Here is a 57126-nt window from a genome sequence, read left to right on the forward strand (position 1 = left end):
AGCTTCCTCGGCCCCTGCGGCTTCCGGCTCCCTCGGATCTCGAAATCCATCGCACCCCTTGAACTGGGGTGTTGCGACGATCCCTAGAACCCAAGCGCATCCGGCCGGGCCCTTCTCGTTTCCCCGCCACCGCACGCTCCCGGCCGCCCCCGGCCGCGGGGAGGGGCGGGCAGGGAGACGGGCCCCGCGCGCCCGAGGGCCGCACGGCAAAGGGCCGGGCCCCGGGGAAACCCCGGGGCCCGGCCCTTTGCCTGCCGACGGCTACGCGCTCAGCGAGCGCGTACCGATCAGTTGTCGTCCTCGTCGATGAGGAACCCGCGCATCGGCGACGGGGCCTGCTGCATCGGCTGCGGCGCCTGCGGCCGCACCGGTGCCATCGGCTGCGTCATCGCGGGCGACATCTGCTGCTGACCGCCGCCGTACGACGGGCCACCGCCCATCGACTGCTGGCCGCCACCCATCTGCTGGCCGCCGTGGCCACCGTGGGTGCCGCCCATGGTGTGCCCCATCGCACCCGCACCGGCCGGAGCCAGCGAGGGCGACGGCGGCAGTGAAGCGGCGGCGGGCGTCCGCGGCGGAGCCAGCGAGTCGTCGGCCTGGGTCTCCAGCTGACGCAGCTGGCTCTCCAGGTAGGACTTCAGACGGGTCCGGTACTCGCGCTCGAAGCCGCGCAGGTCCTCGACCTTGCGCTCCAGCGTCGCGCGGGCGGACTCCAGCGAGCCCATCGCCACGCGGTGCTTCTCCTGCGCGTCCCGCTCCAGGGCGTCCGCCTTGGCACGGGCGTCACGCTCGAGGCCCTCGGCACGGCTGCGCGCCTCGCCGACGATCTTGTTGGCCTCGGAACGGGCCTCCGCGATCGCCTGGTCGGCGGTCTGCTGGGCGAGGGAGAGGACTCGGGCGGCGCTGTCGCCGCCGGGGCCCTGACCGGGCTGCTGCATCTGCTGCGGCTGCATCTGCTGCTGCTGCATCTGCTGCATCTGCTGACCGCCCATGGGACCGCCCATCGGGCCGCCCATGGGACCGCCCTGCATCGGGCCGGGGCCGTGCGGGCCCTGCGGACCGGGGCCGTGGCCGCCCTGCGGACCGTGGCCACTGGGACCGGCAGGCAGCTGCGGTGCTCCACCGGGCAGCTGGGGGGGACCCATCTGCGGGGGCTGCTGCTGCTGTACCGGCGGACCAGATATGGCAGCGGGCACAGGCGCACCGGGCCGGTCCTGCTGCTCCGGCGGCTTGCGCATTCCCTGCTGCTGCTGGTTCTGCTGGTTCTGTGCGGCCGCACGCGTGGCGGCGGCCAGCTTGGCGCGCAGGTCCTCGTTCTCACGAAGCAGACGTGTCAGCTCCGATTCGACCTCGTCGAGGAAGGCATCGACCTCGTCCTCGTCATAGCCTTCTCGGAGGCGGACGGTCGTGAACTGCTTGTTCCGCACGTCCTCGGGGGTCAGCGGCATCTCTTCTTCACCTCTACGTAGTCGTCGGCAGTCGGCAAGACCGTATCGTTCACACGCTGCTCGCAAGCTTGCCCACGATGCTGAGCAGAATGTAGACGATGATCATCAGAACGAAGAAGGACAGGTCAAGTGCCACGCCCCCGAGACGCAACGGCGGTATGAACCGCCGCAGAAGCTTCAGCGGTGGATCGGTGACAGTGTAAGTGCCCTCGAGAACGACCACCATCGGCTTGCCTGGCTGCCATGACCGTGCGAACTGGAAGACGTAGTCCATGACCAGCCGGAAGATCAGCACGATGAGGAAACACATCAGCGCGATATAGACCACATCCAGTGCGACGCCCATGTCCCGCGGTTCCCTCTCCCCTGGCTCTCGTAGCCCCGGCCACCCGGCCGGTGTTTGTTCCCTGTGTTCTCAGCTCTGGTTGAAGAACCCGCCCTCTGCGATGCGGGCCTTGTCCTCCGCCGTGACATCGACGTTAGCAGGCGACAACAGGAACACCTTCTGCGTCACTCGTTCAATGCTCCCATGGAGACCGAAGACGAGTCCCGCGGCAAAGTCGACAAGTCGCTTCGCGTCCGTGTCGTCCATCTCCGTGAGATTCATGATCACCGGAGTGCCCTCACGGAAGTGTTCCCCGATGGTACGGGCCTCGTTATAGGTCCTGGGGTGCAGCGTGGTGATCCGGTAGGGCTCACGCTCGGACACGACCTTGGGCATGATCACCGGTGCGTTCTTCTCCATGTTCGGGCGTTCAGGTGTGATGGATGCCACGGGTGCGATTCGGGCGGGTCGTCCGCTTTCCGCCGGGAGCTGAACCGGCTCCCGAGGTGCGGGCGGCTGCACCGCTCGTACCGGTTCGTCCCGTTCCCGCTCCACCTGATGCGCGGGCTGGTGCCGCCGCCGGTCCCGCTCGGGCTCCGGCTCGGGTTCGAATTCGTCGTCGGGGTCGAACCCCGGACCGTCGTACCCATCGTCCTCCACGAGGCCGAGGTAGACCGCCATCTTGCGCATCGCGCCGGCCATGCTCCGAGTCCTCCGCTCTGTGGTGGATCGGCATTCGTGTCACCAAGTGCCCGAGATCCACTCCGGCCTGCCCGCCAAGGGCGGGAATGACCATATTTTCTGCTGTGGTCCGACTTGCTTCGCGACGTTACCCGAGCCGGGGTCGGACTCCGAGCACCGCCGTACCGACGCGTACATGTGTCGCTCCGGCCGCGACGGCGTCCTCGAGGTCCGCACTCATACCGGCGGACACCATGTTCGCAGCCGGATGGTTCGCGCGCAGCCTTGATGAGAATTCCATCAGCCGGTCGAACGCGGCCCGTTGCCGGCCCGCATAGGCCCCGGCGAGCGGGGCCACGGTCATCAGGCCGTCGAGCCTGAGACCCTGCGCGGCCCCGACCGCGGCCGCCAACTCCTCGACCCCGTCCGGCGCGACCCCGCCCCGGTCACCGCGTGCGCCGCTCTCGGCGTCCAGGGCGACCTGGATCAGGCAGCCGAGCTCGCGCCCGTCCGTCCCGGCGGCCGCCGAGAGCGCGTTGACGAGCTTCACCCGGTCCACGGACTGCACGACGTCCGCGTAACCGGCCACGGAACGGACCTTGTTGGTCTGGAGCTGCCCGACGAAATGCCAGGTGAGATCCAGATCCGCACACGCGGCCGCCTTCGGTGCCGCGTCCTGGTCGCGGTTCTCGGCGACGTGACGCACGCCGAGCCCGTGGAGGATGCGCACATCGCTCGCGGGGTACGTCTTGGTGACCACGATGAGGGTCACCTCTTCCCTGTCCCGGCCGGCCGAGGCACAGGCGGAGGCAATGCGTTCCTCCACCCGCGCCAGGTTCGCCGCGAGTTGGGCCCTGCGATCGGTGATGTCCATCAGTCCAACCAGACATATCCGGCGAGCCGACCCGTGGTGCGGTCGCGGCGGTACGAGAAGTGGTCGGCGGACTCCAGGGTGCAGAACGGCGAGACCTTCCGGTCACCGACACCGAGCTCGTCGAGCTGGGCATGGACTCCGGCCGTCACGTCGACCGCGGGTGTTCCCCAGCTGGTCGTGGACCACGCCGCCGGGACGGCCCCGGCGACATCGGCACGCATCTGCTCCGGCACCTCGTAGCACCGTCCGCAGACGGCGGGCCCGGTGTGCGCCACGATGCGGGACGGTTCCGCCCCGAGCGCGGTCATGGCCTCGATCACGGCCGGGACGACCCCGGCCACCAGGCCGGGCCGTCCCGCGTGGGCGGCCGCGACCACACCCGCCGTGGCATCGGCGAGCAGGACGGGCGTGCAGTCGGCGGTGAGCACCGCGAGCGCGAGTCCGCGCCGCGCCGTCACCACCGCGTCCACGGCGGGGATCTCCGAGGCGTCGCCCCAGGGGCCGTCGACGACGGCCACGTCCCGCCCGTGCACCTGGTTCATCCAGACGACACCGGCCGGGTCGAGCCCCAGGGCACGGGCCGCGCGTTCACGATTCGTGCGGACGGCGGCGGGGTCGTCGCCGACCGCACCGCCGAGGTTGAGCTCCGCGTACGGAGCGGCGCTCACTCCGCCCCACCTGTCGGTGAAGGCGAAATGGGCGCCGCCCGTCGAGGACTCCGCGGTCTTCACCGCGTCGTGCGGACCTATCACTTCAAGAAGTCCGGTACGTCCAGCTCTTCGGCCTGGCTGTCCTGGTAGGGACGGGCCGTGGGCACGTGCGGCGGGGAGACCGGCGGGAGCGAACTCTCGTTCGCCACCGGTACCGGCTCGGCCGGCGCCTTGGGCTCCTCGCGCGGGGGCACGGAACCCAGGCCGCTCGCCGGACGGGCCGGTTCGGCGGTCCGGGCCGGCGGGGCCGGCTCCTCGCGCTTGCCCGCGCCCGCCCCGAGGACGGTCTCCCGGCGGGCCGGCGGCTGGCCGCCGTCGAAGCCCGCGGCGATGACGGTGACCCGCACCTCGTCGCCCAGCGCGTCGTCGATGACCGCGCCGAAGATGATGTTCGCCTCCGGGTGGGCCGCCTCGCTCACCAGCTGGGCGGCCTCGTTGATCTCGAAGAGACCGAGGTCGCTGCCGCCGGAGATGGAGAGCAGGACACCGCGGGCGCCGTCGATGGACGCCTCCAGGAGCGGCGAGGAGATCGCCATCTCCGCCGCGGCGACCGCGCGGTCGTCGCCGCGGGCCGAGCCGATGCCCATGAGTGCCGATCCGGCCTCGGACATGACCGACTTGACGTCGGCGAAGTCGAGGTTGATCAGACCCGGGGTCGTGATGAGGTCGGTGATGCCCTGGACACCCGAGAGCAGCACCTGGTCGGCCGACTTGAAGGCGTCGAGCACGCTGACCTGGCGGTCCGAGATGGACAGCAGCCGGTCGTTGGGAATGACGATGAGGGTGTCGACCTCTTCGCGGAGTTCGGCGATGCCGTCCTCCGCCTGGTTCGCGCGCCGCCGGCCCTCGAAGGTGAACGGGCGGGTGACCACGCCGATCGTCAGGGCGCCCAGCGAGCGGGCGATGTTGGCGACGACGGGCGCGCCGCCGGTGCCGGTGCCGCCGCCTTCTCCGGCGGTGACGAAGACCATGTCGGCCCCCTTGAGGACCTCCTCGATCTCCTCACGGTGGTCCTCTGCCGCCTTACGACCGACGGCCGGGTTCGCCCCGGCGCCGAGGCCGCGGGTGAGTTCACGGCCGACGTCGAGCTTGACGTCGGCGTCGCTCATCAACAGTGCTTGCGCATCGGTGTTGATCGCGATGAACTCGACGCCCTTGAGACCGACCTCGATCATTCGGTTGATGGCATTGACACCACCGCCGCCGACACCGATGACCTTGATGACTGCGAGGTAGTTCTGCGGTGCTGCCACGTCGAAGGCCTCTCGCCTCGAGTTACGTGTCGTCGCTTCGCGGTAGTCCCGCCGCGACGACGGATGCCGATTGGGTCGGTCCGAACGCCGACCCAAACCCTAACGCTGAAGTTTAGGGTTACCAGTGTGTCTGCTTCTTGGACTCTTCCGAACAGGACACTAAGTCGACAAGTGGCGCACGTTCAACGAACACGCCGAACCTCCCGTTTTTCTTTTCACCCTATGTGATCACCCGTAGCGCTGACCAACCAGGGGGCTGGCCAGGCCAAACGTGCGTCAACTCTTGGACGCGGCAGGCGCGGTGGGAGCGCTCACGTCGAAGTGTCCCGCTTTGGGGGACGCTTTCATGAGAGCGGTGAGCACCCGCGCCTTGGCGGGCCCCTCCTCACTGCTGCCCCACATCACGGTGCGTTCACGGGTCAGCTTCAGGACGGTCGAGTCGTACGAGGTGATCCGCACGGATTCGGTCTCCCCTGCCACTTTTTCCGGGAGGTCCCCCGCGACGCGGACCGCCTCCCGCACCAGCCGGTCCGCGCCGAACCGGCGCAGGCCCGCCGAGCGTTCGGGCTCCAGCTCCAGCAGCGGCACGTGTCCGGGCGCTTCGTCCACCGTCGCGAACCGCACGCCTCCCGCGTCCACTTCGATGAACTTGCCGCCCTTTTCGACCAGCAGGACCGGCTTCCGTTCGGTCACTTTAAGGGCAATTCCGTGCGGCCATGACCGTACGACATCCACGGAGTCGATACGAGGCAGCTTCTGGCGCAACCGGTCCGCGATGGCACCCGTGTCGACGGAGACCAGGGGATCCCCGACCGGGGCCCCCGCGGCGGCCTCCACCTCGGCCCGGGTGAGGACCTCGGTCCCTGTGGTCGTCACCCGCTCCAGGCGCAGCCAGGACGACCCGTAGAGGACCCAGAGGATGCCGGCCGCGGTCAGCAGCACGCCGGCCGCGGCCAGGATCAGTCGCGTACGGCCTGTCAGCCGAGGCCCCTCCGGGCTGATGTGGGGCGGGCGGGCCGGGGTGTCGGCCCGCTCGGCCTCGCCGCGCTGGGCGGTCGTCGGTCCGGCCACGCTCGCTCCTTCGCCGGACCCGGGGCGCACGCCCCGGGCCCGCACCGCCTCACGCCTGACGGCGTGAGGCAATCGCCTCGTACACCATGCCGACGAGGAGGTCGTCGGCGTCCCGTCGCCCGAATTCCGCGGCCGCACGGGACATCTCGTACAGCCGGTGCGGATCCGAGAGCACCGGCAGGACGTTGCCCTGCACCCACTCGGGGCTCAGCGCCGCGTCGTCGACCAGCAGGCCGCCGCCCGCGTTGACCACCGGCTGGGCGTTGAGCCGCTGTTCGCCGTTGCCGATCGGCAACGGGACGTAGGCGGCGGGCAGCCCGACGGCGGTGAGCTCGGCGACGGTCATCGCGCCCGCACGGCAGAGCATCATGTCGGCAGCGGCGTACGCGAGATCCATCCGGTCCACGTACGGTACCGGGATGTAGGGCGGCATACCGGGCATGTTGTCGACGCGCGGCAGTTCGTTCTTCGGGCCGACCACGTGCAGGATCTGGATGCCCGAGCGCTGGAGCAGCGGCGCGATGCGCTGGACGACCTCGTTGAGGTGGCGCGCGCCCTGGGAGCCTCCGGAGACCAGCAGGGTCGGCAGGTTGGGGTCGAGGCCGAAGGCCGCCCGCGCTTCGGGGCGGACCCGGGCCCGGTCCAGGGTGGCGATCGTGCGCCGCAGCGGGATGCCGATGTAACGGGCACCCCGCAGCTTGCTGTCAGGGGTGGAGACGGCGACCCCCTGGGCGTAGCGGGAACCGATCTTGTTGGCCAGACCCGGCCTGGCGTTGGCCTCGTGCACGACGATCGGCACGCCCGCGCGCTTGGCCGCGAGGTAGCCGGGCAGGGCCACGTAGCCGCCGAAGCCGACGACGCAGTCCGCCTTGGTGCGCTCCAGGATCTGCTCGGCCGCCTTGATGGTGCCGCGCAGCCGCCCCGGGACGGTGATCAGTTCGGGCGTCGGCTTGCGCGGCAGCGGCACTGCGGGGATCAGTGCCAGGTCGTACCCCCGCTCGGGTACGAGCCTGGTCTCGAGTCCGCGTTCCGTGCCGAGGGCAGTGATTCCCACGGTCGGGTCCTGCCTCCGCAGGGCGTCTGCGAGGGCAAGCGCGGGCTCGATGTGCCCGGCGGTCCCCCCGCCGGCGAGTACGACATGCACCGAAATTCACCGCTCTCCGGACGGACGCTTCGTGACGCGCCGTCTCATCGTCTTCCATCTGACCCCGGGCCTCCGCATGGCCAGGGCCGCTCTCGCCGAGGGATCCTCCCGCGCGAAGGCGATCATGAGCCCTACCGCGAACATGGTCGGCAGCAGGGCCGAGCCCCCGTAGGAGAACAGGGGGAGCGGGACACCGGCGATCGGCAACAGACCGAGCACCGCACCGATGTTGATCACGGCCTGCGCCGTGATCCAGGTGGTCACGCCTCCCGCTGCGTACCTCACGAAGGGGTCCTCCGTGCGTCCGGCCACGCGGATACCCGCATAGCCTAGAGCCGCGAAGAGGGCCAGCACCGACAGCGTCCCCGCCAGGCCCAGTTCCTCCCCGGTGATGGCGAAGATGAAGTCGGTGTGAGGTTCGGGAAGTTGCCCCCATTTTTCCACACTCGCGCCGAGCCCGGAACCGAACCATCCGCCGGACGCGAGCGCGTAGATCCCGTGCACCGCCTGCCAGCAGGAGTCCCCGGGGCCGGGCTCGGAGGCGCCGATGCAGCCGAGCCGGGACATCCGGTTCGGGCTGGTCTTGATCAGCACGAAGCCGATGAGCACGGCGAAGGCCAGCACGCCGGCGAAGAGCCTGGTGGGGGCGCCCGCCAGCCAGAGCAGGCCGAAGAGGATCGCGGTGAGGATGATCGCCGTGCCCATGTCCCCGCCGAGCATGATCAGCCCGAGGAGCATGAAGGCGACGGGGACGAGCGGCACCAGCATGTGCTTCCACTGCGCCAGCAGCCGCTTGTCCTGTTTCCGGGCGAGCAGGTCGGCCCCCCACAGGATGAGGGCGAGCTTGCCGAACTCACTGGGCTGGAGCTGGAAGGGCCCGCCGAGGTAGATCCAGTTCTGGTTGCCGTTGACCGACATCCCTATCCCCGGCACCTGGACCAGGACCATCAGGAAGACCGTGCCCATGAGCAGCGGGTAGGCCAGCGCGCGGTGGAGTTTGACGGGCACCCTGGAGGCCAGCAGCAGCAGCCCCGACCCGATCACGGCGGCGATGAACTGCTTGCGGAAGAAGTACGTGCTGGGCCTGGACAGCTCCAGCGCCTTGATGCTCGACGCGGAGTAGACCATCACGAGGCCGAGGACGGTGATGAGCATCCCGGCACCGAGGATGAGGTAGTAGGCCGTCAGAGGGCGGTCCCAGGCCCTCCGTGCCCGCTCGAACGTCCGGCGCACGCCGAGGTCGCCGCGCGGCCGCGGCGGTGTGCTGCCGCCACGCGCCCCGCCACGGGGCGCCGGGGCCCTCCGGGGGCCGGCGGCGGGCCGGCTCCGCAGAGCGAGCCCTGGGGGCAGTCCCGGGCCCGTCGGCAGCGGTCCGGCGGACACCGGTGGAGTGTGCCCCCGGCCGGTCGCCGCGTTCCTGCATGAGCGGTCCGCACCGCGCGCGGCTGGGCTCTCGTCGGCCGGCATAGTCGCTGTCCCCTCCACTGCTCGTGCCCGGGGCCGCGGCCGGAGCGCCCGTGCCCACCGCCGGTGCCGCGTACCCCGGGTTCTCCGGGAGGGTACGGCGCGGCGGCCGGGCCCGTCAGGCGCTCTCGTCGGCGAGTTGGCGGACCGCGTCCGCGAACGCCTCGCCCCGCTTGTTGTAGTTGGCGAACATGTCCATCGAGGCGCAGGCCGGGGCCAGCAGCACGGTGTCACCCGGCACCGCCAGCCGTGCCGCTTCACGGACCGCCGCGGACATCGCCCCAGTGTCGGTCCGGTCGAGGTCGACCACCGGTACCTCGGGGGCGTGTCGCGCCAGGGCTTCACGGATCAGCGCACGGTCGGCGCCCATCAGCACGACGCCCCTCAGCCGCTTCGCCGCCCCGGTGACCAGTTCGTCGAAGGTGGCTCCCTTGGCCAGACCGCCGGCGATCCAGACGATCGGTTCGTAGGCGGCGAGGGACGCCTCGGCGGCGTGGGTGTTGGTGGCCTTGGAGTCGTCGATGTACGTGACGCCGGCCACGTCGGCGACGTGTTCGATGCGGTGGGCGTCCGGACGGAAGGCCCGCAGCCCGTCCCGTACGGCGGCGGGTTCCACGCCGAAGGCGCGGGCGAGCGCGGCGGCCGCCAGGGCGTTGGCGATGTTGTGCGGGGCCGGCGGGTTCACGTCGCCGACCTCGGCGAGCTCCTGGGCCTGCTTCTGCCGGTTCGCGACGAAGGCGCGGTCGACGAGGATGCCGTCGACCACACCGAGCTGGGAGGGCCCCGGTGTGCCGAGGGTGAAGCCGATCGCCCGGCAGCCCTCCTCGACGTCCGCCTCGCGCACGAGGTCCTCCGTCGCCCCGTCCTGCGCGTTGTAGACGCAGGCGACGGTGTTGCCCTCGTAGACCCGGCCCTTGTCGGCGGCGTAGCCCTCCATGGAGCCGTGCCAGTCCAGGTGGTCCGGGGCGAGGTTGAGCACGGCCGCCGAGTGGGCGCGCAGGGAGGGCGCCCAGTGCAGCTGGTAGCTGGAGAGCTCGACGGCGAGTACGTCGTACTCCTCGTCGCCGAGCACCGCGTCCAGCAGGGAGACGCCGATGTTGCCGACCGCCGCGGTGCGCAGGCCGGCCGCCTCCAGGATCGAGGCGAGCATCCGCACGGTCGTCGTCTTGCCGTTGGTGCCGGTGACCGCCAGCCACGGCGCGGCACCGGGGCCGCGCAGCCGCCAGGCGAGTTCGACGTCGCCCCAGACCGGGACACCCGCCTCGGCGGCCGCCAGGAAGAGCGGCTTGCCCGGCTTCCAGCCGGGGGCCGTGACCACGAGCTCGGTGGACTCGGGCAGGGTGTCGCCGTCCCCGAGGCGCACGGTGATTCCGAGCGCCTCCAGTTCGGCGGCCTGGGCGCGGGAGCGCTCGTCGTCGCCGTCGTTCACGACGGTGACGAGGGCGCCCCGCTCGTGCAGGGCGCGGGCGGCGGGGAGACCGCTGACCCCGAGCCCGGCGACCGTGACGCGCTTGCCCTGCCAGTCCACATCGCTCACTTCTTTGCTGCCCATCCCGCGTAGAAGAGGCCGAGTCCGACGATCACGCACATGCCCTGGATGATCCAGAAGCGGACCACCACAAGGACTTCGGACCACCCCTTGAGTTCGAAGTGGTGCTGGAGCGGCGCCATCCGGAAGACCCGCTTGCCGGTCATCTTGAACGAGCCGACCTGGATGACCACGGACATCGTGATCATCACGAAGAGGCCGCCGAGGAGGGCCAGCAGGAACTCCGTGCGGGAGCAGATGGCCAGACCGGCCAGCGCGCCGCCGAGGGCGAGGGAGCCCGTGTCACCCATGAAGATCTTCGCGGGCGAGGTGTTCCACCACAGGAAGCCGAAGCAGGCGCCCATCAGGGCCGAGGCGACGACCGCGAGGTCGAGTGGGTCTCTGACCTCGAAACAGGCCTGGGGGTTGGTCAGGGTGGTCGCGTTGGCGCAGGACTCCTGGAACTGCCACAGGCCGATGAAGGTGTACGCGCCGAAGACCATCACGGAGGCACCGGTGGCGAGACCGTCCAGACCGTCCGTCAGGTTCACGCCGTTCGACATGGCGAGAATCATGAACAGGGCCCAGACGCAGAAGAGGACCGGGCCGATCGACCAGCCGAAGTCCTCCACGAACGAGAGCCGGGTCGACGCGGGGGTGTTGCCCCGGGCGTCCGCGAACTGGAGCGAGAGCACCGCGAAGGCGATGCCGACGATCAGCTGGCCGGCCATCTTGGCCTTGGCCCGCAGACCCAGCGAGCGCTGCTTCACGATCTTGATGTAGTCGTCGAGGAAGCCGACGAGGCCCATCCCGGCCATCAGGAACAGCACGAGCACACCGGAGAAGCGCATCGGCTCGCCGGTGATCACCTTCGCCAGGACGTACGCGATGATCGTCGCCAGGATGAAGGCGATACCACCCATGGTGGGTGTGCCCTTTTTGCTGCCGTGGGTACGCGGGCCGTCGTCCCGGATGAACTGCCCGTAGCCCTTGCGGGCCAGAAGTTTGATCAGCAGCGGTGTGCCGACCAGCGTCAGGAAGAGCCCTATGGCCCCTGCGAAGAGGATCTGTCTCATCGGACGGCGACCTCGCCCTCGGTCGTCTCGAGCAGAGCCATGGCGACCTTCTCCAGGCCGACCGACCGGGACGCCTTCACCAGCACGACGTCTCCCGGGCGCAGTTCACTGCGCAACAGGTCGACGGCCGCCTGTGCGTCGGACACGTGCACCGACTCCTCACCCCACGAACCCTCGTTATATGCGCCCAGTTGCAGCCAGGAGGCTTCTGTCCCCCCGACAGCGACGAGCTTGCTGACGTTGAGCCGGACGGCGAGCCGTCCGACCGCGTCGTGCTCGGCGAGCGACGCGTCACCGAGCTCGGCCATCTGACCGAGCACCGCCCACGTACGCCCCCCTCCCGCCCGTCGGGCCTTGCCCATGGCGGCCAGCGCACGGAGTGCGGCTTTCATGGATTCGGGGTTCGCGTTGTAGGCGTCATTGACGACCGTCACACCGTCCGGACGCTCGGTGACCTCCATGCGCCAGCGGGAGAGGGTGCCCGCTCCGGAGAGCGCATCGGCGATCTCAGTCACGGACATGCCCAACTCATGGGCGACGGCGGCCGCGGCGAGCGCGTTCGACACGTGGTGCTCACCGTACAGGCGCAAGGTCACGTCGCTGCACCCGGTGGGTGTGTGGAGCGCGAAAGCGGGGCGGCCGTCGTCCGTGAGCCGCACGTTCTCTCCCCGTACGTCCGCTTCCGGGGCCTCTCCGAAGAGGATCACCCGGGCTTTTGTGCGGGAGGCCATGGCCCGTACCAGGGGGTCGTCGGCGTTGAGGACGGCGACTCCGTCCTCCGGGAGGACCTCGACGAGCTCGCCCTTGGCCTGCGCGATCGCCTCGCGGCTGCCGAACTCCCCGATGTGGGCGCTGCCCACGTTGAGCACCAGGCCGATCCGTGGTGGCGTCAGAGCGGCGAGGTACTGGATGTGGCCGATGCCCCGCGCGCCCATCTCGAGCACGAGGTGGCGCGTCTCGGCGGTCGCGCGCAGCGCGGTGAGCGGCAGGCCGATCTCGTTGTTGAGGGACCCCGGGGTCCACACGGTGGGCGCCTTGCGCTCCAGCAGCTGGGCGATGAGGTCCTTCGTGGACGTCTTGCCCGCCGAACCCGTGAGGCCGACGACGGTGGTGCCGAGGCGCTCCACGACGGCACGCGCGAGCGCGCCGAGTGCCGCCACGACGTCGTCGACGACGATCGCCGGGACTCCGACGGGGCGGGCGGCCAGCACGGCTGCCGCGCCCGCTTCGACGGCCCGTTGCGCGTAGTCGTGGCCGTCGACGCGCTCGCCGGCGAACGCGGCGAAGAGGGAGCCCTGCCGCACCTCCCGGGAGTCGATGACGACGGGGCCGGTGACGGTGACGGACGGGTCCGGGACGTCGTGCGGCTGCCCGCCGACGATTCCGGCGATCTCGGCGAGGGAAAGGGCGATCACTTGGTCATCCCTGACTGTTGTTCTCGTGGGTGTGTGCGCGGGCTTCGGGGGCGGGCGTGCGCCCCAGGGAACGCTCGATGGCCTCGCGCAGGATCTTGCGGTCGTCGAAGGGGCGGACCACTCCGTGGATGTCCTGGCCCTGCTCGTGGCCCTTCCCGGCCACCAGCACGGTGTCACCGGGCTCGGCGCGGGCGACCGCCGCCGCGATGGCCGCGGCCCGGTCGGCGTCGACGAGCACGTCCCCGCGCTCGTGGACGGGCACCTCGGCGGCTCCGGAGAGCATCGCGGCGAGGATGGCGAGCGGGTCCTCGGAGCGGGGGTTGTCGGAGGTCAGCACGGCGGTGTCGGCGAGCCGTGCCGCCGCCGCGCCCATCGGGCCCCGCTTGGTCGTGTCGCGGTCGCCGCCGCAGCCGAGCACGATGTGCACCCGGCCCTCGGTGACCTTCCGCAGGGAGCGCAGGACGGACTCGACGGCGTCGGTCTTGTGCGCGTAGTCCACGACCGCGAGGTAGGGCTGGCCGGCGTCGACGCGTTCCAGCCTTCCGGGTACGCCGGGGACGGCGGCGACGCCGTCGGCGGCGATCTGCGGGTCCACACCGGCGGCGGCCAGGGTCACGATCGCGGCGAGGGTGTTGGCCACGTTGAACGGCCCGGGGAGCGGCGCCCTGGCCGTGATGCGCTCACCCTTGGGGCCGATCACGGTCAAGGTGCTGTCCTGGGGCCCGACTTCGACGTCTTCGGCCCGCCAGTCGGCGTCCGGGTGGCCCTCGGCGGAGAAGGTGACGACCGGGATGGACGCCTCGTCGACGAGCCTGCGGCCGTACTCGTCGTCGAAGTTGACCACGCCGAGCCTGCTGCGCTGCGGGGTGAACAGCTGCGCCTTGGCCTGGAAGTAGTCCTCCATGCCGGAGTGGAACTCCATGTGCTCCGGGCTGAGGTTGTTGAACACGGCGACGTCGAAGACGCAGCCGTCGACCCGGCCGAGGACCAGGGCGTGGCTGGAGACCTCCATGGCGACCGCCTCGACGCCCCGTTCGCGCATGACGGCGAAGAGGGCCTGGAGGTCGGTGGCCTCGGGGGTGGTGCGCTCGGACTTGATGCGTTCGTCGCCGATCCGCATCTCCACGGTGCCGATCAGTCCGGTGCTGCGTCCGGCGCCGCGCAGCCCGCCCTCGACGAGATAGGCCGTGGTGGTCTTGCCGGACGTGCCGGTGATGCCGATCTGGAGCAGTCCGGCGCCCGGCCGCCCGTAGATCTCCGCGGCGAGGTCGCCCATCCGGCCGCGCGGGTTCTCGGTCACGAGGACCGGGAGGCCGGTGGCGGCGGCGCGCTCGGCGCCCGACGGGTCGGTGAGGATCGCGGCCGCTCCGAGGCCCGCGGCCTGGGCCGCGAAGTCGGCGCCGTGGAGGCGGGCACCGGGCAGGGCCGCGTACACGTCCCCCGGACGGACCGCCCGGGAGTCGTGGGTGATGCCGGTGACCTCTCCGGCGTCCTGCGGTCCGGCACCGAGCCGGGCTGCCAGCTCTCCGAGGGACGTCGGCCGCAGCCGGTCCGGTCGGGGCGCTCCCGGGTAGTTCACAGGCGCGTCCTTCTGAGTGGTTTGGAACTGATCAGCGTGGGGCACGGCGGTGAGCGTACCGGGCGGACCCGGCCTCTCGCGAAGTGAGGGGCCGGGGTTGCGGAACTTCTCGTTCCGGTTCCCGGGATCGGGGGTGATGGTCGTCACTGGGGCTCCCCGAGTCACTCGCCGGGTTCGAAGGAGACCGGAAGCCGTGCGGGATCGCTGCCGGACGGCGCGGTCTGGAGGGTCTTGAGGGCGAACTCCATGACCTTCTTGTAGATCGGTCCGCAGATCTGGCCGCCGAAGTAGCTGCCCCGGGTGGGGTTCTGGATGGCGCAGTAGACGGCGATCTGCGGGTCGTCGGCGGGGGCGAAGCCGGCGAAGGAGGCGGTGTAGCCCTTGTAGACGCCGCGTACGGGATCCACACGGTTGGCCGTGCCCGTCTTGCCCGCGACCCGGTAGCCCTGGATGTGCGCCTTGACGCCGGTGCCCTCCCGGTCGTCCACCACGGACTCCAGCATCTTCGCCAGGGTCCTGGCGGTCTTCTCGCTGACCACCCGGGTGCGCTTCGGCGCCTCGGACGCCGTGTAGCGGCCTTCGCCGTCCTTGCTCCCGCGCACCAGGGTCGGCTCGATCCGGACCCCGCCGTTGGCGATGGTCTGGTAGACGGACGCGGCCTGCATGGCGTTGAGCGAGAGCCCCTGGCCGAAGGGGATCGTGAACTGCTGGGAGGTCGACCAGTCCTGCGGCTTGGCGAGGATGCCCGGGGACTCGCCCGGGTAGTCGAGGCCCGTGACGCTGCCGATGCCGAATTTGCGCAGGTAGGAGTGCAGGACCTTGTTGGCCTCGCCCTGGGTCTTCCCGAGCTGGCCGGTGGCCAGGATGGTGCCGATGTTGCTCGACTTCGCGAGTACGCCGTTGAGCGTGAGATACCAGGTGGGGTGGTCGATGTCGTCCCTGAAGAGCCGGTCGCCGCGGTGCAGCCGGTTGGGCACGGTCACGTGCGTACCGGGTGTGGCGACCCCTTCCTCCAGCACCGCGGCCATGGACATGACCTTGCTCGTGGAGCCGGGCTCGTAGACGTCCTGGAGCGCCGCGTTGCCGAGGGCGGTGGAGTCGCTGCGCGTGAGGTCGTTCGGGTCGTAACCGGGGGCGTTCGCCATGGCCAGGACCTCGCCGGTCTTCGTGTTCTGCACGATCACGTAGCCGCGGTCCGCCTTCGACTTCTCGACCTGGTCCGCCATGGCCCGCTGGGCGGCCCACTGGATGTCGCGGTCGATCGTCAGCTCGACGTCGGTGCCGGCGACCGCCGGGATCTCCTTGGATCCCGCGGTCGGCACGCGGCGCCCGTTGGCCTGGGCGTACCGGATCTTGCCGTCCTCGCCCTGGAGCCGCTTGTTCAGCTGTGCCTCCAGGCCGCCGCCGCCCTTGCCCTCGGCGTTGACGAAGCCCAGTATCCCGGCGGCCAGATCCCCGTTCGGGTAGACCCGCTTGGTCGTCGGCTCCTGGAGGACCCCGGCCAGTACGTTCGCACCGGGACCGCCCTTCGCCCTGTCCTCGGCGGCCTTCTCCGCGAAGACCGTCTTGAGGTCCTTGATCTGCTTCCAGACCTGGGGGGTCTGCCGCCGTGCCAGGACGGTGTAGCGGCTCCTGGGGGCGGAGAGCTTCTTCGCGAGCTCGGCGGCGTCCTCGTCGAGGATGGGCGCGAGGAGGGCCGCCGCCTGCTGCGGCGCGTCCGGGGCCTTGCTCTCCTCGGGGGTGAAGAGCTTCGGGTCGGCGGTGATGTCGTGGGCGTCCACGCTGGTGGCCAGGGCGATGCCGCTGCGGTCGGTGATCTCGCCGCGCTCGGCGGCGATCGTGTACTCGAGGTAGCGGTTCTTCTGGGCCATGGCCGAGTAGGCGCCGGCGTCCACGGCCTGGACCTGGAGCAGCCGCACGACGAAGGCCAGCATGACGAGGGTGAGGCACAGGCTGATCAGGCGCAGCCGGGGACGCGGGCTGCCGAGGCGGATGGACTGCTGGGAGCCGCCCCGCCGCTTCGTGACGGCCGGACGCCGGGTGCGCCGCGCCTCGGGGCGTACGGCCGGGCGCGGACGGCCGGATCCGGACGCGTTACGGGAGCGCGCGGGGCCGGGCACACGTCGGCGCGGCGGTTCCTTGGACGGCACTGCGTCACCTGCCGGGGCTGATCGGGGGCGAAGTCGTCGGTGTCTGCGTCGCCGGGGCCGCCGAGTCCGGGGCCGGCGGCGGGGGCGAGGAGCCGGCCGGGGTAGGGAGGGCCGTCGGGCCGGGCTCGCTCTTCGTCGGTGCCGGGACCGGGACGGTGACGGGCGAGGGATCGGCCGTGGCCCGTTCGCGCACTCCGCGCACGCTGCCGTCGGGGTTCAGGAAGGCGGGGCTGCCGCCCGGGACCATGCCGAGCTCCCTGGCCCTGCGTTCCAGGGCGTCGGGCTCGGAGTAGCTGTCGACGCCGCGCTGCAGGGCCTGCTGCTCGTCGGTGAGCTCGGTGGTCTCCCGCTTCAGCTTGCTCAGCCTGAACGATCCCTCGTTGAGCGCCGAGTTGAGCAGCAGCAGCGAGATCAGGCCACCGGCGAGCAGGAGCACGACCAGGAGGACGAAAGGGGTCCGGGCGGCGGTGCTCGGCCCCGACGGCATGAGCCGGGCGAGCCGGCCCGCTCGCCCCTTCGCCTGCTCGGCCGTCCTGGTCACCGCTGCGCCACCGGTCCTCCCGGCGTGCGGCGGGTCGTACGGGAACCGCTCATCGCTCCTCCTCCCGGATCCGCTGGGCGCCTCGTAGCCGGGCGGGGGCGGCGCGCCTGTTCTCGGCCACCTCCTCCTCGGTGGGCAGTTCGGCTCCGCGGGTCAGCAGCTTCAGACGGGGCTGGTAACGCTCGGGGACCACGGGCAGTCCGGGCGGCGCCGTGTTCGCGGCACCGGCCGCGAACACCTGCTTGACCAGCCGGTCCTCCAGGGAGTGGTAGGACAGGACGGCGATCCGGCCGCCGACGGCGAGACTGCCGACCGCCGCCGGAACGGCCCGCTCCAGCACGGTGAGTTCGCCGTTGACCTCGATCCGCAGCGCCTGGAAGGTGCGCTTGGCCGGGTTGCCGCCGGTGCGCTTGGCGGCCTGCGGCAGGGAGTCCCTGATCAGCTCCACGAGGCGGGCGCTGTTGCTGAAGGGCTCCTTCTCGCGTTCGCGCACGACGGCCGAGACGATTCTCTTGGCCTGCTTCTCCTCGCCGTACGCACGCAGGATCCTGACCAGTTCGCCCGGCGGGTAGGTGTTGAGCACCTCGGCCGCGCCGATTCCGGTCGTCTGGTCCATGCGCATGTCGAGCGGAGCGTCCTGCGCGTAGGCGAACCCGCGGTCGGCCTCGTCCAGCTGCATCGAGGAGACGCCCAGGTCGAAGAGGACGCCCTGGACCTTCGGGATCCCCAGCCGGTCGAGCACGTCGGGGAGTTCGTCGTAGACGGCGTGCACCAGGGTGGCGCGGTCGCCGTAGGGGGCGAGGCGTTCGCCGGAGAGCCGCAGCGCCTCCTTGTCGCGGTCCAGGGCGATCAGCCGGACGTCCGGAAAGGCGGCGAGCAGCGCCTCGCTGTGCCCGCCGAGCCCGAGGGTGCAGTCCACGACGACCGGGGGCGCTCCCCCCGGGCCCGTCGCCTCCAGAGCCGGGGCCAACAGGTCCAGGCATCGCTGGAGCATCACCGGGACGTGGCGGGTCTGGCTCAAAGCGCCCTCTCAGGCTCTGTCCCGTGACGGCCGCACGTGCGGTCTGGTCCCCGCCCGCTCGGAAGGGGAGGTCTGCCGGCGCCGGGGAAGGAGGCGTCGGCCGACCGCGAGCGGGCAAGGGCCGGGCCGCATGTACGCCGCACATCACGGGAACGCGAAAACATGTAGAAATATGCAGAATGTGCAGGCGTGTCGGTAACTTCGCGTCACTTTAGTCCACCCTGCCATCCGATCCATTCCGGATCAACGAACCGGTGCAGCGCGTGGCGGCACCGCGACGTCACCCGGCCGGGTCCGTGCGTATGAGTCTTGTGGGTTACCTCACAACACGACTCGTTGACGCTCTTTGTCCCGCCCCGCAGCACGCCACGAACGAATGTGGCCGCTAACGTCATCACCATGTCGACTTCTGCGCAGTCTCCCGCCGAGACCGATTCCTCCGTCGCACGGTCCGGAGGGACCGTCACCGACCGGCTCGTCGAACTGAACGGCCGTTACGCCGAGGCGTTCACCGACCCGGGCATGGACGCGCGGCCGGTGCTGCACGTGGCCGTGGTCGCGTGCATGGACGCCCGCCTCGATCTCCACGCCGCCCTCGGCCTCGAACTCGGCGACTGCCACACCATCCGCAACGCGGGCGGTGTGGTGACCGACGACGTCATCCGGTCGCTGACCATCAGCCAGCGGGCGCTCGGCACCCGCAGCGTCGTCCTCATCCACCACACGAACTGCGGCCTCGAGTCGCTGACCGAGGGTTTCCGGCAGGAGCTGGAGCTCGAGGTCGGCCAGCGCCCGGTCTGGGCGGTGGAGGCCTACTCCGACGCCGACCAGGACGTGCGGCAGTCGATGCAGCGCGTGCGCACCTCGCCGTTCCTCCTGCACACGGACGACATCCGCGGCTTCGTCTTCGACGTGAAGACGGGCAGGCTGCGCGAGATCCTCCCCGCGTCCTGAGCTCCTCCCGCCCCGACATACGGACCACATCCGGCATACCGCCCTCAGTTGTCCACAGGCGAGTGACACGAAGCGGTAACGGCAACAAGAATGCGGGTGTGACATCTCTCCGGGTCCTCCGGAGGGTGTCCGTATCTCGGGGCGGGCCGGGCAGTCCTGTGCCGCCGTCCGTGCACAAGGGCCGAGGAGGGCCGGGTGACGACCTATGACGATCGAGCGAGCCTCACAGATCTGACGACCACCGTGGAGCGGGTGCGCAGGTCGGTCGAAGGTGTGATCGAGGGCAAGCCTGAGGTCGTGCGGCTTTCTCTGACCGTGCTGCTGGCCGAGGGGCACCTCCTGATCGAGGACGTGCCCGGGGTCGGCAAGACGATGCTGGCCAAGGCGCTGGCACGTTCCATCGACTGCTCGGTGCGCCGTATCCAGTTCACTCCCGACCTGCTGCCCTCGGACATCACCGGGGTGTCGATCTTCGATCAGCAGCGGCGGGACTTCGAGTTCAAACCGGGGGCGATCTTCGCCCAGATCGTGATCGGCGACGAGATCAACCGCGCCTCGCCGAAGACGCAGTCGGCGCTCCTGGAGTCGATGGAGGAGCGCCAGGTCACCATCGACGGCCACACCTACGAACTGCCCGACCCCTTCATGGTCGTGGCCACCCAGAACCCGGTGGAGATGGAGGGCACCTACCCGCTGCCCGAGGCCCAGCGCGACCGGTTCATGGCACGGGTGTCGATCGGCTACCCCAGCGCGGAGGCCGAGCTCCAGATGCTCGACGTCCACGGCGGGGCCTCACCGCTGGACGACCTGCAGCCGGTGGCGCACGCGCACGACATCGTGAAGCTGATCGAAGCGGTGCGCACGGTCCACGTCGCCGAGTCCGTCCGGCGGTACGCCGTGCAGCTGGTGGCGGCGACCCGGCAGCACGCGGACCTCAGACTCGGGGCGTCCCCGCGGGCCACGCTGCACCTGCTGCGGGCGGCCAAGGCCTCGGCCGCCCTGGCCGGGCGGGACTACGCCCTCCCGGACGACGTCCAGGCGCTCGCCGTCGCGGTGCTCGCCCACCGTCTCCTGCCCACGGCGCAGGCCCAGCTCAACCGCCGTACCGCCGAGCAGGTCGTGCTGGACATCCTGCAGCGCACTCCGGTGCCGACGTCGGGCGGCGTGGCCGCGCCGGCACAGCCGCAGCACCGGCCCGGCAGCCCGGTGTTCGGCGGGCAGCCCGGCGCGCGGCGGCTGTGATGGCGGCCGGGATCCCCGGTCCGGTGGAGAACGGCGACGACAAGGGCGGCCTGCGAGCGGCTCTGGGCGGACTCACGACCCGGGGCCGGTCCTTCCTGGCGGCCGGTGTCGCGGCGGCCGCCTGCGCCTACGTGCTGGGCCAGGGTGACCTCCTGCGGGTCGGCCTGCTGCTGGCCGTGCTGCCCCTGATCTGCGTCACCGTGCTCCACCGCACCCGCTACCAGGTGTCGGGCAGTCGGCGGCTGTCGCCCTCCCGGGTGCCGGTCGGCTCGGAGGCACGGGTCCATCTGCGGATGGACAACGTGTCCCGGCTGCCCACCGGTCTGCTGATGCTCCAGGACAGCGTTCCGTACGTACTGGGCCCCCGGCCCCGCTTCGTGCTGGACCGCGTGGAGGCGGGCGGTGTGCGGGAGGTGTCCTACCGCGTCCGGTCCGACCTGCGCGGGCGCTACCCGCTGGGTCCGCTGCAGCTGCGGCTCAGCGACCCGTTCGGGATGTGCGAGCTGACCCGTTCCTTCGGCGCCTACGACACCCTCGTGGTCATCCCCCGCACCGTGCCCCTCTCCCCGCTGCGGCTGACCGGGGAGGCCTCGGGCTACGGCGACGGGAGACAGAGGTCGTCGGCGCTGGCGGGCGAGGACGACCTCATCCCGCGCGGCTACCGGCACGGGGACGACATGCGCCGGGTGCACTGGCGGTCCACCGCGCGCTACGGCGAGCTGATGGTGCGTCGTGAGGAACAGCCGCAGCGGGCCAGGTGCACGGTCCTGCTGGACACCCGGCGGATCGCCTACCAGGACGCCGGACCGGACTCCGCCTTCGAGTGGGCGGTGTCCGGGGCCGCCTCCGTGCTGGTGCACATGCTGGAGCGCGGCTTCGCCGTGCGTCTGCTGACCGACGACGGACACGCGGTGCCGGACGGGAGCGGCGACGGCTTCGCCGGATCGACGCAGGACTCCGCCGACTCCGCGGGCCTGATGATGGACACCCTCGCGGTCGTCGACCACTCCGACGGGGGCGGGCTCTCCCGCGCGCACGACGTGCTGCGCGGCACGAACGAGGGACTTCTGGTGGCGTTCTTCGGTGATCTCGACGAGGAACAGGCGGCAATGGCGGCCCGGATGCGACAGCGCAGCCGCGGGGCCGTCGCCTTCGTGCTGGACGGCGACGACTGGGCGCACGGCCGGGCGGCGGTCTCCCACGCACCGGACTCCGGCCGCCTGCGGCTGCTGCGCGAGGCGGGGTGGACGGTGGTGCCCGTGCCGCCCGGGGCCGGACTCCCGCAGCTGTGGCAGCAGGCCGGCCGGCAGCGCTACGACGCGCACGCCGCGGCCGGCCCGTCGGCGGGATTCCCGGAGGACCGGTCATGAGCGGACGTACCCGGCTGGCGCTGTGCGCCTTCGCGGCCACGATGATGGCGGCGGGCGCCCTGCTGCCCCTGGTCGAGCCCTCGAAATGGGTCCTGCAGGCCGCCTTCCTGGTGGCGCTCCAGACCGGCGTGGGCACGCTCGCCCGCCGGATGTCGCTCGCCCGGATCCTGACGGTCTCGCTCCAGGTGCTCGCCACCCTGGTGTCGCTCACCGTGGCCTTCGCGCGGGACCAGGCCCTGTTCGGTGTGCTGCCCGGCCCCGAGGCGGTCCGGCGGCTCGCCGAACTGCTCACCGAGGGCGGGGACGACGTCAGCCGGTACGCGATTCCCGCACCGGCGACGGACGGCATCCGGCTGATGCTGATCGGCGGTGTGCTGCTGATCGGGCTGGCGGTGGACGTCCTCGCGGTGACCTTCCGTGCCGCCGCCCCGGCCGGGCTGCCGCTCCTCGCGCTCTACTCGGTCGCCGCGGGGCTGTCGGACGGCGGGGCGGGGTGGCTCTGGTTCCTGCTCGCGGCGTGCGGCTATCTGCTGCTCCTGCTCGCCGAGGGCCGGGACCGGCTGTCCCGGTGGGGGCGCGTGTTCGGCGGTGTGTCCCGTACGTCGGGGGGCCTGGCGGCAGGTCTGGAGGGACCGGGGAGAGCCATGGCCCCGGTCCGGACGGGCCGGCGCATCGGCGCGGTGGCCCTCGGGGTGGCGCTGGCCGTTCCCGCGGCGCTGCCGGCGCTGGACGGCGGGCTCCTGGGCGGCACGGGCGGTGCGTCGGGGCGGGGCAGCGGCGGAGGCACGATCTCCGCGGTCAACCCGCTGGTGTCCCTGCAGAACAACCTGAACCAGCCGGAGAACCGGGAGGTGATCTCCTATCGGTCCAATGCCGCCGATCCGCAGGACTTCTACCTCCGCATCCTGGCCCTGGACCAGTTCAGCGGGGGTGAGTGGCGCCCGTCCACCCGCAAGCTGACGGACGTCCCGGACAGGCTGCCGCAGCCGGCAGGGCTGGGCCAGGACGTCACGGTCACCGAGGTCAGGACCAACTTCTCCGCGTCGCGTTCCTACGCGCAGACGTATCTGCCGCTCCCCTACCCGGCGAGCGAGGTGGACGTCCGGGGCCGCTGGAGGTTCGAACCGGAGGGGCGCACCCTCGTCGGTGACGACGGCCAGACGACGCGCGGTGCCCGGTACGAGGTGAGCAGCCTGGTCGTCGAGCCGACGGCCGCGCAGCTCGCCGACGCCCTGGCGCCGCCGTCGGACCTGCTGGGCGAGTACACCCGGGTCCCCCGTTCGCTGCCGGACGTCGTCGCCAGGACGGCGAAGCGGGTGACCGAGGGTGCCTCGGGAGACTACGAAGCGGCCGTGAAGCTGCAGGACTGGTTCGCCTCCGGGGGCGGTTTCCGCTACGACACGACGGTGACGTCGGGTACCGGCACCGCGGCCATCGAGCGGTTCCTGAAGGACAAGGAGGGCTTCTGCGTCCACTTCTCCTCCACGATGGCCGCGATGGCGAGGACTCTCGGCATCCCGGCCCGGGTCGCGGTGGGTTTCACCCCCGGCACCGTCCAGGCGGACGGCTCCGTGTCGGTGGGCCTTCGGGACGCGCACGCCTGGCCCGAGCTGTACTTCCAGGGGGTGGGCTGGACCCGCTTCGAGCCGACTCCCTCGCGGGGCAGCACCCCGTCCTACACCCGGCCCGACGCTCCCACACAGGACCCGAGCGATCCGACGGCTCCGACGGAGAGCTCGTCCGTGGCACCGACGGCCGCCCCCACGGCCTCGGAATCCTGCCCGGTTCAGTTGCGCCGCGAGGGTGAGTGCGGTGCTTCCGCTGCTGCCGGGGCGTTGGATTCCGGCGGCTCGGGTGCCGGGGGCGCAGGGGCGGCTCTGTGGGGGCTCGGCGTTCTGCTGGTGCTCACGGTCCCGTTCCTGCCGATGTTCTGGCGGCTGCGGCTCCGCACCCGGCGGCTCGGCCACTCGGAGGGACGTACTCCGGCGGACGCCACCGCCCGGGTCATGGCCGTGTGGCGCGAGATGACCGACACGGCCTGGGATCACGGCATCGCGCCGGATGATTCGCAGACCCCCCGGAAGGCCGCGGCACGCCTCGTGCGGCTGGGCGGCATCGACCCCGCGGCTGCCGCGGCAGCCCATCGGGTGGCCGGGGCCGTGGAACAGGTGCTGTACGCACCCGAGCCCCGGCCCGCGGACGGATCCGCCGAGGACGTCCGGGCGGTACGGGCAGGGCTGTGGGCGGCGGCAGGGCGATGGGGCAGGCTGCGGGCGACGCTGGCGCCGCGTTCCGCCGTTCGGGTGATATGGGCCGTGTCCGAACGCAGGGCGGAAATCGGCCGGCTCTGGTCCGACCGGGTGGGGCGCGCCGGCTGGGCCGCCAGGCTGCGCCGTCCGTCACGCCAGGAGGGCTGACCCGAGGGCTGACCCGGAAGGCCGGCCCCCTGCCGGGGGCCCCTTGCCCGGGGGTCCGGGGTCCGAAGAGGGGCTCTCCCCTCTTCGGACCCCGGGTGCGGCGCGGCCGTGCTCGGACTCCCAGGAGGCCGCCGGAATCCGCCGTGTGGCTCTGGCCACTCTCTTCTGCCGCCCGCGTACCCGTGGGGAAACGCGTGAGGGGCGGCCGCAGTCTGCGGCCGCCCCTCACTGTGAGGTCCAGCGTCAAGTTCTCGTCGTGTGCGGTCCGCGTCCGGGCACAGCGGCTAGAGCCACCGGCCGGAGAGCGGAGAGCTCACTGGCCCTGTTCGTCGCGGCGGCGCTGCCACCGCTGTTCGATCCGGTTCATCATGGACCGGCGCTGCCTGGGGTGTCGGCTTTCGCCTCCGCCCCCGCTCGCGTTCCCGGCCGGCTGCTGCTCACCGGGCTTGGGCGCTTTACGCCACCCGGTGACCGCCAGCACGGCGCAGCCCAGCATGACGAGGAATCCCGCCACGCTGACCCAGGTCTGCTGGAAGACCATTCCGGCCATGAGGAGCGCGATACCCACCAGAAAACCGGCCACCGCCTGGTAGACCCGTCGCCGGGTGTACCTGCGCAGCCCGCTTCCCTCAAGCGCTGTAGCGAACTTGGGATCTTCGGCGTACAGCGCTCGCTCCATCTGCTCGAGCATTCGCTGCTCGTGCTCCGAGAGCGGCACGGGATCCTCCTCGTCGTCGGCCGCGGGGGCGACCGGTATGCGGCCCTTCCAGGATAGGCAGGGATTCGCCCCCGTGAAACCCGCCCTCTAGCCATAGCCAGTCCGGACCGCCATGTCGGCTCGGCTGCTGAGGCGTAGATTCCCCGACCTCCGATCCGTCATGCCGGATGGTGTCACCCGATCATACGGGGCCCGCGGCCCGATGGGAGGTTCTGAGCCGTACTCCGTCTGCAGCTGCGTTGCTGATCAGCCGTGCTCCGGTCGCTCCACGGCCCGGTCCGGGCGGGGTCCCCGTCCGGCTCAGGCGCGCTTCTCCCCCAGAACGTGCAGCTGGGTCGCCACCGAGTGGAACGCCGGCAGCTCCGCGACGGCCGCCTCCAGCCTGAGCAGCTCCTCCATCGCGCCCGGCTCGGTGTCCACGAGCACGCCCGGGACGAGGTCGGAGAAGACGCGCACGCCGTGGACGGAGCCGACCTCCATGCCGGCGTCCGCGACGAGTCCGGCGAGCTGGTCGGCGGTGAACCTGCGGGGCACGGGGTCACCGTCGCCCCAGCGGCCGGCGGGGTCCGTCAGCGCCGTGCGGGCCTCGGCGAAGTGTCCGGCGAGCGCCCTGGCCAGGACGGCTCCGCCGAGGCCGGCGGCGAGGAGGCTGAGCGCTCCGGACGGGCGCAGTGCCTCCACCGCGTTCCGCACGCCCTCGGCGGGGTCGTCGACGTACTCCAGGACGCCGTGGCACAGCACCGCGTCGTAGCCCGCGCGGTCGACGACCTCGAACAGGCCGAGGACGTCGCCCTGGACACCGCGGACCCTGTCGGCGACCCCCGCCTCGTCCGCGCGGCGCTCCAGGGCGAACAGCGCGTTGGGGCTGGGGTCGACGACCGTCACCCGGTGGCCGAGCCGGGCGACGGGCACCGCGAAGTTGCCGGTGCCTCCGCCGGTGTCCAGCACGTCCAGGGCTCCCCTGCCGGTCGCCTTGACCCGGCGCTCCAGGGCGTCCCTGAGGACGTCCCAGACCACGGCGGTACGGAGTGAGGCGCGGGGGCGCAGCTGGTCCGACACGGCAGTTGACTCCTCGGCACGGTGCCGCCACGGACGGCGGACCGTGAACGGTGCAGGTGGTACGGGCCCTCCACCCTATTGCCTCGTGCCACCCGCCCGGTCACCGCTCGTCGCGCCCCGCCCCGGCGGCTGTCGGGGCAGGTCCTTCCGGGGCTGGGGAAGGACCGGCTGGAGGACGAGGAGCCGCTCGACGAGGCGCAGGAACATCGCCGCGTCACGCAGCAGGTCGTCGGCGTCGCGGCCGGTGGCCGCGCCGGGTATGCCGGCCTCCGCGCGCGCCCTGCGCCGGGCTCCGGAGGCGAACAGGGCGCTCCACTCGGCGAGTTCGGGCGCGATCTCCGGGAGCACCTCCCAGGCGCTGCGGATCCGCTCCCGGCGGCGCCTGCTCGTCTCGGGCCTGCCCCGGGCGGCGAGGACCGCGGCCGCGGTGCGCAGCGCGGCGAGGTGTGCGGTGGCGTACCGCTCGTTCGGGACGTCGAGGACGGCGGCCTCCTCCAGGCCGGTGTGGGCCTGGAGGAGCAGATCGAGAGCGGCGGGCGGGGCCGTGGTGCGGCGCAGCACGGGGTGGACGTCGGTTGCCGGACCGGTCAGTGAGGGGGCAGGGCTGCCTGTGCGGCGCCGCGGTGCGGCTGCTGCGGACGAGCTGGCCATGACGAACCTCCTGTCGTCGTGTGACGGCTCCGTAGCCGTATGTACCCACTCTGACGACACCCACTGACAATCCGTCAGGATCCGCCTCTGACCAGCGACTTTGCTTCGAGCGCGAGTTCGGGTTAACTTTTTTGCACTGACCAGTCAGTCTAAATGTTGGGGGTGGGGTCGTGGACGGCCCGCAGGGAGCGGCGCTGAGCGCCGAGGGCTTCGGACTGGAGGGGCCGCGCGGCTGGGCGTTCCACGGAGTGGAGTTCAGCGCCGGGCCCGGGTCCCTGGTCGCGATCGCCGGCCCGTCCGGATCGGGCCGGACCTGCCTGCTGCTCGCGCTGACCGGCCGGATGCGTTCCACGGCGGGCCACGCGGAGGTGGGCGGCGAGCGGCTGCCCGGGCGGCTCGCCGCCGTGCGCGGGTTCAGCGCGCTCGGTCCGGTCACCGGCGTCAGCGAGTTGGACCCCGCGCTGACGGTCGCCGAGCACCTGAGGGAACGCGCCCTGCTGCGGCGCCGCTTCGACGGGTCCCCCCGTGCGCTGCTGCGGCCCCGCGCCGAGCGGGCCGCCGCGTCCCGCGCGGTGGTCGAGGAGGCGCTCGACGCGGCGGGGCTGGACCTCTCGGACCTGCCCAAGGCCGAACGGACCTCCGTACGGGACCTGGAGCGCCTGGAGGCGCTCCGCCTGTCCGTCACACTCGCGCTGATGGGCCGCCCGAGGCTCCTCGCCGTCGACGACACCGACCTGAAGCTGTCCGCGCCGGACCGGGCTCTCGCGTGGCAGCTGCTGCGCCGCCTCGCGGACGGCGGGACGACGGTGCTGGCGGTGTGCAGCGAGGCCCCGGACGACGCACTCGTCGTGCACGCCCGCCCGGCGGAGGACGAGCCGGCGGGCGGCGGGGCGGCCGGGGCCCGCACACCGGAGGGTCCCCCGTCCGCACCGGATCCCGGGGCCGCCCGCCCCGGGCCGGAGGAGACGGCGGCCGCGGCCGCCGACGACACGACGAACCGGAAGGACACGGCAGATGCGATCGCCGAGACTGGCCGCGCTTGAACTGCGGAGGTTCGGCAGGGGCCGGATGCCGCGCGCCGCGCTGGTGGCCCTCCTCCTGCTGCCCCTGCTGTACGGGGCCCTCTATCTCTGGTCCTTCTGGGACCCGTACGGACGCCTCGACCGCATCCCCGTCGCGCTCGTCAACGACGACAAGGGTGCGAGCACCGGCGGCGAACACCTGTCCGCCGGTGACGAGATCACGGGCAAGCTGCTCGACAGCAAGGTCTTCGACTGGCACGAGGTCGGCTCCGCCGAGGCCGCACGGGGCGTCGAGGACGGGACCTACTACCTCTCGCTGACCATGCCGTCGGACTTCAGCGAGCGCATCGCGTCGAGCGCCGGGGACTCCCCCGGGACCGGCGCCCTCCAGGTGCGGACGAACGACGCGAACAACTACATCGTCGGGCAGATCTCCAGGACGGTCTTCGCCGAAGTCCGCAGCGCCGCTTCGGCCAAGGCGTCACGCGGATTCCTGGACAAGATCTTCATCAACTTCTCGGGGCTGCACGACGCGACCGCGAAGGCGGCCAAGGGGGCCGACGACCTCGAAAGCGGCCTGACGAAGGCGAAGAAGGGCTCGAAGGACCTCGCGGACGGCCTCAGGACCGCCAAGTCGGGCAGCGGAACGCTCTCTTCCGGCCTCGTGAGGCTCAACAAGGGAGCGGGCGACCTCGAAACGGGCTCCCGGCAGGTCGCCGACGGGACCCAGTCGCTCGCCGACAAGGTCAACAAGGCCGCCGCGGACGTGCGGCCGTTCCTCAAGGACAACGGAAAGGCCATCGGGGCCACGGCCCGGCTGGTGTCCGACTCCTCGAAGGCCGTGCGGGACAACCTCGACCTGCTGGTGGAGGCGGCGCCCACCGCCTCGGCCGCCGCGCACGAGGCCTCCGCCGACCTGGCCGAGGTCCACCGCCTGCGCTGCGAGGAACAGCCGCTGCCCGATCCGGGGGTCTGCCCGCAGCTGAAGCGCGCCAGGACCGCCGCGGCCGACGTCGCCCGGGTCTCCGACGACGTGAACGCCCTCGTCACCAACCAGAAGGGCGACCTGACGAAGCTGCGCGGCCAACTGACCACACTGCAGAAGCAGGCCGACGCCCTGGCGAAGCGCTCGCCGGACCTCGACTCCGACCTGGAGTCCGCGGTGGCCCGCATCAACGCGCTCAACACCGGGGCGCACAAGGTCGCCAAGGGTGCGGACACCCTCCACACCGGGCTCGGCACCGCCAGGGCGGGTGCCGGGAACCTCGACAAGGGGGTCAGGAAGCTCGGCACGGGCGCCAGGAGTCTGGACAGCGGTCTCCACCGGCTCGGTGACGGCTCCGCGACACTCGCCCGGGGACTGAACGACGGCGTCGGAAAAATCCCGGACTACGACGAGGCGGACCGCAACACCCGCACCGGTGTCATGGCCGACCCCGTGAAGCTCGCCTCCTCCTCGCTGCATGCCGCCCCCAATTACGGGACGGGTTTCGCCCCGTACTTCATCCCGCTCTCGCTGTGGGTGGGCGCGATGGTGGCGTACATGCTCATCCAGCCGCTCAACCGACGGGCGCTGTCGGCCGGCGCACCGGCCTGGCGCATCGCCTTCGCGGGCTGGCTGCCGGTGGCGGCGATCGGCCTGCTCCAGGTCGCCGCCCTGATGTCCGTCCTGCACTGGCGGCTCGGGCTGCAGATGACCCACGCCACCGGGACGATCGGCTTCCTGGCACTGGTGACGTGCTGCTTCGCCGCGATCGTGCAGTGGCTGAACGCACGGTTCGGCGCGGCGGGCCGGATCCTCGTGCTCGCGGCGCTGATGCTCCAGCTGACGTCGGCCGGGGGCACCTATCCCGTCCAGACCAGCCCCGGCTTCTTCGGCGCGATCCACCCGTATCTGCCAATGACCTACGTGGTGGACGGGCTACGCCGGCTGATCACGGGCGGCGGGCTCGGCCCGGTCTGGCAGGGCTGCGCCGTGCTCCTGGCCTTCACCGCGGGGGCGCTGGCGCTGACCGCGCTCTCGGCCCGCCGCAAGCAGGTGTGGACCCTGGACCGGCTGCACCCGGAGCTGAGTCTGTGACTGCTCAAGGACCTGTGACAATCGTGCCCATGGACAGCAGTAGCACGACGCGCCGCCAGGCCACCCGGCAGAAGCTCTACGAAGCGGCGGTCACACTCATCGCGGAGAAAGGCTTCTCCGCGACCACGGTGGACGAGATCGCGGAGCGGGCCGGGGTGGCCAAGGGCACCGTCTACTACAACTTCAAGAGCAAGACCGAACTCTTCGAGGAGTTGCTGCGCCACGGAGTGGGGCTGCTGACGCAGTCGCTGCGATCCGCCGCGGACTCCACCGACGCCCGCGGCGGCACCCGGGTGGAGGCCCTGGACGCGATGATCCGGGCCGGCCTGGTCTTCATCGACCGCTACCCGGCCTTCACCCAGCTGTACGTCGCCGAGCTCTGGCGGACCAACCGTGCCTGGCAGTCGACGCTCCTGGTGCTGCGCCAGGAGGCCGTGGCGGTCGTCGAGGGGGTGATCGGGGAGGGCGTCGCCGCCGGCGAACTCAGCGAGGAGATCGACGTCCAGCTCACGGCCGCGGCGCTGGTCGGGATGGTGCTCGTCGCGGCACTGGACTGGCAGGCGTTCCAGCCGGAGCGGACGATCGACGACGTGCACTCCGCGCTGTCGCTGCTTCTGCACGGCCGCGTCAGCGGGCGCTGAGCGCCCGGCGGACCCCGGACGCAGAGCGCCGGTCCGGTGGAATTCGATCCCCCCGAATTCCACCGGACCGGCGTCCGTGCAGCCGCGAAGCCCTCCCCCGTGACCCTGGTTCCCCCGTGGTCCCGGGGCTCCGCGCCGTGCGCCCCCGTTGTGTCCGGGGCACGTCGCCCGTTCCGCCGCCCCGTGCCGGCGGTTCCGGAGCCGCGCCCCTTCCGTGGTCCCCACTCTTCCCTCCCGGCGGGTGGGATCCCATCCGCGCCCCTACTCATCTCCCGCACTGAGTAGGGATACTCAGGCCTGCGCGGAAGCCCCTCCGCACGGCACGCCCACTGGTTACGATCGCGTCCGTGTCCGTACTCCCCCTGGTGTTCACGAGCGGCTGGGCGAGCGGGATCAACGCCTACGCGGTGGTCCTCCTCCTGGGCGTCTTCGGCGCGACCGGACTCACCGACGAGGTGCCCGCCTCCCTCCAGCGCACGGACGTGCTCGTGGCCGCCGGTGTGCTGTTCCTGTGCGAGGCGGTGGCCGACAAGATCCCCTATGTGGACTCCGCCTGGGACTCCGTGCACACGGTGGTCCGGCCCGTGGCCGGGGCGGTGGTGGCCGCGCTGCTGGCCGGCGAGAGCGGGTCGCTGCCGGAGCTCGCCGCCGGTGCGGTGGGCGGCTCGACCGCGCTGCTCAGCCACCTGGTCAAGGCCGGCACCAGGATGGCGGTCAACACCTCCCCCGAACCCTTCAGCAACATCGGGGTCAGCGTCGCGGAGGATCTGGGCGTCGCCGGGATCATCACCTTCGCGATGTTCAACCCGGTGGCCGCCGCCGTGACCGCCGGGACGCTGCTGCTCCTCGGGCTGGCGATACTGGTCTTCCTCGCCTCCCGCATCCGCCGCTTCCTGCGCCGCAGGGCGCAGCGGCGCGAGGAGAGGCGCATCGCCGCGGCGGGCGGCGACCGGCCTCGCGAGTGAGCTGTCGGCGGCACCCTCTAAAGTCACTGACATGGCACGAATTGCGGTGATCGGCGCCGGGACGGGCGCGATGGCGGCGGCCGCCCGGCTCGCCGTGGCAGGCCACCGGGTGACGGTGTACGAGCGCTCCGGGACGTACGGCGGCTCGGTCGGCCGCCGTGCCCGCGACGGCTTCGTCTTCGACACCGGTCCCGGGCTCCTCCACCTGCCCGCCGTCTACCGCGACCTCTTCGTGAAGACGGGCAGGGAACCCCTGGAGCAGTGCGTCACCCTCCGTCAGGTCGACCCGGCGAGCCGTCACATCTTCGCGGACGGCACGTCGGTGTCGCTCCCCAACGCCTCCAGGGCCGGCGTCGTCGGCGCGCTCGACCGGGCGCTCGGTGAGGGGGCCGGCGCGCGCTGGGGCGAGTTCCTGGACCGGGCGGGCACGGCCTGGAACCGTTCGCGCAGGCCCCTGCTGGAGGAGCCGCTGCCCGAGGACCCCCGGGTGCTGGAGCGCGATCCCTATCCCTCGGTGCGCCGGCGCAGGCTGCTCCGCCCGGCCCAGGAAGCGGCCACGGTCTCGGAGGTCGGTGAGTGGGAGCTGGGCGACCCCCGGCTCGCGGCCCTGCTCGACGGCTACGCCCTGTCGTACGGCCTCGACCCGCGCCGCGCCCCGGCCGCGGCGGCCCTCCTGCCGTACATGGAGGAGACGTTCGGCAGCTGGTACGTCGACGGGGGCATGCGGGCGCTGGCCGAGGCGGTGTACGAGCGGTGCCTGGCGCGGAAGGTGGAGTTCGTCTTCGGTGCCGAGGCGGTCCGGGTGACCGAGAAGGACGGCCGGGCCTCGGGAATCGAGCTGGCGGACGGCACGGCCGTGGAGGCCGATCACGTCGTCCTGGGTGCGTGGCCGGGACCCGGTCTGCTCCCGGCGGGCGCCGAACGGGCCGGGGCACGGGAGTCGGTGGTACCGGGCCGCTTCGTCGTGCTGCTGTCGCTGCGCGGCGCGCGCGAGGCGGATGCCGTGCACCGGACCGTGGTGCACGGCGGGGACCCCGCGGCGGAGCGGGACGCGGTGTTCGGCGGGCGGACGGCCGACCGGCCCACGGTGATGGTGTTGCGTCCCGACGACCCGGCCACCCGCCCGGACGAGGAACACGAGGCGGTGACGCTGGTGGTGACGGTGGCCCCGCAGGGCCCCGTCGACTGGACGGACACGGTGCTGCGCGAGCGCTTCGCGCAGACGGTGACCGACCGGGCGGCCGCGGCCGTCCCGGGCCTGCGCGAGCGGATACTCCACACCGAGGTGCGCACCCCCGCCGACACGGCCGCCGACACCGGCGCCGAGGGCGGTTCGGTGCCGGCCCCGGCCCTGGCGGGGGCGGAGGGGGCGTACCTGCACGCAGGGAACCGCACCCGGCTGCCGGGCCTGTATCTGGCGGGCGGCTGGTCGCACCCCGGCGGGGGGCTGGCCCACGCCGGGATGTCGGGCGCCCTGGTCGCCGGACTCGTGGTGGAGGGCGACGACTTCCGCGGCTCCCGGTGAGGCGCGGCGGCCGTCGTCCCCGACGCGCGGCCGGACGCACGGCCCGTGCCGGCGTCCGCGGTCCGGCGTCCGGTCAGTAGCGGTACTGCTCGTTCTGGCCCGTGTCGTAGCCGTTGCCGTACGGCCCGGGCTGGACGGGCTCCTCGGGCGGCAGCGGCGGGTACTGGTCGCTCTCGCGCTGCTGCGGGACCCACACCCCTCCGGGCGGGGTGTCGGTGGAGTACTGGCCCGCGTACGGATCGGCGGGCTGCTGCGGGCCCGCGCCCTGGGACGGGTCGTATCCGTGACTCCGGTCGGCGTACGCGGAGTTGTCGTAGCCGTTGTCGTACGCGGCGTACTGCCCGGTCCCGTCGGTGGCGCCCGCCGCGGCGTACGGGTCGGAGTAGGCGGGGTACCCCGCCGGGTCCTGTCCGTAGTCGTAGTGCCCCGTGAAGGTGCCCTGCGCCTGGAAGGTCTCCTGCGGCTGGTAGCCGTCCTGCTGCTGGTAGGTGTCCTGGCCGGGGTAGGCGCCCTGGTCCTGGTAGGCGTCCTGACCCCGGTGGCCGCCGCTGCCGTCGCCGTAGGGGTCCTGGGGGGCCTGCTGCCCGTAGCCGTTGTAGGGGTCGTACGCGGCGTACTGCGGCTGCTGTTCGCCGCCGGCCGGGACGGGGTCGGTATAGATGCCGTACTGCCCGGTGTCGTCCGGCATCGGCTGCGGTTCGTAGACCGCCGCGGGCTGCTCCGGGGGCAGGGACGGGGAGGTTTCCTCGTATTCCAGGTCGGAGACCTCGAGCACGGGCTGCTGGGGGGCGGAGGCTCCGGCACCGCGCCGGCGGCGGCTCTCGCCCGGGCTGCCGCCGAGGGCCCAGCCGGTGGAGAAGCCGCGCCTGAAGGAGAGCGTCACATAGGTCTGCCCCGTCGCGAAGGCGATCGCTCCGAGGGCGATCACCAGCACGGAGGGGATCAGCACGCCGAGGACCACGCCGAGGAAGCCGCAGAAGGCCAGCAGCCGCCAGCGGAGCCGCGCCTTGTACTGCAGCAGCACCTCGCCCAGCAGCCACAGCGCCACTATGCCGAATGCGATGTAGAGGACCGTCCAGCCCACGCCCGCCCCCTCCTGCGGCCACCGCCCCGGTCGGTGGCGGGTACGGCCGGTCAGGACTGCTTGTGCAGTCCGAGATTCTCGTAGATCTCAAGTGTCGCCGTCGAGTTGTTGAGCGTGATGAAGTGCAGCCCCGGGACACCCTCGGAGAGCAGTTTCGCGCAGAACTCCGTGGCGAACTCGATGCCAATGGAGCGTACAGCGGCCGGGTCGTCCTTAGCGGCGAGGATCCGCTCTTTCAGCGGTCCCGGCAGGGACGCGTTGCTGAGCTGGGCGAATCGTTCGAGTTGCTTGACGCTGGTGAGGGGCATCACCTCGGGGATGACCGGGGTGTCGCAACCCGCGGCGACGACCCGGTCACGCATCTGGAGATAACTCTCCGGGTGGAAGAACATCTGGGTGATCGCGTAATCGGCCCCGGCGCGGCACTTGTCCACGAAATGACCGATGTCGGAGTCCCAGTCGGCCGACCGCGGATGCATCTCGGGAAACGCGGCGACGCCTACGCAGAAATCGCCGGCTTCCTTGATGAGCCGGACCAGATCGGCGGCGTACCGCACGCCCTGCGGGTGTTCGACCCACTCGCCCATGGGGTCGCCGGGCGGGTCCCCGCGCACGGCGAGGATGTTCCGGATGCCCGCGTCGGCGTACTGGCCGACCATGTTGCGGAGTTCGGCGACGGAGTGGTCGACGGCGGTGAGGTGCGCGACCGGGGTGAGGGTGGAGTCCGCGGCGATCTGCTGGGTGGCCCGCACCGTCCCGGCACGCGTCGACCCTCCGGCCCCGTAGGTCACGGAGACGAAGCTCGGCCCCACGGCCTCGACGCGCCGCAGCGCGTTCCAGAGGTTCCGCTCGCCCTTCTCGGTCTTGGGCGCCCAGAACTCGAACGAGTACGAAGTCTCACCGGACGCGAGCAGCTCACGCACGGTGCGCGCGTGATCCGTCCTGGTGGAAGGTGTGCCAAGGGCCATACTGGGAGGTTAACCAGGGCCGGGCGCTCCCCCAACCAGAGTGAGCGAATTGACCGGAATGAGGTGGCTGTTGTCCACCACTCGGACACCGCCGCCGGAGACCTCCCGCACGGACCGGGAACCGGCGTACGGAGCCGCGGGGAGCGCGGCGGCCGCTCAGAGGGCGCGCGCCCGGACGCGCCGGGCCAGGGCCTCGGCGGCCGCGGCGGGGTCCTCGGCCTCGGTGATCGCGCGTACGACGACGACACGGCGTGCGCCGGCGTCCAGGACCTCGTCGAGGTTGCCCGCGTCGATCCCGCCGATGGCGAACCACGGCCGGTCCGTGCCGAGCGAGGCGGCGTGACGCACCAGGCCGAGACCCGGGGCGTGGCGGCCGGGCTTGGTGGGGGTGGGCCAGCACGGTCCGGTGCAGAAGTAGTCGACGCCGGCCTCGGCGACGGCGGCGTCGACCTCGGACTCGGCGTGGGTGGAGCGGCCGATCAGGACGTCGTCGCCGATCACGGCGCGGGCCGCGGGCACCGGGAGGTCGCCCTGCCCGAGGTGCAGCACGTCGGTGCCGATGGCGTGGGCGACGTCGGCGCGGTCGTTCACCGCGAGGAGCGCGCCGTGGCGTGCGCAGGCGTCGGCGAACACCGCGAGGTGCTCCAGCTCCTCGGCCGCCTCCATGCCCTTGTCGCGCAGCTGGACGACGTCCACGCCGCCCGCGAGCACGGCGTCGAGGAACTCGGGCAGGTCACCCTGCCGCTTGCGGGCGTCCGTGCACAGGTAGAGCCGGGCGTCGGAGAGCCTGTCGCGGAGCGTGGGCATGATGAGTTCCCCCCGGGTGGTGCGTCGATGGATCGCTGGTGAGCCGGTGGATGACCGCCGCGCCGGAAGGCCGGGAGCGGCGGGGTGCGGGCCGTGTGTGCCAGGGCCCGCACCCCACTCACGGCATTCCGGTCAGACGGCGAGCGCCTGGGCCCGGCGCTTCACCTCCGTACCGCGATTCTCGCTCAGGGCCTGCGCGGGTGTTCCGGGCAGGGTCGGGTCGGGGGTGAAGAGCCAGTCCAGCATCTCTTCGTCGGTGTAGCCGTCGTCCCTCAGGAGCGTCAGGGTCCCCGCGAGGCCCTTGACCACCTTGTCGCCGTCGATGAAGGCGGCAGGCACCTGGAGCGTCCGGTTCTCACCACGTCGTACGGCGATGAGCTGGCCCTCCTTGACCAGCTGCCGTACACGCGTCACCTGGACATCGAGCATTTCCGCGATGTCAGGAAGGTGGAGCCAGGCGGGGACGAGAGCATCGATCTTTGCGTCAATCTCGGTCACAAGGACAAGCGTGCCATCCCGGACCGACAGTCGGTACCCGGGCCGACCGTACGGGGCTGTCAGCGCTCCGGGAGGACCGTGGATTTCAGCGGTACGGAGGAGTCGGCCGCGCGGGCCGGATCGATCCGCGCCCCCGCTTCGACCAGCTTGCGGCCCTGGGCCAGGTCGCGCGGCCTGTTGACCGCCAGCACGGCGACCAGGATCCCCTCCTTCAGCCAGCAGACCGTCCAGGAGGGCTCCGCGGGGTCACCGCGCCATAGCAGGGTATCGGCGCGGGCGTGGTGGCCGGCGTACTGCACGAAGCGCCCGAACTGCTCGGACCAGAAGTAGGGCACGGGGTCGTAGGCCGCGCTCTCCCCGCCCGCGAGGGCGGCGGCGACGGTCCGGGGGCCCTGGAGGGCGTTGTCCCAGTGGTGGACCAGCAGGCGTTCGCCGTAGCGGGCGGAGGGGAACGACGCGCAGTCGCCCACCGCGTACACGTCGGGCAAGGAGGTGCGCAGGGAACCGTCGGTGGTGACCGACCCGTCCGGGCCGAGCTCGATGCCCGAGCCTGCGAGCCACGCGGTGGCGGGGCGGGCGCCGATGCCGACGACCACCGCTCCGGCGGGGACCGCCCGCCCGTCCGCGAGGTGCACGGTGCCCGGTTCGACGTGGGCGACCCCGGCCCCCGTGAGGAGCCGGGCTCCGCTCTCGGCGTACCAGGCGGCCATGGGGGCCGCGACCTCGGCGGGCATCGTGCCGGCGAGGGGCCGGTCGGCGGCCTCGACGACGGTGACCTCGCATCCGGCGGCGCGGGCGGCGGTGGTGAACTCGGCACCGATCCAGCCCGCTCCGACGACGACCACGTCGTGCTGCCGCTCGAGCACGGGCCGCAGCCGTGCGGCGTCGTCGAGGGTGCGCAGCAGGTGGACGCCGGGAACGCCCTCGGTGCCGGGCAGCACGACGGGTTCCGCACCGGTGGCGACGACCAGCACGTCGTAGGCGACGGGGCCCTCCGCGGTGTCCAGTTCGTGGGCCCGTGCGCGCAGGCCGGTCACGTCGAGCCCGAGGCGCAGGGTGATGTCCAGCTCCTCGAAATCGACGTCGAAGGCGGAGTCCTCGGCCTTGCCGAGCAGGACCGCCTTGGACAGCGGCGGCCGGTCGTACGGCTGGTGCGGTTCGGCCCCGACGAGGGTGACGGGGCCCGCGTAGCCCTGTTCACGCAGGGCCACGGCCGTCTGCACACCCGCCATTCCGGCGCCCACGACCACGGCCCCGTGCGGCCGGGGTCCTCCTGCCGGGTCCTGCGTCAGATCACTCACACGTCCACCCTAATCACCTGACATGACGTCAGCTCAGGGCCTCCCGGAAGCCTGGCCGGCGACGGGCGCGGGGACGGGTCCGCCGGGCGAACGGGCCACGGGCACCGCTCCCTTACTGCGCGGAGGCGGCGGGGTCTAGGCTGGCCACCGTAAGGCACTCGCGGGAGCCCGGGCGTACCGGGCTGAGAGGGAGGCTGACCGGCCTCCGACCGTACGAACCTGATCCGGGTCATGCCGGCGAAGGGAGGGGCTGGACGCCCATGCGCATCTCCGCAGACAGTTCCGACGTCCTGGTCGTCGGAGGCGGCATCATCGGTCTCGTGACCGCCTGGCGGGCGGCCCAGCGCGGTCTGGACGTCACGCTCGCGGACCCCGAACCTGGTGGCGGAGCCGCCCGGGTCGCGGCCGGGATGCTGGCCGCCGTCACCGAACTGCACTACGGCGAGCAGATGCTGCTCGGCCTCAACCTCGCCTCCGCACAACGGTATCCGGACTTCGTGGCCGAGCTGGAGGAGGCGAGCGGACGGGCGACGGGTTTCCGCGCCTGCGGCACCCTGTCCGTCGCACTGGACGCCGACGACCGGGCCCATCTGCGGGAACTGCACGCGCTCCAGCAGCGCTCGGGCCTGGAGTCCGAGTGGCTCAGCGGCCGCGAGTGCCGGCGGCTCGAACCGATGCTCGCCCCGGGTGTGCGGGGCGGGCTGCGGGTCGACGGCGACCATCAGGTCGACCCGAGGCGTCTCGCGTCCGCCCTGGTCACGGCCTGCGAGCGGGCCGGGGTGCGCTTCCGGCGCGCCTGGGCCGAGCGCCTCCGCGTCACGCACGGCCGCGCCACGGGGGCCGTCCTGCGGGACGGTACGGAGCTGACGGCCGGCCAGGTGGTCCTGGCCGGGGGAAGCCTCAGCGGCCGCCTCGCGGGGATACCCGAGGCGGTCCTGCCGCCCGTCCGCCCGGTCAAGGGACAGGTGGTGCGGCTGACCGTCCCGGCCTCGTACGCCCCCTTCCTCAGCAGGACCGTCCGTGCCGTCGTGCGCGGGAGCCACGTCTATCTCGTCCCGCGCGCCGACGGTGAGCTGGTGGTCGGCGCGACCACCGAGGAACAGGGCTGGGACACCACGGTCACCGCCGGCGGGGTCTACGAACTGCTGCGGGACGCGCACGAGCTGGTGCCCGGCATCACCGAGCTCCCGCTGACGGAGACGCGTGCGGGCCTGCGGCCGGCCACGCCGGACAACGCCCCGCTGCTGGGCCCGACGGCCCTGCCCGGCCTGCTTCTCGCGACCGGGCACCACCGCAACGGGGTGCTGCTGACCCCCGTCACGGGCGAGGTGATGGCCCACGCCCTGACGACCGGCGAGCTGCCCGAGGTGGCCCGCCCCTTCGCACCGTCCCGCTTCGCCCCCGCTCCCCGGCCCCTCTCCCCGAGGGGTGCGGAAGCCTCCACCCGTCCGGAAACCACCCCCGTGCAGCAGGAGCAGTCCGTATGACACAGCCCGTGCCCGCCGGCGTCCCCGTTCCCGTTCCCGAATCCGCGCCCGTATCCGAGTCCGTGTCCGTGTCCGTGAACGGGGAATCCCGTGCCCTGACCGCCGGAACCGCGCTGGACACCCTCGTCGCCGCGCTGACCGCGGCTCCCTCCGGTGTGGCCGCCGCCGTCAACGAGGCCGTCGTGCCGCGCGGTCAGTGGTCCGCCACCGTGCTCGCCGAAGGCGACCGCGTCGAGATCCTGACCGCCGTCCAGGGAGGCTGACCATGTCCGACGACCTCTTCACCCTCGGCTCCGCCTCCTTCACCTCGCGGCTGATCATGGGGACGGGCGGGGCGCCCAGCCTCGACGTGCTGGAGCGCTCACTGACGGCCTCCGGCACCGAGCTCACCACCGTGGCGATGCGCCGGCTCGACCCGACCGTGCGGGGTTCGGTGCTCTCGGTCCTGGAGCGCCTGTCGGTGCGGGTCCTGCCGAACACCGCCGGCTGCTTCACCGCCGGCGAGGCCGTACTGACCGCGCGGCTGGCCCGGGAGGCGCTCGGCACCGACTGGATCAAGCTGGAGGTCGTGGCGGACGAGCGGACCCTGCTGCCCGACCCGGTCGAGCTGCTGGACGCCGCGGAGACCCTGGTCGACGACGGCTTCACGGTCCTGCCCTACACGAACGACGATCCGGTGCTGGCCCGGAAGCTGGAGGACGTGGGGTGCGCGGCGGTCATGCCGCTCGGCTCCCCCATCGGCTCGGGCCTCGGCATCCGCAACCCGCACAACTTCCAGCTGATCGCCGAGCAGGCCGGGGTCCCTGTGATCCTGGACGCCGGGGCCGGGACCGCCTCGGACGCGGCGCTGGCGATGGAGCTGGGGTGCGCCGCTGTGATGCTCGCCTCGGCGGTGACCCGGGCCCAGGAGCCGGAGCTGATGGCGGCGGCGATGCGGCACGCGGTGGAGGGCGGTCGCCTGGCGTACCGGGCGGGACGCATCCCCCGCCGCCATTTCGCCGAGGCCTCGTCGCCCGCGGAGGGCAGGGCGGTGCTGGATCCGGAGCGCCCGGCGTTCTGACCGCGGGCACCGCCGGCGGCGTCCCGGTCACGGCACGTGCATACGCCTGTCACGGCTCGGCACCGGAACGGCCCCGGGGGTCCTCGGGCCCGCCCGTCGTGTCCGTCGCAGCTCGTAGACTCGCCCCGTGGACACGACCCTCCAGGACCCCCTCGTCGGGCAGCTGCTCGACGGCCGGTACCGCATCGACGCGCGTATCGCCGTCGGCGGCATGGCCACGGTCTACCGGGCCGTGGACACCCGGCTCGACCGCGTGCTCGCCCTCAAGGTGATGCACCCGGCGCTGGCGGCCGACGCCGCATTCGTCGAGCGCTTCATCCGCGAGGCGAAGTCCGTCGCCCTGCTCGCGCACCCCAACGTGGTGGCCGTCTTCGACCAGGGCGCCCAGGGCGCGTACGTCTACCTGGCCATGGAGTACGTCGCCGGGTGCACCCTGCGCGACGTGCTCCGCGAGCGGGGCGCCCTGCAGCCCCGGGCCGCACTGGACATCCTGGAGCCGGTCCTGGCCGCGCTGGGCGCCGCGCACCGCGCGGGCTTCGTGCACCGGGACATGAAGCCGGAGAACGTCCTGATAGGCGACGACGGCCGGGTCAAGGTGGCGGACTTCGGGCTCGTGCGCGCGGTCGGCACCGCCACGGACACCACCGGCTCCCTGCTGGGCACGGTCTCCTACCTCGCCCCCGAGCAGATCGAGCAGGGCACAGCCGACACCCGGTCCGACGTGTACGCCTGCGGTGTGGTGCTCTACGAGATGCTGACCGGCGGCAAGCCCCACTCCGGGGACACCGCGGCCCAGGTCATCTACCAGCACCTCAGCGAGGACGTCCCGGCTCCGTCCGCGGTCGTCCCCGGCCTCGCCCCCGGGCTGGACCGGCTGGTGGCGGCCGCCACCGCGCGCAGCCCCGAGCTGCGCCCGCACGACGCCGTGGCGATGCTCGCGGAGTCCCGCGCGGAGCGGAGCGCGCTCACCGAGGAGCAGCTGGACGCGGTCCCCCCGCAGGCCATCGCGGAGGCGCGCGACGGCGCCGACGACCGTACGAGCGTGATCCCGCGGGTGATCCCCGCGGACCAGGGCACCGCACACCACACCAGCCGGCTGGAGATGCCGCCGCCGCTGCCCCCGGAGCGGACGGGCCGGCGTGTCCGCCTCGCCGGGGGCGGCCGGCGCGGCGCGGTCGCCGCGCTCGTCGCCGTGCTGCTGGTCCTGGGTGCCGGCGCCGGTGTCTGGTACATCAACTCGGGGCAGTTCACCCGGGTCCCCTCCCTCCTCGGGCAGACCCAGAGCGCGGCGGAGCGGCGGCTCTCGGACGAGGGCCTGGACGTGAGGGGAGTCGAGCGCGCCTACAGCGACACGGTGGAGCGCGGCACGGTGATCAGCAGCGATCCCGCGTCGGGTGAGCGGATCCGGGGCAACGACGCGGTGGGGCTGGTGATCTCGCGCGGCCCGGAGATCGTGGAGGTTCCCGACGTCGAGGGCCTCGCGCTCGCCGACGCGCGGCGTGAGCTGAAGAAGGCGGGGCTCGCGCCCGGCATGGTGACCCGTGAGTTCAGTGAGGACATCGGCCGGGGCGAGGTGATCCGCACGGACCCGGAGACCGGTGCCGGGCGCCACCCCGACTCCGCGGTCGCCCTGGTCGTCAGCAAGGGGAGCCCGGTCGACGTACCCGATCTGACGGGGCTCGGTGTCGACGAGGCGAAGGCCGTGCTGGCAGAGGCGGGGCTGAAGGCCGAGGTGCTGCCCCGGAGGGTCGACTCCCCCGAGGAACAGGGCGGGATCGCCCGGCAGTCGCCCGGGAGCGGCACCGAGGCCGCGGAGGGCGACACCGTCGAGCTCACCGTCTCCAAGGGTCCGCGGATGATCGACGTCCCCGACGTCACGGGCAAGGACGTCGACGAGGCCAGGAGCACACTGGAGGAGGCGGGCTTCGAGGTCGAGGTCGACCGCCCGTTCCTCTCGTTCAGCGACACCGTCGCCCGTCAGTCGACCGAGGGCGGGGAGCAGGCCCCCGAGGGCTCCACCATCACCATCAGGACCAAGGGCCTGTAGAACCGCGAAGGACCGGCAGCACATGCGCAACCCGATAGGCGGCCACGTCCCCGTGGCCGGCGGACTGTCCAAGGTGGGCCTCGCCTACGCCCGCGAGCTGGCGGCCGAGACCGTACAGGTCTTCGTCGCCAATCCGCGCGGCTGGGCGACTCCGCCCGGCAGTCCCGCGCAGGACGACCTGTTCCGCGCGCAGTGCGAAGCGGAGTCGGTCCCCGCCTACGTCCACGCCCCGTATCTGATCAACTTCGGTTCGCACACCGAGGCCACCGTCGAGCGGTCCGTCGTGTCCCTGCGGCACTCGCTGCGGCGGGCCAGGGAGATCGGCGCACGGGGCGTGGTGGTGCACACCGGGTCGGCGACCGGCGGACGCCCCCGCGCCGACGCCCTCGCCCAGGTCCGTACGCACATGCTTCCGCTGCTGGACGAACTGACCCACGACGACGACCCGTTCCTGCTGCTGGAGTCGACCGCCGGGCAGGGCTTCTCGCTGTGCTCGCGCACCTGGGACTTCGGTCCGTACTTCGAGGCCCTGGACTCCCACCCGAAGCTCGGCGTCTGCCTGGACACGTGCCACATCTACGCGGCGGGGCACGACCTGACCGGGCCGTCCGGCATGCGGCAGACCCTGGACCTGCTGGTGGACACGGTCGGCGCGGGGCGGCTGAAGCTGATCCACGCCAACGACTCCAAGGACGTGGTGGGCGCCCACAAGGACCGCCACGAGAACATCGGATCCGGGCACATCGGCGCCGAGCCGTTCCGTGAGCTGTTCTCCCACCCGGCGACCGAGGGCGTACCGCTGATCATCGAGACGCCGGGCGGCAGGGAGGGGCACGCCGCGGACGTCGCGCGGCTGAAGGAACTCCGGAGTCCGGCGGGCGCGCGGGTCTGCGGGGAGGCTCAGAGTTCGGGGCCGTCCCCGGGCTCCTCCTGGTAGGAGTAGCGCTGCTCGCTCCAGGGGTCGCCGATGTTGTGGTAACCGCGCTCCTCCCAGAATCCCCGGCGGTCGGCCGTCATGTACTCGATGCCCCGGACCCATTTGGGGCCCTTCCAGGCGTACAGGTGCGGCACCACCAGCCGCAGCGGGAAACCGTGTTCGGCGGTGAGCAGGTCGCCGTCCTTATGCGTGGCGAAGAGCGTCCGGTCCGACGTGAAGTCCGCCAGCCGCAGATTCGAGCTGAATCCGTATTCGGCCCAGACCATCACATGCGAGACATGGGGGGCGGGCGGTGCGAGTCGCACGATCTCGCGCGCGAGGATTCCGCCCCATTCGGCTCCGAGCATGCTGAATTTCGTCACGCAGTGGAGGTCCGCCTCGACCGACGAGAATGGCAGCGCCGAGAATTCCCGGTGATTCCAGCAGTGCTTGTCGCCGTCGGCGGTCGCCCCGAAGACCCGGAACTCCCAACGGTCGGGCTTGAACTTCGGCACGGGCCCGTAATGGGTGACCGGCCAGCCGCGCTGCAGCCTCTGCCCCGGTGGAAGCCCGGCCTGCTCTGCTGTGCCGCGTTCCCGGCTTTCCGGCTGACCCATGCCTCCATGGTGACAGACAGGCAGGGGTGGTCATGACCAGGGGAGAGTTGATCAGGGGCAACTCGCACTAAGCGTGCACTTACTGGACGGTCGCAGGGCGCGGTGCGAGGATGCGCCCAAAGATGCCTGGTTCACCGGTTGGAAGGAGCCTCTGCGATGCAGGGCGACCCCGAGGTCCTCGAGTTCCTGAACGAACAGCTGACCGCCGAATTGACGGCCATCAATCAGTACTTCCTGCACGCCAAGATGCAGGAGAACTTCGGGTGGACGAAGCTCGCGAAGTACACGCGGTCGGAATCGTTCGACGAGATGAAGCACGCCGAGATCCTCACCGACCGGATCCTCTTCCTCGACGGCCTGCCCAACTATCAGCGGCTCTTCCACGTGCGGGTCGGCCAGACGGTCACCGAGATGTTCCAGGCCGACCGCCAGGTCGAGGTGGAGGCGATCGACCGTCTCAGGCGCGGTATCGAGATCATGCGGGCCAAGGGCGACATCACCTCGGCGAACATCTTCGAGTCCATCCTCGAGGACGAGGAGCACCACATCGACTACCTGGACACCCAGCTCGAACTGGTCGAGAAGCTCGGCGAGCCGCTCTACATCGCCCAGCTGATCGAGCAGCCGGAGAGCTGACCGGCCGCGGCCAGGGGGTACCGCTTCACGGGGTCCGGTTCAGGCGGCGTCGGAGAGTGTGACGTCGGCCGTGGTGCCGAAGACGACGGGTTCACCGGCCGTGGCGCCCGCGGGAGCCGTGCGCCCTTCGGCGAGGTCACGGCGGGGGCAGTCACCCCGGCCCAGCAGGGCCTGGATCCTGCGGACGCAACCGCCGCAGTCCGTGCCGGCCTTGCAGGCGGAGGCGATCTGGCGGGGGGTGCAGGCTCCGCCCTCCGCATGCTTCCTGACCTGCTCCTCGGTGATGCCGAAGCACGAGCAGACGTACATGCGGTTCACCTCCCGAGGGGTCGTCGATCACTGCGCCGCCCCGATTCCCGGTGAGGCTAACCTAACCTTACCCGCCACCCCTCGGACGCAAAAGCCCGGGTACGACCGTGGGGCACGGATCACATCGATCCGTGCCCCACCGACGTCACCGGGAGTGATTCCTACTGGTCGCGGTACATCTCGGCGACGAGGAAGGCCAGGTCCAGGGACTGGCTGCGGTTGAGGCGCGGGTCGCAGGCCGTCTCGTAGCGCTGGTGCAGGTCGTCCACGAAGATCTCGTGGCCGCCGCCGACGCACTCGGTGACGTCGTCACCGGTGAGCTCGACGTGGATGCCGCCGGGGTGCGTCCCGAGCTGCTTGTGCACCTCGAAGAAGCCCTTGACCTCGTCCAGGACGTCGTCGAAGCGGCGCGTCTTGTGGCCGGACGCGGCCTCGAAGGTGTTGCCGTGCATCGGGTCGGTCACCCAGGCCACGATGGCGCCCGAGGCGGTGACCTTCTCGACCAGCTCGGGCAGCTTGTCGCGGACCTTGCCGGCGCCCATGCGGACGATGAAGGTCAGCCTGCCGGGCTCACGCTCGGGGTCCAGGCGGTCGACGTAGGCGAGCGCCTCGTCGACCGTGGTCGTCGGGCCCAGCTTGATCCCGATGGGGTTGCGGACCTTCGAGGCGAACTCGATGTGCGCGCCGTCCATCTGGCGGGTGCGCTCACCGATCCAGACCATGTGGCCGGAGGTGTCGTACAGGTGACCGGTCCGCGAGTCGGTGCGGGTCAGCGACGACTCGTAGTCCAGCAGCAGGGCCTCGTGCGAGGCGTAGAACTCGACGGCCTTGAACTCGGCCGGGTCGGTGCCGCACGCCTTCATGAAGTTCAGCGCGTTGTCGATCTCGCGGGCCAGGGCCTCGTAACGCTGGCCGGACGGCGAGGACTTGACGAAGTCCTGGTTCCAGGCGTGCACCTGGCGCAGGTCGGCGTACCCACCGGTCGTGAAGGCGCGGACCAGGTTCAGGGTGGAAGCGGACGCGTGGTACATCTGCTTCAGCCGCTGGGGGTCCGGGATGCGGGCGGCCTCGGTGAAGTCGAAGCCGTTGACCGAGTCGCCGCGGTAGGTCGGCAGCGTCACGCCGTCGCGGGTCTCGGTCGGCTTGGAGCGCGGCTTGGAGTACTGGCCGGCGATCCGGCCGATCTTCACGACCGGCACGGAGGCCGCGTAGGTCAGGACCGCGCTCATCTGGAGCAGGGTCTTCAGCTTCGCCCTGATGTCCTCGGCGGACACGCCGTCGAAGGCCTCGGCGCAGTCACCGCCCTGCAGCAGGAACGCCTCGCCCTTGGCGACGGCTCCCAGGCGGGCACGCAGCTGGTCGCACTCGCCGGCGAAGACGAGCGGCGGATACGACTCGAGGTCCGCGATCACTTCGCGCAGAGCCTCGGCATCGGGGTACTCGGGCTGCTGCGCCGCGGGAAGGTCTCGCCAGGTGTGGCCACCGGCGACGGAGGTATTGGCGTTCACGGTCACCTCCACAACACTACGGGGTCCGGGAGCCGGTCCAGCCGACCCGCTCACCAAATGAGACGTGCGCTCGTTTGTCCACCTCATCCGATATGGTTCGTGGCATGTTCGCGCAGACGACCCAGAACTGGTGGTGGACCGCTCCTCCGGCGGCCCGCTGATCATCGCGCGTACTGACTTCGCGAAGGCCGCCCCGAGGGGCGGCCTTCTGTGCTCTCCGGAGCCGTGAGCCGTTCCTCCTCCGGAAGGAACGCCCATGCCCCACCGCTCCCCCGCCCTCCGTGACCTCCTGCGGGACGACTCCCCGCCGTTCGCGCTGCTGCGCAGGCGCACGCCCGGGCGGGACCACGACACCGTGGAGATCCTGACCGGCGCGGTGCACGAGGTGGACCGCCTCGCCGACCTTCCGGTGGGTGAGCTGCCCTCGCTCGCCCTGGTCCCCTTCCGGCAGATCGCCGAGCGCGGATTCGACGTCCGCGACGACGGCACCCCGCTGGCCGTGCTGGTCGCCGACGCGGTGTACGAGCTGCCGCTGGACGAGGTCCTCGCGCAGCTGCCCGGCCACGGCGTACGCGTCGAGGGCGGTGGCTTCGACGTCCCCGACGACGCGTACGAGGACATCGTCCGGCGGGTCGTCGAGGACGAGATCGGGCAGGGCGAGGGCGCGAACTTCGTCGTCCGGCGGACCTTCGGCGGTGAGATCCCCGGCTTCGGGCGGGCGGACGCGCTGGCGTTGTTCCGGCGGCTGCTGGAGGGCGAGCGCGGGGCGTACTGGACGTTCGTCGTGCACACGGGGAACGAGGGGCGGCCGGGGCTGCGCTGCCGGACGCTGGTCGGCGCCAGCCCGGAGGTGCACGTGCGGATGTCCGGCGGCACGGTGGTGATGAACCCGATCAGCGGAACCTACCGCTACCCGGACGGGGGACCGACCCCCGAGAGCCTGCTCGCCTTCCTCGGCGACCGCAAGGAGACCGAGGAGCTCTCGATGGTGGTCGACGAGGAGCTCAAGATGATGTGCACCGTCGGCGACATGGGCGGGGTGGTGGTCGGGCCGCGGCTCAAGGAGATGGCCCACCTCGCCCACACCGAGTACGAGCTGCGCGGGCGCTCCTCCCTGGACGTCCGGGAGGTCCTGCGGGAGACCATGTTCGCGGCGACGGTCACGGGCTCGCCCGTCCAGAACGCCTGCCGGGTCATCGAGCGGTACGAACCAGGGGGCCGCGGGTACTACGCGGGCGCCCTGGCCCTGCTGGGACGGGAGCCGGGGGGCGCGCAGACCCTCGACTCGCCGATCCTGATCCGCACGGCGGACATCTCGGAGACCGGCCGGCTGAGCGTGCCGGTGGGCGCGACGCTCGTCCGCCACTCGGATCCGGCGGCGGAGGTCGCCGAGACCCGCGCGAAGGCGGCGGGGGTGCTCGCGGCCCTGGGAGCCGGACCCGCCCGGCCCGAGGCGGAGGCGGACCGCCCCCGGCTGGCCTCCGACCCCCGGGTCCGGGCCGCGCTGGACGGGCGGCGCGGCGGGCTCGCCCCGTTCTGGCTCCGGATGCAGGAGCGGACGGCCGAGCTGTCCGGCCACGCCCTGGTGGTGGACGGCGAGGACACCTTCACGGCGATGCTCGCGCACCTGCTGCGCTCATCGGGACTCACCGTGTCGGTGCGCCGCTTCGACGAGCCCGGGCTGCGCGCGGCCGTGCGGGCGCACGAGGGGCCGGTCGTGCTGGGGCCCGGCCCCGGCGACCCCGGGGACACGGCCGACCCCAGAATGCGGCTGCTCAGGGAGCTGGCCGCCGGCCTCGTGCGGGACCACCGGCACGGGCTGCTGGGCGTCTGCCTCGGGCACGAGCTGATCGCGGCGGAGTTCGGCCTGGAGATCGTGCGCAAGCGCGTGCCCCACCAGGGCGCTCAGACCAGGATCGAACTGTTCGGCAGGCCCGAGACCGTCGGCTTCTACAACAGCTTCACCGCGCGCTGCGACGGGGCCGCCGAGGCGGAGCTGGGCGCCCACGGCATCGAGGTGAGCCGGGACGCGGCCACCGGTGAACTGCACGCGCTGCGGGGCAGGGGCTTCGCGTCGGTGCAGTTCCACCCGGAGTCGGTGCTCACCCTGCGCGGCTCGTCGATCGTGACCGAGCTGCTGGCGGCGCTGCCGGTGCCCGGCTGAGGGATCGGGCCGCGCCCGGACCGGGCGTCCGGGCACGGCCTACCTCGCGGGCACCAGGAAGTTCTCGCTGCCGCGGCCCGCGAGGTAGTCGGCGACGTTGCGCACGGTGGCCTCGATGATCTGGCCCACGGCGTCGCTCGTGTAGTAGGCCTGGTGCGAGGTCACGATGACGTTCGGGAAGGTGACGAGCCGGGCGAGGGTGTCGTCGTCGATCCCCTCCAGGGACTTGTCGACGTAGAAGAGCCCCGCCTCGGCCTCGTACACGTCGAGCCCCACGCCGGTGAAGCGGCCCGCCCGGAGCTCGGTGACGAGCGCGCGGGTGTCGACCAGTCCTCCGCGGCTGGAGTTGACCAGGATCGCGTCGTCCTTCATGGCCGCCAGGGCCGGGGCGCCGATGAGGTGGTGCGTGGCGGGGAGCAGCGGCACGTGGAGGCTGATCAGGTCGGCCTCGGCGAGCAGCCGCTCCTTGTCGACGTAGGTCATGCCGAGCGCGGTGCAGGCGGGGTTCTCCTCGACGTCCCAGCCCAGCAGGTTCATGCCGAACCCGTGGGCGATCCGGGTGAACGCCTCCCCGATCTTCCCGGTCCCGACCACGCCGGCGGTGCGTCCGTGCATGTCCCGGCCGAGGAGTCCGTCGAGCCTGAAGTCGAAGTCCCGGGTGCGGCCGACCGCGCGGACGATGCGGCGGTTGACTGCCATGGCGAGCGCCCACGCGAACTCGGCGACCGAGTGGGGGGAATAGTGCGAGACGCGGGCCACCCGCAGGGAGAGCCGCTCGGCGACCTCCAGATCGATGTTGTTGAAGCCGGTGGACCGCTGGGCGATCATGCGTGTGCCTCCGGCGGCGAGCGTCCGCAGGACGGCGCCGCTGAGGTCGGCGTTGACGCTCGTGGAGACGACCTCGTGGCCGGCCGCGATCGGGGCGGTGTCCTCGGTGAGGAAGACGTCGAGGCAGCGGACGTCGTGCTGCCCGGCGAAGGCCGCCTCGATGAGCGGCTTCTCGTCGGACTGGACACCGAAGGCCAGGATCTCCACGACGTCTCCCGGGTGGGCTGGGGCCAGGTCCCCGCGAATATACGGCGCCCGGCCCCGGCTCGCCGCCGGAGCGGAGGGCCGGGCGCGGGCGGCTCGCCCCTCAGCCGAAGAAGACGCCCGCCTCCGCGTAGAGGGCCGGGTCGACCGTCTTGAGACGGGCCGTGGCGTCCGCGATCGGCACCCGCACGATGTCCGTGCCCCGCAGGGCGACCATGACGCCGAAGGCGCCGTCGTGCACCGCGTCGACGGCGTGGAGCCCGAAGCGCGTGGCGAGCCAGCGGTCGAAGGAGCTCGGGGTGCCGCCGCGCTGGACGTGGCCGAGGACGGTGGTCCTGGCCTCCTTGCCGGTGCGGCGCTCGATCTCCTTGGCGAGCCACTCGCCGACGCCGGAGAGCCGTACGTGCCCGAAGGAGTCGTGGGTGTCGTCCTTGAGGACCATCCGTCCGTGTGCGGGCGCCGCCCCCTCGGCGACCACCACGATCGGCGCGTAGCTGGCCCTGAAGCGCGAGTCGACCCATGCGCAGACCTGGTCGATGTCGAAGCGCTGCTCGGGGATGAGGATGACGTTGGCGCCGCCCGCCAGCCCGGAGTGGAGGGCGATCCAGCCGGCGTGCCGGCCCATGACCTCGACGACGAGGACGCGCATGTGGGATTCGGCGGTGGTGTGGAGGCGGTCGATGGCCTCGGTGGCGATGCCGACGGCCGTGTCGAAACCGAAGGTGTAGTCGGTGGCCGAGAGGTCGTTGTCGATGGTCTTGGGTACGCCGACGCACTTGACGCCGTACTCGCCGGAGAGCCTCGCCGCGACGCCCAGGGTGTCCTCGCCGCCGATGGTGATCAGGGCGTCGACCTCGTGCTTGTCGAGGTTCTCCCTGATCCGGCGCACACCCTGCCCGGCGTGCTCGGCGTCGAACGGGTTCGTCCGCGAGGAGCCGATGATGGTGCCGCCGCGCGGGAGGATGCCCCGCACCGCGGGCACGGACAGCGGGACGGTCCTGCCTTCCAGCGGTCCGCGCCAGCCGTCCCGGAAGCCGATGAAGTCGTAGTCGTACTCCTGCACGCCCTTGCGGACGATGGCGCGGATGACCGCGTTGAGGCCGGGGCAGTCGCCGCCCCCGGTCAGTACTCCGACCCGCATGGAAGCATCCCTTCGCCGAAGTGAGCCCATTACGGACCACGCTAAGGGTGACCCAGGTCACTTCGGGATGGGTGGGACGGTCAATTCCTCGGCATCACGGGGTTGTTGTCGTACTCACACGTCGTCGAGGCCGGACTCGATCGCGTAGCGCACGAGTTCCACCCGGTTGTGCAGCTGGAGTTTGCCCAGGGTGTTCTGGACGTGGTTCTGCACCGTGCGGTGGGAGATGACCAGGCGTTCGGCGATCTGCTTGTACGAGAGCCCTTTGGCGACCAGCCGCAGGACCTCGGTCTCGCGGTCGGTGAGCTGGGGGATCTTCGGGGCGTCGGCCGCGGCGGGAGCGGGGTCGGAGGCGAGCCTGCGGTATTCGCCGAGGACCAGTCCGGCGAGGCCCGGCGTGAACACCGGGTCTCCCGCTGCGGTGGCCCGCACGGCGTCGGTCAGCTCCTGGGTGCTGGCCGACTTGAGCAGGTAGCCGGTGGCCCCGGACTTCACCGCCTCCAGCACGTCGGCGTGCTCGCCGCTGGCGGACAGCACCAGGACGCGCAGCCCCGGGCGGGAGCCCACGAGCTCCTTGCAGACCTGGGCGCCGGGCATCCCCGGCAGGTTCAGGTCGAGCACCAGGACGTCGGGGTTCGCGGCCCCGGCCCGGCGCACGGCGCTCGGCCCGTCGCCGGCGGTCGCGACCACGTCGAAACCGGACTCGGTCAGATCGCGGGCGACGGCGTCGCGCCACATCGGATGGTCGTCGACGACCATCACCTTGATGGGCCGCTCGCCGGACGCCTTCGTGTCGGTCGTGCTCATCGGGCCGATCCTGCCTTCCCCCGAGAGATCTTCGGAACCTTCAACTCGACCTCGGTGCCCTGGCCGGGTACCGAGATCAGCTCTGCTGTGCCGCCCAGGTCGCGCAGCCGCCCGCGGATGGAGAGGGCGACACCGAGCCGCCCCTCCCCCTCGGCCTGGTCGAGCCGGCCCTCCGGGATGCCGGGGCCGTCGTCCCGCACCGTGACGATCACCTCGTCCGGCTCGTCCTCGACCAGGATCCAGGCCCGGGCGCCGGGGCCCGCGTGGACCCTGACGTTGTCCAGCGCGGCGCTCACGGCGGCGGCGAGTTCGCGGGCCGCCACGACCGGGAGCAGCACCGGGGCGCCGGGCTCCGCGAAGGTGACCCGGGAACCCGCGTGCGCGGCGAGGAGCGCGCGCAGGTCGCCGTCGGCCGCCTCCGGCTCCGCGTCGTGGTCCGCGTCCACCCGCCGGACCACCGCGCCCTCGGCGCTGTCCTCGGAGACCCGGGTCGTGGGCACCAGCCCGCTGGAGACGAGCGTCCGCAGGGCGACCTCCTGCTCCCCCGCCATCCGGCCGAGCTCCGCAGCCTCTCCGCCCAGAGCCGTACCTCGGCGCTGGACCATGGCCAGGACCTGGAGGACGCTGTCGTGGATGTCGCGGGCGAGGCGCTCCCGCTCCCGGGTCGCGGCCTCGATCTCCAGGGCGCGGGCGAGGGTCCGCTCGCTGGCGCGGGCGACCTCGACGACGTATCCGATGGCGATCGAGGCGACCCACACCAGCAGCACGTTGTGGAACGTGTCCTCGCTGGGCTCGCCGCGTTCGACGATGTTGGCGGCGGCGACGAGGGTGGACGCGAAGGCCGCCCACCGCCAGCCGCCCTTGAGGGCGAAGGCGAGGACCGAGCCGGCGGTCCAGATCGAGGGAAGCGTCGGGCCGTCCATGTGCTGGGCGTCGGCGTCGGCCAGCGGGGTCAGGAGGATGCCGGTCAGCGCGACGACCAGGTCCAGGCCGAGGAAGCGCTTGGTGCAGCTCGCCGCGTTGGCCACCCTGGGGAGGGTGACGGCGGTCCAGAGGGCGAGGAACGCCAGGAAGGCGACGGCGACCCAGGGGCGCTCGTACTTCTCCCGGCCGAAGCCCGCGAGGAGCGCGGCGTAGACCAGCGTCAGCACGCGGTACGCGGTCAGCGCCCGCCACAGCGGCTGCTCGACCGACATCCGTACGACCCGTTCACGCCCCGCCATGTCCCCCGTGCCCCCTCACCCGGTTCCCCGCCCCGTCATGCTCCCCGCTCCGGCCGGCCGGCGGGCGCCCGCCGGCCGGACCGTCATCCGTTCTTCTTCTTCGACTCCTCGGCCGTCAGCCGCTTCTCCTCGGCGATCTGCCGCTTCGCCGCGGTCGCGTAGATGTCGACGTACTCCTGGCCCGACAGCCTCATGATCTCGTACATGACCTCGTCGGTCACCGACCGGAGGATGAAGCGGTCGCCGTCCATGCCCTGGTAGCGGGTGAAGTCGAGGGGTTCGCCGATCCTGATGCCGGGGCGCATGAGCCTGGGCACGACCTGGCCGGGCGGCTGGATCTTCTCCGTGTCGATCATCGCGACGGGGATGACGGGCGCACCAGTGGCGAGCGCCACCCTGGCGAGACCGCCCGGCTTGCCGCGGTAGAGGCGTCCGTCGGGCGACCGGGTGCCCTCCGGGTAGATACCGAAGAGGCCGCCGCTCTCGATGACCTGGATGCCCGCCCTGATCGCGGCCTCGCCGGCGCCGCGTCCGCCCGAGCGGTCCACGGGGAGCTGTCCCACGCCCTTGAAGAAGGCGGCGGTGAGCTTGCCCTTCACCCCGGGCGCGGTGAAGTACTCGGCCTTCGCGATGAAGGTCACCTTGCGGTCGAGCACGGCGGGCAGGAAGAAGGAGTCGGAGAACGACAGGTGGTTGCTCGCGAGGATCGCCGGCCCGTGCGCGGGGATGTTCTCGAGGCCCTCCACCCACGGCCTGAAACCGAGTTTCAGAGATCCGCCGATGGCGAACTTCATTGCTCCGTAGATCAACTCGTGTGCCTCCTGTGTGCCGTCGGGAGACCTTAACCCGTGGGGCCGCCGCGGCCCCCGCCCGGAAGGAGCGGCGCACCTCACAGCCGCCCCCGGGATCTTTCGTCCGGATCGGGCACGCGGGCGCGGCATGATCCGGACGAGAGGCCCCGGGCGGCCCGGTGCCCGGGACGGTCGCTCGCCCGGTGACGGCCCTGGTCGGTGTCGGTCCGGTCGCGTACGGTGAAGTAATCCTTTCGCACACCCCACCCCCCGCACCCCGCCCCGCTTCACGAACAGGAGACCCCGGTGCCGGTCCTCCCTGGAGCCGAGCCGTTCCGCCACGAGGGCGGAGAGGTCGGCGTCCTCCTCTGTCACGGATTCACGGGCTCGCCGCAGTCACTCCGCCCCTGGGCGGACCATCTGGCCGAGCGCGGACTGACCGTGTCGCTCCCCCTGCTGCCGGGCCACGGCACGCGCTGGGAGGACATGGCGGTCACGGGCTGGCAGGACTGGTATGCCGAGGTCGACCGGGAGCTGCGGGCCCTGCGGGAGCGGTGCGAGCACGTCTTCGTCTTCGGCCTGTCCATGGGCGGCGCCCTGGCGCTGCGCCTCGCGGCGAAGCACGGCGACGGCATCGCCGGCCTGGTGCTGGTGAACCCGGCGAACAAGGTGCACGGCCTGTCGGCGTACGCCCTGCCGGTCGCCCGGCACCTGGTGCGCACGACGAGGGGGCTGGCCGGCGACATCGCCCTGGAGGGCGCCGAGGAGGTCGGCTACGACCGGGTGCCGCTGCACGCCGCCCACTCGGTGCGGGCGTTCTTCCGGCTGGTCGACGCCGATCTGCCCCAGGTCACCCAGCCGCTGGTGCTGCTGCACAGTCCGCAGGACCACGTCGTGCCGCCCGCGGACTCCGCCCGGATCCTGAGCAGGGTGTCGTCGAGGGACGTCGAGGAGATCCTGCTGGAACAGAGCTACCACGTGGCGACGTTGGACCACGATGCGGAGCGGATCTTCGACGAGAGCTACCGGTTCATCGGCCGCCTCGCATCCGTCGCAGGCGAGAAGGGAAGCACGTCCGGTGGCTGAGCACGACGCGGAGCGCGCGGGAAGTGACGAGGAGCGCGAACCGCGCCCCTCGGAGGGGACCGCCGTCCCCGAGGGCACGGAGGAGGTCCGGCCCCTCGACGAGGCCGCGGCCTGGGAGGCGATCGTCGCGGGTTACGGCGAGGAGCCGCCGGACCCGCCGGGGGCCAAGCCCTTCAAGTCGGTCGAGGACCTGGCCCTGCTGGACGGGGACCAGCTGAACGTCCTGGACGGCGGGTCCGAGACGGGCGACGACGCCGACAAGGGTTCCGGCGGGAAGGCCGCGGCAGGTCCCTCGGAGAAGAAGCCGCTCGGCGGGTCGATCGTCTTCGCCCCGGGTGTCGCGGGACCGCGTGACTACGAGGTGGCGGAGCCGCCGGAGGGTGACGCCGACGACGGGGAGGGGCACTTCGTCCCTCCGGAGCCGCCGCCCCTGCCCGAGGCGGACGTGACGGCGAAGTTCGCCTGGCTCGCGGTCGTCGGCGGCCCGGTCCTGCTGCTGCTCGCGGTGCTGATGCAGTGGGAGATGACGTGGTGGCTGACCACGCTCTGCATCGGCGGGTTCCTGGGCGGCTTCGCCACCCTGGTGGCGCGCATGCCGCACGACGACGAGGAGGACGACGACCCGGGACGCGGCGCGGTGGTCTGACGCGCCGCCGGCGCACCCGGCGGCTGGACCGGGTGCCTCTTCCCGGCTCCGGGCTCAGCCGCCCGCGGGCACTCTGAGGGCGGCCAGCACGGGCAGGTGGTCCGTGGCCGCCCGCAGGTCCGCGGCGGTGACACCGGGGAGGTCCGCGGGGACACCGCAGCCCAGCACCTCGATGCCGCCGGTCGCGAACACCGCGTCGATCCGCTTGCGCGGGGCGTCGGGCGGAAAGGTGAGCTCGTCGCCCCACGGCCGTACGGCCCGGCAGTCCTGGAGCCGCCCGGCCAGCCGACGGAACGCCTTCCCCTCCGGTACGTCGTTGAGGTCACCCGCCACGATCGCGTGCGGGACCCCCATCGCGTCGATCCGGTCCAGCACCATGCCCGCCTGGGCGTGCCTCTCGTCGCTCCGCAGGCTCAGATGACAGCTCACGACACCGAGCCTGGCTCCGGCGACGCGCACCACCGCGGTGGCCAGCCCGCGCCGGTGCTGCCCGGGCGTGAGCGGCAGCAGGACGTCCTCGGTGCGCTCCACGGTGGCGCGCAGGGAACAGAACAGCATCGGTCCGGCCGCGGTGGCCCCGCCGCCGAGGATCACCAGGTCCGTCATGGCCGCGAGCCGGGCGGCGGCCTTGCGCCAGCGGAAGAAGCGCGGCGCCTCCTGGACGCACACCAGGTCCGGAGCGCAGGCGCGGATGACGCGGGCCAGGGCCTCGGTGTCGTCGCGCAGGGAGCGGACGTTGTAGCTGAGCACCCGGACGACGGCCGAACCGTCCGGCTCGGTACGGGAGTCGGGCAGGGACGTGGGCATCGTGACCATGGGAGGCACCCTACGACGGACGCCCGCCGCTCCCCGGGGGGCGCGACGGGCGTCGGACGTGCCGTGGCGGGCGGTCAGCCCTGGCGTGCCAGGTCGGCCGCGCCCACCAGGCCTGCCTTGCCGCCCAGTTGGGCCGCGAGGACCTGCGCGTGCGGGCGCCATTCGCCGCCGATCAGCCAGCGCCGGAACGACTTGCGGATCGGGTCGAGGACGAGCTCGCCCTCGTCCGAGACGCCCCCGCCGACGATGAACGCCGACGGGTCGAACAGCGAGGCGAGGTCCGCCAGTCCGGCTCCGGCCCAGCGTGCCAGCTCACGGAACGAGTCGACGGCCACCGGACAGCCCTGCCGGGCGGCCTCGCTGATGTGCTTGCCCTCGATGCCCTCGACGGAACCGTCGCCGAGACCCAGCAGGATCTGGGCGTTCTCCGGGGTCGCGTTGGCGCGCTGCTTCGCGTAGCGCACGAGGGCCCGCCCGGAGGCGTACTGCTCCCAGCAGCCCTGGCTGCCGCAGCCGCAGAGCAGTCCGTCCGGGACGACCCGGATGTGACCGAATTCCGCCGCCACGCCGAAGCGTCCCCGGCGCAGCTTGTTGCCGATGATGATGCCGCCGCCCAGGCCGGTGCCGAGCGTGATGCAGATGACGTCGTCGTGCCCCTGGCCGGCGCCGAAGCGGTATTCGCCCCAGGCCGCCGCGTTGGCGTCGTTCTCGACGACGACGGGCAGGCCGACGCGCTGCTCGACCTTGTCCTTGAGCGGCTCGTGGCGCCAGTTGATGTTCGGAGCGAACAGCACGGTGGCGCGCTTGTCGTCGACGTATCCGGCCGCGCCGATGCCGACGGCCTCGACGTCGTGCCCCTCGCTCGCCCCGGACACCGCTGCGCTGATCGCGTCCACGATGCCCTCGGCCGTCGGGGGGGTCGATACCTTGAACGTCGAGAGGATCCGGCCCTCTTCGTCGACCACTCCAGCCGCGATCTTCGTGCCGCCGATATCGACGCCGATGGTGAGTCCCATGAATCCCTCAGTTTCGGTCGAGCCCCGCTACGGCCAACCGTACCCGAGCCGGGGACGGGTATTTCCTGTTCAGGGTCAGACCGACCGGCACATGGGGGGTGGAAGAAGGAGCGGGGGTGGGTGCGTGCAGCTGCAAGGCGGAGGATTGAGGCATGGCGGAGCCCTGGTGATTGACGACAACGCCGCAGATGTGCATGCCCACCCCCGCGACGCCGCCCCCCATGTGCCGGTCGGTCTCAGTC

54 protein-coding genes and 1 riboswitch (1 of these 55 only partly in view) are annotated in these 57126 nt (G+C 72.0%); of the genes, 19 read left to right on the forward strand and 35 right to left on the reverse strand.

Annotated features, from left to right (window positions below; translation table 11 throughout):
* Positions 1-287: 287 nt before the first annotated feature.
* The 16 genes from ACFYY2_RS33130 to rsmH form a co-directional block, all read right to left on the reverse strand.
* Positions 288-1448, reverse strand: a complete 1161-nt coding sequence (locus tag ACFYY2_RS33130; protein ID WP_388750002.1) for a DivIVA domain-containing protein — start codon at positions 1446-1448, stop codon at positions 288-290.
* A 49-nt stretch (positions 1449-1497) separates the two neighbouring features.
* A complete protein-coding gene (locus ACFYY2_RS33135) occupies positions 1498-1794 on the reverse strand; it encodes a YggT family protein (protein WP_327119496.1) in 297 nt (98 codons plus the stop codon).
* A gap of 69 nt (positions 1795-1863) precedes the next feature.
* Positions 1864-2475 (reverse strand): cell division protein SepF, encoded by a 612-nt coding sequence (locus ACFYY2_RS33140; RefSeq protein WP_327119494.1) that lies wholly within the window; start codon positions 2473-2475, stop codon positions 1864-1866.
* A gap of 127 nt (positions 2476-2602) precedes the next feature.
* Complete coding sequence (locus ACFYY2_RS33145; protein ID WP_388750183.1) at positions 2603-3322, reverse strand: YggS family pyridoxal phosphate-dependent enzyme; 720 nt, start codon at positions 3320-3322, stop codon at positions 2603-2605.
* A 5-nt stretch (positions 3323-3327) separates the two neighbouring features.
* Complete coding sequence (gene pgeF, locus ACFYY2_RS33150) at positions 3328-4080, reverse strand: peptidoglycan editing factor PgeF (protein WP_388750005.1); 753 nt, start codon at positions 4078-4080, stop codon at positions 3328-3330.
* Positions 4077-5291, reverse strand: a complete 1215-nt coding sequence (gene ftsZ, locus ACFYY2_RS33155; RefSeq protein ID WP_388750007.1) for a cell division protein FtsZ — start codon at positions 5289-5291, stop codon at positions 4077-4079. Before ftsZ ends, pgeF begins: the two co-directional genes overlap by 4 nt.
* Positions 5292-5567: 276 nt before the next feature.
* On the reverse strand, positions 5568-6362 hold the full coding sequence (locus ACFYY2_RS33160; protein WP_388750010.1) for a cell division protein FtsQ/DivIB: 795 nt from the start codon (positions 6360-6362) through the stop codon (positions 5568-5570).
* Between the two features lie 49 nt (positions 6363-6411).
* Positions 6412-7506 (reverse strand): undecaprenyldiphospho-muramoylpentapeptide beta-N-acetylglucosaminyltransferase, encoded by a 1095-nt coding sequence (gene murG, locus ACFYY2_RS33165; protein WP_388750013.1) that lies wholly within the window; start codon positions 7504-7506, stop codon positions 6412-6414.
* Between the two features lie 6 nt (positions 7507-7512).
* Positions 7513-8973, reverse strand: a complete 1461-nt coding sequence (gene ftsW, locus ACFYY2_RS33170) for a putative lipid II flippase FtsW (RefSeq protein ID WP_388750015.1) — start codon at positions 8971-8973, stop codon at positions 7513-7515.
* 115 nt (positions 8974-9088) lie between these two features.
* On the reverse strand, positions 9089-10522 hold the full coding sequence (gene murD, locus ACFYY2_RS33175) for a UDP-N-acetylmuramoyl-L-alanine--D-glutamate ligase (RefSeq protein WP_388750018.1): 1434 nt from the start codon (positions 10520-10522) through the stop codon (positions 9089-9091).
* Complete coding sequence (mraY, locus tag ACFYY2_RS33180; protein ID WP_388750021.1) at positions 10504-11574, reverse strand: phospho-N-acetylmuramoyl-pentapeptide-transferase; 1071 nt, start codon at positions 11572-11574, stop codon at positions 10504-10506. The genes murD and mraY overlap by 19 nt, the downstream gene beginning before the upstream one ends.
* The gene (murF, locus tag ACFYY2_RS33185) at positions 11571-12989 is read right to left on the reverse strand and encodes a UDP-N-acetylmuramoyl-tripeptide--D-alanyl-D-alanine ligase (protein ID WP_388750024.1); all 1419 of its coding nucleotides are present in this window, start codon (positions 12987-12989) and stop codon (positions 11571-11573) included. Before murF ends, mraY begins: the two co-directional genes overlap by 4 nt.
* 4 nt (positions 12990-12993) lie before the next feature.
* Positions 12994-14715 (reverse strand): UDP-N-acetylmuramoyl-L-alanyl-D-glutamate--2,6-diaminopimelate ligase, encoded by a 1722-nt coding sequence (locus ACFYY2_RS33190; RefSeq protein WP_388750027.1) that lies wholly within the window; start codon positions 14713-14715, stop codon positions 12994-12996.
* Between the two features lie 14 nt (positions 14716-14729).
* The gene (locus tag ACFYY2_RS33195; protein WP_388750029.1) at positions 14730-16718 is read right to left on the reverse strand and encodes a peptidoglycan D,D-transpeptidase FtsI family protein; all 1989 of its coding nucleotides are present in this window, start codon (positions 16716-16718) and stop codon (positions 14730-14732) included.
* A gap of 4 nt (positions 16719-16722) precedes the next feature.
* A complete protein-coding gene (locus ACFYY2_RS33200) occupies positions 16723-17259 on the reverse strand; it encodes a septum formation initiator family protein (RefSeq protein ID WP_388750032.1) in 537 nt (178 codons plus the stop codon).
* A gap of 49 nt (positions 17260-17308) precedes the next feature.
* Positions 17309-18280: a 16S rRNA (cytosine(1402)-N(4))-methyltransferase RsmH gene (rsmH, locus tag ACFYY2_RS33205; protein ID WP_388750035.1), complete on the reverse strand. Its 972-nt coding sequence runs from the start codon at positions 18278-18280 to the stop codon at positions 17309-17311.
* 399 nt (positions 18281-18679) lie between these two features.
* Between rsmH and ACFYY2_RS33210 the strand changes: the two genes are divergently transcribed.
* From ACFYY2_RS33210 to ACFYY2_RS33225, 4 genes are all read left to right on the forward strand, one after another.
* Complete coding sequence (locus ACFYY2_RS33210; protein ID WP_388750037.1) at positions 18680-19234, forward strand: beta-class carbonic anhydrase; 555 nt, start codon at positions 18680-18682, stop codon at positions 19232-19234.
* 195 nt (positions 19235-19429) lie between these two features.
* Positions 19430-20476 carry an AAA family ATPase gene (locus ACFYY2_RS33215; RefSeq protein ID WP_388750040.1) on the forward strand — a complete coding sequence of 349 codons (1047 nt, stop codon included), beginning with the start codon at positions 19430-19432 and terminating at the stop codon, positions 20474-20476.
* On the forward strand, positions 20476-21846 hold the full coding sequence (locus tag ACFYY2_RS33220; protein WP_388750043.1) for a DUF58 domain-containing protein: 1371 nt from the start codon (positions 20476-20478) through the stop codon (positions 21844-21846). Before ACFYY2_RS33215 ends, ACFYY2_RS33220 begins: the two co-directional genes overlap by 1 nt.
* A complete protein-coding gene (locus ACFYY2_RS33225) occupies positions 21843-24263 on the forward strand; it encodes a transglutaminaseTgpA domain-containing protein (RefSeq protein ID WP_388750046.1) in 2421 nt (806 codons plus the stop codon). The genes ACFYY2_RS33220 and ACFYY2_RS33225 overlap by 4 nt, the downstream gene beginning before the upstream one ends.
* A 313-nt stretch (positions 24264-24576) precedes the next feature.
* Here ACFYY2_RS33225 and ACFYY2_RS33230 read toward each other — a convergent pair whose 3' ends face one another.
* From ACFYY2_RS33230 to ACFYY2_RS33240, 3 genes are all read right to left on the reverse strand, one after another.
* Positions 24577-24981, reverse strand: a complete 405-nt coding sequence (locus ACFYY2_RS33230; RefSeq protein ID WP_327119462.1) for a DUF3040 domain-containing protein — start codon at positions 24979-24981, stop codon at positions 24577-24579.
* Positions 24982-25281: 300 nt separating this feature from the next.
* Positions 25282-26040 (reverse strand): methyltransferase, encoded by a 759-nt coding sequence (locus ACFYY2_RS33235; RefSeq protein ID WP_388750048.1) that lies wholly within the window; start codon positions 26038-26040, stop codon positions 25282-25284.
* 75 nt (positions 26041-26115) lie between these two features.
* The gene (locus ACFYY2_RS33240) at positions 26116-26691 is read right to left on the reverse strand and encodes an SAV_6107 family HEPN domain-containing protein (protein WP_388750051.1); all 576 of its coding nucleotides are present in this window, start codon (positions 26689-26691) and stop codon (positions 26116-26118) included.
* 170 nt (positions 26692-26861) lie between these two features.
* Here ACFYY2_RS33240 and ACFYY2_RS33245 point away from each other — a divergent pair, with 170 nt between their 5' ends.
* The 5 genes from ACFYY2_RS33245 (at position 26862) to ACFYY2_RS33265 (ending at position 32924) form a co-directional block, all read left to right on the forward strand.
* Entirely contained in the window at positions 26862-27734 is an 873-nt protein-coding gene (locus ACFYY2_RS33245; RefSeq protein WP_388750053.1) for an ATP-binding cassette domain-containing protein, read from the forward strand.
* Complete coding sequence (locus ACFYY2_RS33250) at positions 27706-29793, forward strand: YhgE/Pip family protein (protein ID WP_388750056.1); 2088 nt, start codon at positions 27706-27708, stop codon at positions 29791-29793. The genes ACFYY2_RS33245 and ACFYY2_RS33250 overlap by 29 nt, the downstream gene beginning before the upstream one ends.
* 29 nt (positions 29794-29822) lie before the next feature.
* Positions 29823-30434 carry a TetR/AcrR family transcriptional regulator gene (locus ACFYY2_RS33255; protein ID WP_388750059.1) on the forward strand — a complete coding sequence of 204 codons (612 nt, stop codon included), beginning with the start codon at positions 29823-29825 and terminating at the stop codon, positions 30432-30434.
* A 347-nt stretch (positions 30435-30781) separates the two neighbouring features.
* Positions 30782-31399: a DUF4126 domain-containing protein gene (locus ACFYY2_RS33260; RefSeq protein WP_388750062.1), complete on the forward strand. Its 618-nt coding sequence runs from the start codon at positions 30782-30784 to the stop codon at positions 31397-31399.
* Between the two features lie 31 nt (positions 31400-31430).
* Positions 31431-32924 (forward strand): phytoene desaturase family protein, encoded by a 1494-nt coding sequence (locus ACFYY2_RS33265; RefSeq protein WP_388750065.1) that lies wholly within the window; start codon positions 31431-31433, stop codon positions 32922-32924.
* A gap of 73 nt (positions 32925-32997) precedes the next feature.
* On the opposite strand, the gene ACFYY2_RS33270 is transcribed toward ACFYY2_RS33265, so the two are convergent.
* The 5 genes from ACFYY2_RS33270 to ACFYY2_RS33290 form a co-directional block, all read right to left on the reverse strand.
* Positions 32998-34008 carry a hypothetical protein gene (locus ACFYY2_RS33270; protein ID WP_388750068.1) on the reverse strand — a complete coding sequence of 337 codons (1011 nt, stop codon included), beginning with the start codon at positions 34006-34008 and terminating at the stop codon, positions 32998-33000.
* A 50-nt stretch (positions 34009-34058) separates the two neighbouring features.
* Entirely contained in the window at positions 34059-34976 is a 918-nt protein-coding gene (gene metF / locus ACFYY2_RS33275; RefSeq protein WP_388750070.1) for a methylenetetrahydrofolate reductase [NAD(P)H], read from the reverse strand.
* Positions 34977-35132: 156 nt separating this feature from the next.
* Entirely contained in the window at positions 35133-35783 is a 651-nt protein-coding gene (gene thiE / locus ACFYY2_RS33280) for a thiamine phosphate synthase (protein ID WP_388750073.1), read from the reverse strand.
* A gap of 132 nt (positions 35784-35915) precedes the next feature.
* Entirely contained in the window at positions 35916-36281 is a 366-nt protein-coding gene (locus ACFYY2_RS33285; RefSeq protein ID WP_388750075.1) for an Rv2175c family DNA-binding protein, read from the reverse strand.
* 59 nt (positions 36282-36340) lie between these two features.
* The gene (locus ACFYY2_RS33290) at positions 36341-37513 is read right to left on the reverse strand and encodes an NAD(P)/FAD-dependent oxidoreductase (RefSeq protein WP_388750185.1); all 1173 of its coding nucleotides are present in this window, start codon (positions 37511-37513) and stop codon (positions 36341-36343) included.
* 219 nt (positions 37514-37732) lie between these two features.
* Positions 37733-37845: riboswitch (TPP riboswitch) on the forward strand.
* Between ACFYY2_RS33290 and thiO the strand changes: the two genes are divergently transcribed.
* The 5 genes from thiO to ACFYY2_RS33315 all read left to right on the forward strand — a co-directional run bounded on the left by thiO (position 37843) and on the right by ACFYY2_RS33315 (position 43113).
* Positions 37843-39069 carry a glycine oxidase ThiO gene (gene thiO / locus ACFYY2_RS33295; RefSeq protein WP_388750078.1) on the forward strand — a complete coding sequence of 409 codons (1227 nt, stop codon included), beginning with the start codon at positions 37843-37845 and terminating at the stop codon, positions 39067-39069. Its footprint overlaps the riboswitch before it by 3 nt.
* Positions 39066-39332 carry a sulfur carrier protein ThiS gene (gene thiS / locus ACFYY2_RS33300; RefSeq protein ID WP_388750081.1) on the forward strand — a complete coding sequence of 89 codons (267 nt, stop codon included), beginning with the start codon at positions 39066-39068 and terminating at the stop codon, positions 39330-39332. The genes thiO and thiS overlap by 4 nt, the downstream gene beginning before the upstream one ends.
* A 2-nt stretch (positions 39333-39334) precedes the next feature.
* A complete protein-coding gene (locus ACFYY2_RS33305; protein WP_388750084.1) occupies positions 39335-40129 on the forward strand; it encodes a thiazole synthase in 795 nt (264 codons plus the stop codon).
* A gap of 127 nt (positions 40130-40256) precedes the next feature.
* Complete coding sequence (gene pknB, locus ACFYY2_RS33310) at positions 40257-42176, forward strand: Stk1 family PASTA domain-containing Ser/Thr kinase (RefSeq protein ID WP_388750086.1); 1920 nt, start codon at positions 40257-40259, stop codon at positions 42174-42176.
* Between the two features lie 22 nt (positions 42177-42198).
* Entirely contained in the window at positions 42199-43113 is a 915-nt protein-coding gene (locus ACFYY2_RS33315) for a deoxyribonuclease IV (RefSeq protein WP_388750089.1), read from the forward strand.
* Here ACFYY2_RS33315 and ACFYY2_RS33320 read toward each other — a convergent pair.
* Positions 43077-43709: a sulfite oxidase-like oxidoreductase gene (locus ACFYY2_RS33320; protein WP_388750092.1), complete on the reverse strand. Its 633-nt coding sequence runs from the start codon at positions 43707-43709 to the stop codon at positions 43077-43079. The two genes, ACFYY2_RS33315 and ACFYY2_RS33320, sit on opposite strands and share 37 nt — an antisense overlap.
* A 156-nt stretch (positions 43710-43865) precedes the next feature.
* On the opposite strand from ACFYY2_RS33320, the gene bfr reads away from it, so the two are divergent.
* A complete protein-coding gene (gene bfr / locus ACFYY2_RS33325; RefSeq protein ID WP_329036554.1) occupies positions 43866-44345 on the forward strand; it encodes a bacterioferritin in 480 nt (159 codons plus the stop codon).
* 39 nt (positions 44346-44384) lie between these two features.
* Here the strand turns inward: bfr and ACFYY2_RS33330 are convergent, their stop codons facing one another.
* Positions 44385-44654 carry a bacterioferritin-associated ferredoxin gene (locus tag ACFYY2_RS33330; protein ID WP_388750095.1) on the reverse strand — a complete coding sequence of 90 codons (270 nt, stop codon included), beginning with the start codon at positions 44652-44654 and terminating at the stop codon, positions 44385-44387.
* 161 nt (positions 44655-44815) lie between these two features.
* A complete protein-coding gene (locus tag ACFYY2_RS33335) occupies positions 44816-46162 on the reverse strand; it encodes a class II 3-deoxy-7-phosphoheptulonate synthase (RefSeq protein ID WP_388750098.1) in 1347 nt (448 codons plus the stop codon).
* 104 nt (positions 46163-46266) lie between these two features.
* Between ACFYY2_RS33335 and ACFYY2_RS33340 the strand changes: the two genes are divergently transcribed.
* Together ACFYY2_RS33340 and ACFYY2_RS33345 are read left to right on the forward strand one after the other, a co-directional pair.
* A complete protein-coding gene (locus tag ACFYY2_RS33340; protein WP_361655543.1) occupies positions 46267-46323 on the forward strand; it encodes a trp operon leader peptide in 57 nt (18 codons plus the stop codon).
* A gap of 95 nt (positions 46324-46418) precedes the next feature.
* On the forward strand, positions 46419-48326 hold the full coding sequence (locus ACFYY2_RS33345) for an anthranilate synthase family protein (RefSeq protein WP_388750101.1): 1908 nt from the start codon (positions 46419-46421) through the stop codon (positions 48324-48326).
* A 39-nt stretch (positions 48327-48365) separates the two neighbouring features.
* Here ACFYY2_RS33345 and ACFYY2_RS33350 read toward each other — a convergent pair whose 3' ends face one another.
* From ACFYY2_RS33350 to ACFYY2_RS33370, 5 genes are all read right to left on the reverse strand, one after another.
* A complete protein-coding gene (locus ACFYY2_RS33350; RefSeq protein WP_388750104.1) occupies positions 48366-49361 on the reverse strand; it encodes a 2-hydroxyacid dehydrogenase in 996 nt (331 codons plus the stop codon).
* A gap of 100 nt (positions 49362-49461) precedes the next feature.
* Positions 49462-50499, reverse strand: a complete 1038-nt coding sequence (locus ACFYY2_RS33355; protein WP_388750106.1) for a 6-phosphofructokinase — start codon at positions 50497-50499, stop codon at positions 49462-49464.
* A 114-nt stretch (positions 50500-50613) separates the two neighbouring features.
* The gene (locus tag ACFYY2_RS33360; protein ID WP_388750109.1) at positions 50614-51306 is read right to left on the reverse strand and encodes a response regulator; all 693 of its coding nucleotides are present in this window, start codon (positions 51304-51306) and stop codon (positions 50614-50616) included.
* A complete protein-coding gene (macS, locus tag ACFYY2_RS33365; RefSeq protein WP_388750112.1) occupies positions 51303-52529 on the reverse strand; it encodes a MacS family sensor histidine kinase in 1227 nt (408 codons plus the stop codon). The genes ACFYY2_RS33360 and macS overlap by 4 nt, the downstream gene beginning before the upstream one ends.
* Positions 52530-52612: 83 nt before the next feature.
* Entirely contained in the window at positions 52613-53338 is a 726-nt protein-coding gene (locus ACFYY2_RS33370; protein WP_388750116.1) for a lysophospholipid acyltransferase family protein, read from the reverse strand.
* Positions 53339-53626: 288 nt separating this feature from the next.
* Here ACFYY2_RS33370 and ACFYY2_RS33375 point away from each other — a divergent pair, with 288 nt between their 5' ends.
* A complete protein-coding gene (locus ACFYY2_RS33375) occupies positions 53627-54406 on the forward strand; it encodes an alpha/beta hydrolase (RefSeq protein ID WP_388750118.1) in 780 nt (259 codons plus the stop codon).
* Complete coding sequence (locus ACFYY2_RS33380) at positions 54399-55052, forward strand: hypothetical protein (RefSeq protein ID WP_388750120.1); 654 nt, start codon at positions 54399-54401, stop codon at positions 55050-55052. Before ACFYY2_RS33375 ends, ACFYY2_RS33380 begins: the two co-directional genes overlap by 8 nt.
* A 54-nt stretch (positions 55053-55106) precedes the next feature.
* On the opposite strand, the gene ACFYY2_RS33385 is transcribed toward ACFYY2_RS33380, so the two are convergent.
* The 3 genes from ACFYY2_RS33385 to ACFYY2_RS33395 form a co-directional block, all read right to left on the reverse strand.
* Positions 55107-55868 carry an endonuclease/exonuclease/phosphatase family protein gene (locus ACFYY2_RS33385; protein ID WP_388750123.1) on the reverse strand — a complete coding sequence of 254 codons (762 nt, stop codon included), beginning with the start codon at positions 55866-55868 and terminating at the stop codon, positions 55107-55109.
* 74 nt (positions 55869-55942) lie between these two features.
* Complete coding sequence (locus tag ACFYY2_RS33390; protein ID WP_329036577.1) at positions 55943-56884, reverse strand: ROK family glucokinase; 942 nt, start codon at positions 56882-56884, stop codon at positions 55943-55945.
* Positions 56885-57120: 236 nt separating this feature from the next.
* A protein-coding gene (locus ACFYY2_RS33395; protein ID WP_388750126.1) for a DUF5304 domain-containing protein crosses the window boundary here: on the reverse strand, positions 57121-57126 show its end. 486 nt of this gene lie beyond the right edge of the window; only the last 6 of its 492 coding nucleotides appear in the window; its start codon lies off the right edge, out of view — the gene reads right to left on this strand; its stop codon occupies positions 57121-57123.

Origin of the sequence: Streptomyces sp. NPDC001822 (assembly GCF_042892135.1) — a bacterium.
Classification (GTDB): domain Bacteria; phylum Actinomycetota; class Actinomycetes; order Streptomycetales; family Streptomycetaceae; genus Streptomyces.

Bases quoted from the DNA above. Each gene is read 5' to 3' on its own strand.
- ACFYY2_RS33225 (WP_388750046.1), top strand. From the start codon at position 21,843: ATGAGCGGACGTACCCGGCTGGCGCTGTGCGCCTTCGCGGCCACGATG.
- ACFYY2_RS33360 (WP_388750109.1), bottom strand. From the start codon at position 51,306: ATGAGCACGACCGACACGAAGGCGTCCGGCGAGCGGCCCATCAAGGTG.
- ACFYY2_RS33265 (WP_388750065.1), top strand. From the start codon at position 31,431: ATGGCACGAATTGCGGTGATCGGCGCCGGGACGGGCGCGATGGCGGCG.
- ACFYY2_RS33135 (WP_327119496.1), bottom strand. From the start codon at position 1,794: ATGGGCGTCGCACTGGATGTGGTCTATATCGCGCTGATGTGTTTCCTC.
- macS (WP_388750112.1), bottom strand. From the start codon at position 52,529: ATGGCGGGGCGTGAACGGGTCGTACGGATGTCGGTCGAGCAGCCGCTG.
- ACFYY2_RS33210 (WP_388750037.1), top strand. From the start codon at position 18,680: ATGTCGACTTCTGCGCAGTCTCCCGCCGAGACCGATTCCTCCGTCGCA.
- ACFYY2_RS33290 (WP_388750185.1), bottom strand. From the start codon at position 37,513: ATGGCGGGTGTGCAGACGGCCGTGGCCCTGCGTGAACAGGGCTACGCG.
- ACFYY2_RS33130 (WP_388750002.1), bottom strand. From the start codon at position 1,448: ATGCCGCTGACCCCCGAGGACGTGCGGAACAAGCAGTTCACGACCGTC.
- ACFYY2_RS33315 (WP_388750089.1), top strand. From the start codon at position 42,199: ATGCGCAACCCGATAGGCGGCCACGTCCCCGTGGCCGGCGGACTGTCC.
- ACFYY2_RS33250 (WP_388750056.1), top strand. From the start codon at position 27,706: ATGCGATCGCCGAGACTGGCCGCGCTTGAACTGCGGAGGTTCGGCAGG.
- ACFYY2_RS33255 (WP_388750059.1), top strand. From the start codon at position 29,823: ATGGACAGCAGTAGCACGACGCGCCGCCAGGCCACCCGGCAGAAGCTC.
- ACFYY2_RS33140 (WP_327119494.1), bottom strand. From the start codon at position 2,475: ATGGCCGGCGCGATGCGCAAGATGGCGGTCTACCTCGGCCTCGTGGAG.
- ACFYY2_RS33320 (WP_388750092.1), bottom strand. From the start codon at position 43,709: ATGGGTCAGCCGGAAAGCCGGGAACGCGGCACAGCAGAGCAGGCCGGG.
- ACFYY2_RS33330 (WP_388750095.1), bottom strand. From the start codon at position 44,654: ATGTACGTCTGCTCGTGCTTCGGCATCACCGAGGAGCAGGTCAGGAAG.
- ACFYY2_RS33220 (WP_388750043.1), top strand. From the start codon at position 20,476: ATGGCGGCCGGGATCCCCGGTCCGGTGGAGAACGGCGACGACAAGGGC.
- ftsW (WP_388750015.1), bottom strand. From the start codon at position 8,973: ATGCCGGCCGACGAGAGCCCAGCCGCGCGCGGTGCGGACCGCTCATGC.
- bfr (WP_329036554.1), top strand. From the start codon at position 43,866: ATGCAGGGCGACCCCGAGGTCCTCGAGTTCCTGAACGAACAGCTGACC.
- ACFYY2_RS33385 (WP_388750123.1), bottom strand. From the start codon at position 55,868: ATGGTCACGATGCCCACGTCCCTGCCCGACTCCCGTACCGAGCCGGAC.
- mraY (WP_388750021.1), bottom strand. From the start codon at position 11,574: ATGAGACAGATCCTCTTCGCAGGGGCCATAGGGCTCTTCCTGACGCTG.
- ACFYY2_RS33355 (WP_388750106.1), bottom strand. From the start codon at position 50,499: ATGCGGGTCGGAGTACTGACCGGGGGCGGCGACTGCCCCGGCCTCAAC.
- thiS (WP_388750081.1), top strand. From the start codon at position 39,066: ATGACACAGCCCGTGCCCGCCGGCGTCCCCGTTCCCGTTCCCGAATCC.
- ACFYY2_RS33240 (WP_388750051.1), bottom strand. From the start codon at position 26,691: ATGGCCAGCTCGTCCGCAGCAGCCGCACCGCGGCGCCGCACAGGCAGC.
- ACFYY2_RS33390 (WP_329036577.1), bottom strand. From the start codon at position 56,884: ATGGGACTCACCATCGGCGTCGATATCGGCGGCACGAAGATCGCGGCT.
- thiE (WP_388750073.1), bottom strand. From the start codon at position 35,783: ATGCCCACGCTCCGCGACAGGCTCTCCGACGCCCGGCTCTACCTGTGC.
- ACFYY2_RS33305 (WP_388750084.1), top strand. From the start codon at position 39,335: ATGTCCGACGACCTCTTCACCCTCGGCTCCGCCTCCTTCACCTCGCGG.
- thiO (WP_388750078.1), top strand. From the start codon at position 37,843: ATGCGCATCTCCGCAGACAGTTCCGACGTCCTGGTCGTCGGAGGCGGC.
- murD (WP_388750018.1), bottom strand. From the start codon at position 10,522: ATGGGCAGCAAAGAAGTGAGCGATGTGGACTGGCAGGGCAAGCGCGTC.
- metF (WP_388750070.1), bottom strand. From the start codon at position 34,976: ATGGCCCTTGGCACACCTTCCACCAGGACGGATCACGCGCGCACCGTG.
- ACFYY2_RS33345 (WP_388750101.1), top strand. From the start codon at position 46,419: ATGCCCCACCGCTCCCCCGCCCTCCGTGACCTCCTGCGGGACGACTCC.